Here is a 54,245-nt window from a genome sequence, read left to right as displayed (position 1 = left end):
GGCCGTCACACGCCATTCTTCAAAGGTTACCGTCCACAGTTCTACTTCCGTACCACTGACGTGACCGGTGCTGTTGAGCTGCCAGAAGGCGTTGAAATGGTTATGCCAGGTGACAACGTAACTCTGGAAGTGAGCCTGATCGCTCCGATCGCGATGGACGAAGGTCTGCGCTTTGCGATCCGTGAAGGTGGTCGTACGGTAGGTGCTGGTGTTGTAGCGTCTATCGTAGAATAATTTGACTGGATCAAATTATAACAGCCGAAGGCTGGTCCGGTAGGACGAAGGGCAGGAATGCCCGGAGTAGTAAAAATTATCGGATAAGTAAGTTGCTGAAATATCAGTGACTTACAACAACAAGAAAAAGGCTTCACCCTGTTTGGGGTGCGGCCTTTTTTTATTTGGTTGACACTTTTTGTACAGCCGCATACAATTCGCGTCCCTTTTATTAGGGAAATCGCGAGCTCTAGCTACTTTAACTTGGAGTTTGGTAATGCAAAACCAACGAATCCGTATCCGTTTGAAAGCATTCGACCATCGACTGATCGATTCTTCGACTCAGGAAATTGTCGACACTGCTAAGCGTACGGGCGCTCAGGTACGTGGTCCTATCCCACTGCCAACTCGTAAAGAGCGTTTTACCGTTCTGATTTCACCGCACGTTAATAAAGACGCGCGTGATCAGTACGAAATCCGTACGCACAAGCGCATGCTCGACATTGTTGAGCCAACTGAAAAAACAGTTGATGCGCTGATGAAGCTTGATCTGGCTGCCGGTGTGGAAGTTCAGATCAGTCTGGGTTAATCCGTAAGGAATTTTCCCGTACACAGTGCTCTGTGTAACGCCCGTTCAACTGGGCGGCCATAGTGGGTTAAAGCCCCGTACACGAGAGGAAATACAAAATGGCAATTGGTATTGTCGGTAAAAAAGCGGGCATGACTCGCGTATTTACCGAAACAGGTGAATCTGTTGCTGTAACTGTGCTTGAAGTGGCGCCTAACCGCATCACTCAGGTTAAAACCGCTGAAACAGACGGTTACAGTGCACTGCAGGTTACTTTTGGTGAGAAGAAAGCTTCTCGCATCTCTAAACCAGAAGGCGGTCACTTCGCGAAAGCGGATGTTGAAGCAGGTCGTGGTCTTCTGGAATTCCGTACTGACGAAGTGCTGGCAGTGGGCGAAGCCCTGACTGTAGAACAGTTCGAAGCAGGTCAGAAAGTCGATGTAACCGGTACTTCTAAAGGTAAAGGTTTCCAGGGTGGTGTTAAGCGCTGGAACTTCTCTACTCAGGATGCTACTCACGGTAACTCGCTGTCTCACCGTGCTCCTGGTTCTATCGGTCAGTGTCAGACACCGGGCCGCGTATGGAAGGGTAAGAAAATGGCAGGCCACATGGGTTCTGAGCAGGTAACTACTCAGGGTCTTGAGGTTGTGCGTATCGACGCAGAGAACAATCTGCTGTTGATCAAAGGTGCTGTTCCAGGTGCGACTGGTTCCGATGTAATTGTTAAACCAGCTGTTAAGGCTAAGGGGTAAGCAATGGAACTGAAAACTAACTCTGGTGCAGCGGTAGCTGTTTCCGATGTAACCTTTGGTCGTGAATTTAACGAATCTCTGGTTCACCAGGTTGTAACTGCATACCTGGCTGGTGCTCGTCAGGGCACAAAAGCTCAAAAGAACCGTTCCGATGTTGCAGGCGGTGGTGCTAAGCCATGGCGTCAAAAAGGTACTGGTCGCGCCCGTGCGGGTACTGCCAGCTCACCAATCTGGCGTTCAGGTGGTGTTACTTTTGCTGCTCGTCCACGTGATTTTGCTCAGAAAGTTAACAAGAAGATGTACCGTGCTGCGATGCAGGCCATCTTGTCTGAGCTGGTTCGTCAGGAGCGTTTGATCGTTGCCGATTCTTTCGCAGTTGATACTCATAAGACGAAAGAATTTGTTGCCAAACTGGACGACATGAAACTGGATAACGTATTGATCGTTGCCGGTGAAGTTGACGAAAAGCTGTATCTGGCTGCCCGTAACGTGCCACACGTTGGTGTGACCGAAGCAGCAGCAATCGATCCGGTTAGTCTGATTGCCTTCGATAAAGTTCTGGTAACCGTAGACGCTCTGAAACAACTTGAGGAGACCTACGCATGAACCAAGAACGTATCTATCAAGTATTAGTTGCGCCACATATCTCTGAAAAAGCAACCATCGTTGCAGAGAAAGCAGGTCAATACGTTTTCCGTGTTGCTCCTGATGCGACTAAGCCTGAGATCAAAAAGGCTGTTGAAGCGCTGTTCGAAGTGAAAGTTCAATCGGTACAGACTGTCAACATTAAAGGTAAGACCAAGCGTACTGCACGCGGCATGGGCAAGCGCAACGATATTCGTAAAGCGTACGTTCGTCTGGCTGATGGTCAAGACATCGACTTTGCAGACGCGGAATAAGGGGAGCTAAGTCATGGCATTAGTAAAAACTAAACCGACTTCAGCTGGCCGTCGCCACCTTGTTAAAGTCGTTAACAGTGAACTGCACAAAGGCAAGCCTCACGCAGCTCTGTTAGAGAAGAAGTCCAAGTCCGGTGGTCGTAACAATAACGGCCGTATCACTACCCGTCATATCGGTGGTGGTCACAAGCAACATTACCGTATTGTTGACTTCAAACGTAATAAAGATGGTATCCCGGCAGTTGTTGAACGTCTGGAATACGATCCGAACCGTAGCGCTAACATCGCCCTGCTGAAATACGCAGACGGTGAACGTCGTTACATCCTGGCACCAAAAGGTCTGACGACCGGTGATCAGGTATTGTCAGGTGAAGAAGCACCAATCAAAGCGGGTAGCGCGATGTCTCTGCGTAACATCCCGGTTGGTAGTGTTGTTCACAACATCGAATTGAAGCCTGGTAAAGGTGGTCAGATTGCTCGCTCTGCGGGTACTTCCGCTCAGCTGGTTGCGCGTGAGGGTGCTTACTGCACACTGCGTCTGCGTTCCGGCGAAATGCGTAAGGTTCTGGCTGATTGTCGCGCTACCCTGGGTGAAGTGGGTAACTCAGAACACGCTCTGCGTGAACTGGGTAAAGCTGGTGCGTCGCGCTGGCGCGGTGTTCGTCCTACCGTTCGCGGTGTGGTAATGAACCCGGTAGATCACCCTCATGGTGGTGGTGAAGGTCGTACCTCTGGTGGTCGTCACCCAGTTACTCCTTGGGGCGTTCCAACTAAAGGCTACAAGACTCGTAAGAATAAGCGTACCGATAAGCTGATCGTACGCCGTCGTTCTGCGAAATAATTAGAGAGGATTGAACTGTGCCACGTTCATTGAAAAAAGGTCCATTCATAGACCATCACTTGATGAAGAAGGTAGAGACCGCTCTTGAGAAGAACGACAAGCGTCCGATCAAGACTTGGTCTCGCCGCTCCACTATCTTCCCGGATTTCGTGGGGTTGACGATTGCTGTACATAACGGCAAACAACATGTGCCTGTTTTCGTAACCGAAGACATGGTTGGTCATAAACTCGGCGAATTCGCGCTGACCCGTACGTACAAGGGTCATGTAGCGGATAAGAAAGCCAAACGCTAATAGGGGTGAAGAAGCATGTCTGAAGTAGCCGCTGTATTACGTGGTGCTCGCTTATCTGCACAAAAAGCACGCCTGGTTGCGGATCAGATCCGCGGCAAAAACGTTGCTGAAGCGCTGGATATTCTGGCATTCAGTGGTCGTAAAGGCGCCGACATCATGAAAAAAGTATTGGAATCTGCGATTGCCAATGCTGAGCACAATAACGGTGCTGATGTCGATGAGCTGAGCGTATCGACTGTGTTTGTTGACGAAGGTATGACTATGAAGCGCATCCGTCCACGTGCTAAAGGCCGTGCGGATCGTATTTTCAAGCGTACTTGTCACATCACTGTGAAAGTTTCTGAGAAATAGGAGTTGGTCAGATGGGTCAAAAAGTTCATCCAACCGGTATCCGTTTAGGTATCACCAAAGACCATAATTCGGTCTGGTATGCCGGGAAGGATAAGTATGCCGACAACCTGCTGACTGACATCGCTGTTCGTTCTCTGATCGAAAAGCGCCTGGAAAAAGCCTCAGTAAGCAAAGTTGTTATTGAACGTCCTGCGCAAAACGCCAAAGTAACCATTCACACTGCTCGTCCGGGCATCGTGATTGGTAAAAAAGGTGAAGACGTTGAAGTTCTGCGTAAAGACGTAAGCGAGTTGATGGGTATTCCGGTACACATCAACATTGAAGAAGTTCGTAAGCCAGATCTGGATGCCAAACTGGTTGCACAAAGTGTTGCAAACCAGCTGGAGCGTCGTGTGATGTTCCGTCGTGCCATGAAGCGTGCCGTACAAAACGCCATGCGTGGTGGTGCTCAGGGTATCAAGATCCAGGTGGGCGGCCGTTTAGGTGGTGCTGAGATCGCTCGTTCAGAGTGGTATCGCGAAGGTCGTGTTCCGCTGCACACTCTGCGTGCAGATATCGACTACGCAACTTACGAAGCACACACTACCTATGGTGTGATTGGTGTTAAGGTCTGGATCTTCAAAGGTGAGATCCTGGGCGGGATTCAAGAAGTCCGCGACCGCGCCAAGAACAACCAGGGTAAAAAGAAATCCGGTCGTTCATAAGGGGAATTAGATATGTTGTTACCAAAACGTACCAAGTTCCGTAAGGTTCAGACCGGCCGCAACCGCGGTTTGGCAATTCGTGGCTCTAAAGTGAGCTTCGGTGAGTACGCGCTGAAAGCAACTGGCCGGGGTCGTATGACTTCTCGCCAGATCGAAGCAGCTCGTCGTGCGATGACCCGTAAGGTGAAGCGTGGTGGTAAAATCTGGATTCGTGTATTCCCAGATAAGCCAATTACTGCTAAGCCGCTGGAAGTTCGTCAGGGTAAAGGTAAGGGTAACGTAGAATACTGGGTTGCTCAGATCCAACCAGGCCGCGTTCTGTATGAGATGGAAGGTGTTCCTGAAGAGCTGGCCCGTGAAGCATTTGCTCTGGCCGCAGCGAAACTGCCTTTCAAAACTGAATTTGTTAAACGGACGGTGCTGTGATGAAAGCAAGTGAACTGAAAGAAAAATCAGTGGCTGAGCTGCAATCTCAGCTGGAAGAACTGTTGAGCGATCAATTTAAACTGCGTATGCAGAAAGCGACCGGTCAGCTGGGTCAGACTCATCTGATCAGCCAGACTCGTCGTGATATCGCTCGCGTTAAAACCGTGCTGACACAGAAGGCAGGTGAATAATCATGACTGAGACAACTGTTCGTACCCTGAGTGGTCGTGTCGTCAGCAACAAGATGGACAAGTCCATCACTGTTTTGGTTGAGCGTCGCGTTAAGCACCCGATCTATAAAAAGTTCGTGAAAAAATCAACCAAAGTAATGGCCCACGACGCCAACAACGAGTGTCAGATTGGTGACACCGTTACTGTAAAAGAGTCACGCCCTCTGTCTAAAAACAAGACTTGGGCGCTGGTAAGTATCGACGAGCGCGCCGCCAAGGTTTAATACCGGGCGCAGTTAGTAGGAGCGAATAGCATGATCCAAACGCAAACCATGCTTGACGTTGCCGACAACAGCGGCGCGAAGCGCGTACAGTGCATCAAAGTACTGGGCGGTTCACATCGTCGCTATGCCGGCATCGGTGATTTAATTAAAGTATCCGTTAAGGAAGCAATTCCTCGCGGTAAAGTTAAGAAAGGTCAGGTGATGACCGCAGTAGTTGTTCGTACCCGTAAAGGTGTACGTCGTCCGGACGGATCTATCATCCGTTTTGACGTTAACTCTGCTGTACTGTTGAACGCATCCAATGCGCCAATTGGTACCCGTATCTTTGGCCCTGTTACTCGTGAACTGCGTTCTGAGCAATTCATGAAAATCATTTCCCTGGCACCTGAAGTGCTGTAAGGGAGGGGTGACTATGTTAAAGATTCGCAAAAATGACGAAGTAGTAGTTATCGCTGGTAAAGACAAAGGCAAGCGCGGCAAGGTACAAAAAGTACTGGCCGACGGTCGCCTGATCGTATCCGGCGTTAACATGGTGAAAAAACACCAGAAACCAAACCCGTACCTGCAACAGCCAGGTGGCATCGTTGATAAAGAAGCCGGTATTCAGGCTTCTAACGTGGCTATCTGGAACGCTAAAACTGAAAAAGCTGACCGCGTTGGCTTTAAAGTTGAAGGCGAGAAAAAGGTGCGTATCTTCAAATCCACAGGCGACCAAGTGGACGCCTAATCGGAGCTGGATACTGCTATGTCACGTTTAGAAAAACTGTACAAAGAAGAAGTAGTAGCCAAGCTGCGTGAAGAGTTTGGTTACAAAAACATCATGGAAGTGCCTAAGATCACCAAAATCACCCTGAACATGGGTGTTGGTGAAGCTCTGGGTGACAAAAAACTGCTGGACAGCGCGGTTGCCGATATGGAATCCATCGCTGGTCAGAAAGTGGTTGTTACTAAGGCACGTAAGTCTGTCGCGGGCTTTAAAGTTCGTGAAGGCTGGCCAATCGGCTGTAAAGTAACCCTGCGTCGTGACCGCATGTGGGAATTCCTGGACCGTCTGGTAGATATCTCTCTGCCACGTGTTCGTGACTTCCGCGGTATTAACCCGAAATCATTTGATGGTCGTGGTAACTACAGCATGGGTGTGAAGGAACAGATTATCTTCCCGGAAATTGACTACGATAAAGTAGACAAAATCCGCGGTATGGATATCACCATCACCACTACAGCTAACACTAACGACGAAGGCCGCGCTCTGCTGAAGGCGCTGCAGTTCCCGTTCCGTAACTAAGGAGACTGAATCATGGCAAAAATCGGCATGAAACAGCGTGAACTGAAGCGTGAGAAGCTGGTCGCTAAGTTCGGCGCTAAGCGTGAAGAACTGAAAGCCATCATCAAAAATCCGGAGTCTTCTGACGAAGATCGCTGGAATGCACAAATGGCTCTGCAAAAGCTGCCGCGCGATTCGTCCGCCAGCCGTCTGCAGCGTCGTTGTCAGATGACAGGTCGTCCTCACGGTGTATACCGTAAGTTCAAACTGTCTCGCATTAAGTTGCGCGAAGAAGGCATGAAGGGTAATGTCCCTGGCCTGAAAAAAGCTAGTTGGTAAGCAATTCCCAAAAGCTGTAGAATGCGCGCCTGTTTTTTAATCTATTGCTGAAATTTTCAGCAATAGTTGATAGGTGCGCGTTCTTATCGCTGTTTGGGGCGCTGTACAACCGAGGTATATTAAATGAGTATGCAAGATACGTTGGCGGATATGTTCACCCGCATTCGTAATGCCCAGCAAGCTGGTCATACGAATGTGAGCATGCCGTCTTCAAAGATCAAAAAATCCGTAGCCCAGGTTCTCGAAGCCGAAGGTTACATCAGTGGTTTTTCTGTCGATGACGCTGTTAAAGCAACAATGACCATCGACCTGAAATACTACGAAGGTAAGCCAGTTATTGAACGCATCGAACGCGTAAGCCGTCCTGGCCTGCGTCAGTACAAAGGCGTTGCTGAGCTGCCAAAAGTAGAGGCAGGCTTAGGCGTTGCTATCGTTTCCACTTCTAAAGGCGTAATGACCGACCGTGCTGCTCGCGCTGCGGGTATCGGCGGTGAAGTTATTGCGACCGTATTCTAAGGAGTATTAACGATGTCTCGCGTAGCAAAAGCTCCTGTCGCTATTCCAGCCGGTGTTGAAGTTAAACTGGCTGGCGACAAAATTTCTATCAAAGGTAAGCAAGGTCAGCTGGACCTGGACGTACATACTTCTGTGGCGATCAGCCAGGAAGAAAACGTTCTGACGTTCGCGCCTAAAACCTCCGACAAAGCTGCCAATGCAATGGCAGGCACCTTCCGTGCTCTGGTTAACAACATGGTTAAGGGTGTTACCGAAGGTTTTGAGAAAAAGCTGATCCTGCAAGGTGTTGGTTACCGTGCGAAAGCATCCGGCAACACTCTGAATCTGTCATTAGGCTTCTCTCATCCTGTTGATTATGAGCTGCCAGAAGGCGTTAAAGCCGAAACTCCAAGCCAGACTGAAGTCGTTATCAAAGGTATCGACAAGCAGCAGGTTGGTCAGGTTGCAGCTGAAATCCGTGCCTACCGTCCACCAGAGCCTTATAAAGGTAAAGGTGTTCGTTATGCTGACGAAAATGTGCGTCGTAAAGAAGCCAAGAAAAAGTAAGGTCTAGGCCATGAATGAGAAGAAAAAAGCTCGTTTGCGCCGTGCTCAGAAAACTCGCTCACATATCCGTGAGAAGAGTGCGGTTCGTCTGTGCGTTCACCGTACGCCCAGACATATTTACGCTCAGATCATCTCTGCCAATGGCGCTAACGTCTTGGCGACTGCTTCTACCGTAGAAGCTGATCTGCGTAACGAAATTACTGGTAACGTTAACGCGGCTTCCAAAGTCGGTCAGCTGATCGCAGAACGTGCGAAAGCGGCTGGCGTAACGAAAGTTGCTTTCGATCGTTCCGGTTTCAAATACCATGGTCGTGTTAAAGCTCTGGCTGATGCGGCTCGTGAAAACGGCCTGGAATTCTAAAGGGTAAAGATCATGGCAAATAATGAACGTGTAGAACGTAACGAAAGCGAACTGCAAGAGAAGCTGGTTCAGGTTAACCGTGTAGCCAAAGTGGTAAAAGGTGGTCGTATCTTCGCCTTCACCGCTCTGACTGTGGTTGGCGATGGCGCTGGTCGTGTAGGTTTTGGTCGTGGTAAGTCGCGTGAAGTGCCTCTGGCAATTCAAAAGGCGATGGAACAAGCCAAACGTAACATGGTTAGCGTTCAACTGGATGGCAGCACTCTGCAATACCCGGTTAAAGCCCGTCACTCCGGTGCACAGGTTTATATGCAACCAGCTTCTGAAGGTACCGGTATTATCGCCGGTGGTGCAATGCGTGCCGTACTGGAAATGGTTGGTGTTAAAAACGTACTGGCTAAGTGCTATGGCTCAACCAACCCGGTGAACGTTGTTCGTGCAACTTTCAACGGTCTGGCTCAGATGAAATCTCCAGAGCAGGTTGCAGCGAAGCGTGGTAAGTCCGTCGAAGAGATTCTGGGGTAATTCGTTATGGCTAAGAAAACCGTAAAAGTCACCCAAACTCGTAGCACGATTGGCAAACTGCCGAAGCACCGTGAAACCATGAAAGGTTTGGGTCTGCGTCGTATTGGTCACACTGTTGAACTGGAAGATACACCTTCTGTTCGCGGCATGATCAACCAAGTTCAATACATGGTTAAGGTCGAGGGGGAGTAATATGCGTCTCAACGAATTGAGCCCGGCTCCTGGTTCCAAGCCTGCAGCTAAACGTGTTGGCCGTGGTATTGGCTCTGGTCTGGGTAAGACCGGTGGCCGTGGTCACAAAGGTCAGAAGTCCCGTTCCGGCGGCAAGGTAGCACCAGGTTTTGAAGGCGGTCAGATGCCTATTCACCGTCGTCTGCCTAAGTTCGGCTTCACTTCCCGTAAAGCACAGTACGTTGCAGAGATTCGTCTCAACGAACTGGCGCTGGTAGAAGGCGATGTAGTTGACCTGGCGGCACTGAAGGCGGCTGACGTCATCGGTGAGAAGATCCAGGAAGCTCGCGTGATTCTGTCCGGTGAAGTTAACAAAGCTGTAACCGTTAAAGGTTTAAAAGTCACTAAAGGCGCTAAAGCTGCTATTGAAGCAGCGGGTGGAAAGGTCGAAGACTAATGGCTAGGCAAGGCTCATTACCGCAGGGTATGCAGTCCGGATTAGGCGAGCTTTGGGCTCGCATCCGCTTCGTACTCTTGGCGATTGTTGTATATCGAATCGGTACCCATATTCCGGTACCGGGAATTAACCCGGACGCACTGGCGCGCCTGTTTGAGCAGAACCAGGGCACCATCCTGGAAATGTTCAACATGTTCTCTGGTGGTGCACTGGAGCGCATGAGCATTCTGGCGCTGGGTATCATGCCGTACATTTCAGCATCGATTATCATGCAATTGCTAACGGCAGTGAGCCCCCAGCTGGAACAACTGAAAAAAGAAGGTGAGGCTGGTCGTCGTAAAATCACGCAATACACCCGTTACGGGACCGTATTGCTGGCGACAATTCAGGCCTTTGGCGTCTCGGCCGGCTTAGCCGGTCAGGGCGTTACCTTCTCCGGCGGACTGGATTTCTACATCGCTGCTGTACCATCCTTCGTGGCGGGTGCGGTATTTATGATGTGGCTGGGAGAGCAGGTGACCGAGCGTGGTATCGGTAACGGCATCTCGATCCTGATTTTCGCTGGCATTGTGGCTGGTTTGCCAAGTGCAATTGGTCAGGCTTTTGAATCTGCGCGTCAGGGTGACCTGAATATTCTGGTACTGCTGGTTATTGCGGCACTGGCTGTGGTTGTGATTGGTTTTGTTGTGTTCGTAGAACGCGGTCAACGCCGTATTACCATCAACTACGCTAAGCGTCAGCAGGGTCGTCAGATGATGGCGGCACAATCCAGTCATTTACCGTTAAAACTGAATATGGCCGGTGTGATTCCTGCTATTTTCGCCTCTTCATTACTGTTGTTCCCGGCATCGCTGGGGCAGTGGTTCGGTAAGGGTGAAGGTATGGAATGGCTGCAGGACGTTAGCCTTGCGTTAGCGCCTAGCCAGCCGCTGTACATCGTACTGTTTGCTGCCGGCATCATATTCTTCTGCTACTTCTACACAGCGTTGATGTTCAACCCGAAAGATGTGGCTGAGAACCTGAAGAAGTCGGGTGCATTTATTCCGGGTATTCGCCCGGGCATTCAGACAGCAAAATATATTGATGCCGTACTGGGTCGTCTGACTCTGTTTGGTTCGCTGTATATCGCTGCTGTGTGTCTGATGCCGCAGTTCCTGGTAGTTGCTGCGGATGTGCCTTTCTACTTCGGTGGAACCTCGCTGCTGATTGTTGTGGTGGTTGTGATGGACTTTATGGCCCAGGTGCAATCTCACCTGATGTCACACCAGTACGAATCGCTGATGAAGAAAGCAAACCTGAAGAATTTTGGCTCAGCTCGTTGAGCCGGATTTAGGAGACTGTCATGAAAGTACGTGCGTCTGTTAAAAAAATCTGTCGTGAATGCAAAGTCATTCGTCGTAACGGCAGTGTGCGAGTGATCTGTTCAGATCCTAAGCACAAGCAACGTCAGGGTTAATCTCCTGACAAGTCAGGATTTCCTGACAAGGCGGGTGCCTTAATCTCCAGGTGGCTTGATTTTTGATCAGGCCACCTGTAGTATTTTGCGCCCTTTCATTAAGTAAGTGTAACGGAGTTAGACATGGCCCGTATTGCCGGTGTCAACATTCCTGACAACAAGCATGCAGTAATTTCTCTGACCTATGTTTTTGGCGTTGGTCAGACAACTGCCCAGAAAATCTGCGCCGCTTCAGGCATCGCTGAAGACACCAAAATTGGTGATTTAAGCGAAGATCAGCTGGATGTTGTTCGTAACGAAGTCGCTAAGTTCACGGTAGAAGGCGATCTGCGTCGTGAAGTACAAATGAACATCAAACGTTTGATGGACATGGGTTGCTTCCGCGGTATCCGCCACCGTCGTAGCCTGCCACTTCGCGGTCAGCGTACTAAAACAAATGCACGTACCCGTAAGGGTCCGCGTAAACCGATCCGCAAGTAATTAACGTTTCGTTAATTCATTTGCGAGTCGGGTTTTTAGTGTAGCTGCATTCGACTTGTTGCAGTGTTGATATTAAAAGCAGGATTTAAAAATGGCTAAGCCAAATAGATCAACTAAGAAAAAAGTTAAAAAGACGGTAGTGGATGGCATTGCCCATATCCACGCCTCTTTTAACAATACCATCGTGACCATTACCGATCGCCAAGGTAATGCCCTGTCATGGGCTACCGCGGGTGGTTCTGGTTTCCGTGGTTCTCGTAAGAGCACTCCTTTCGCAGCTCAGGTAGCTGCAGAGCGCGCTGGCGAGGCAGCCAAAGAGTATGGTCTGAAGAATCTGGACGTTGAGGTTAAAGGCCCAGGTCCAGGTCGTGAATCAGCAGTCCGCGCTCTGAATGCATGTGGTTATAAGATCAGCAACATCACTGACGTGACGCCGATCCCACACAACGGCTGTCGTCCACCTAAGAAGCGTCGCGTATAAGGAGGCAGAATTATGGCACGTTATATTGGTCCTAAGTGTAAGCTGTCTCGTCGTGAAGGAACTGACCTGTTCCTGAAGAGCGGTGTTCGTCCACTGGACTCCAAATGTAAAGCAGAAACCAAACCAGGTGTACACGGCGCTGGCCGCGGTCGTCTGTCAGACTACGGTCTGCAGCTGCGCGAAAAGCAAAAAGTACGTCGTCTGTATGGTGTTCTGGAAAAACAATTCCGTGGCTACTACAAAGAAGCAGCTCGTCGTAAAGGCGCAACCGGTGAAAACCTGCTGCAACTGCTTGAGTCACGTCTGGACAACGTTGTTTACCGCATGGGCTTCGGCTCTACTCGCGCGGAAGCACGTCAATTAGTTTCTCACAAAGCGATCGTGGTAAACGGTCAGTCTGTGAACGTAGCGTCTTACCAGGTTAAAGGTGGTGACGTGGTTGCAGTACGTGAGAAGTCTAAGTCACAGGATCGTATTAAAACTGCGCTTGAGTTAGCAGGCAACCGAGCTGATTGTGGCTGGATTGATGTTAACGCTGGCAAGATGGAAGGGACGTTCAAAGCAGTTCCTGAGCGCGCTGATCTCCCAGCTGAGATCAACGAAAACCTGATCGTGGAACTTTACTCTAAGTAATAGAGGAAATTAAGGGGCAGCTATGCAGCGTGCAGTTAATGAGTTTTTAACTCCTCGTCACATCCAAGTTGACGAAGTAAACACTACCCATGCCAAAGTTACTCTGGAGCCGCTGGAACGTGGTTTCGGTCATACTTTGGGCAGCGCATTACGTCGTATCCTGCTGTCGTCCATGCCGGGCGCAGCGATCGTTGAATGCGAAATCGATGGCGTACTGCATGAGTACAGCGCAATTGAAGGTGTGCAGGAGGACGTTATCGAAGTCCTGTTAAACCTGAAAGGCGTTGCAGTCAAATTGCACGAACGCGATGAAGCAACTCTGAGCCTGAGCAAAATGGGCCCAGGTGCAGTAACTGCTGCCGATATTCAACTGGATCATGGTGTTGAAATTGCAAACCCGGATCATGTCATCGCTCACCTGGGTGAAGGCACTGAACTGAAAATGACCCTGAAGGTCGCTTCTGGTCGTGGTTACGAAACTGTTGAGGCTCGTAACCAGAACGATGAAGAAACCAAGGCGATTGGTAAACTGCAATTAGACGCTACTTACAGCCCGGTTAAGCGTGTTTCTTACAGCGTAGATTCTGCGCGTGTTGAGCAACGCACTGACCTGGATAAGCTGGTTATCGATTTAGAGACCAACGGTACTATCGATCCGGAAGAAGCGATCCGTCGTTCTGCGACCATCTTGCAACAGCAATTAGCTATTTTCGTGAATCTGGAAAACGAAGAAGTTGTTGAACAGCAACGCGAAGAAGAAGAGATTGACCCGATCCTGCTGCGTCCAGTAGATGATCTGGAGTTAACTGTTCGTTCGGCTAACTGTCTGAAAGCAGAAAATATTTACTACATCGGTGATCTGATCCAGCGTACTGAAGTAGAGCTGTTGAAGACTCCAAACTTAGGTAAGAAGTCTCTGACTGAAATCAAAGACGTTCTGGCTTCCCGTGGCTTGTCGTTAGGTATGCATTTAGAGAACTGGCCACCAGCTTCTCTGCGTAACGACGATAAGGTTTTAGCGTAAGCTTTAACGTTCAGTTAGTAAGGAATTAAACCATGCGTCATCGTAAAAGTGGTCGTCACTTCAATCGTACAAGCGCACACCGTCAGGCTATGTTCAAAAACATGGCGGTGAGCTTGTTCGAGCATGAAATCATTAAGACTACTCTGCCAAAAGCGAAAGAGCTGCGTCGCGTAGCTGAGCCACTGATCACTCTGGCTAAAGAAGATTCAGTTGCTAATCGCCGTCTGGCCTTTGCTCGTACTCGTAGCAAAGAAGCAGTAGGTAAACTGTTCACTGATCTGGGTCCGCGTTACCAGGATCGCCCGGGTGGCTACATTCGCATTATGAAATGTGGCTTCCGTGCGGGTGACAACGCACCTATGGCTTATGTTGAGCTTGTTGATCGTCCGGTTGTTGAAGCCGACGTTGAAGAAGTTCAGGAAGAAGCCGCAGAATAACTTCCGGGTTATTCTGGCGTCAGCCGAACATAAAAAAAACCGCGTTCCTTCGGGTTCGCGGTTTTTTTATGTCTGCGGTTTACAGGTACAGTGTTATTGCTGATTGTGGACAAACGCAGCCAGCTCTTTTACAGCTTGTTTTGCCTCCGGCATATAACCGGCGTGCAGCTGAAAGACGTGCCACATCTCAGGATATTCGCTCAGGACGACCCGTACACCAGCCTGTTGCATACGCTGATGTAAACGCACGCTGTCGCTGTACAGTATCTCTTCACTGCCAACCTGTATCAGAGTGGCGGGAAAACCGTTGAAATCCGCATTCAGAGGCGAAACAAGCGGGTTATCGACGCTTTCATCCCGGCAATAAGCCGGCACGGCCTCACGTATCCAGCCCGGTGTTAATAATTTATCGCGGCCGGCACGTTGTTCGAAGCTGTCACCACTGCAGCTCAGATCGGTCAGCGGAGATAACAGCAGCAGTGCTACGGGAGGAGGTAATTCCGCTTGTTGTATGCGCTGCACCAAAGCCAGGGTTAAACCGCCGCCGGCGGAATCGCCGGCAATGTACACAGGTCCGTGATTAGCAAGCTCCTGATAGGCGCAGACAGCGTCATCCAAGCCTGCCGGAAACGGATGTTCCGGTGCCAGTCGATAATCGATCAGAGTGGTAATCAGGCCGGTTTGTTTGGCAATGCGGGCGGCCATATCGCCATGGCTCTGTGGTGAACCACAGACATAACCTCCACCGTGCAAATACAGTAGCTGGCCACGACGTGCGGCTAACGGCGTCAGCCGCCAGGCCGGTATGCCAGCCAGTGTGATTTCAATCTTTTCCACTCCCCATGGCAGAGGCGCAAATTTTTGCAACAGATTGAGGCGTTTGCGTTGTTTATGCAGCGGGTAGCCGGGGGTAAAGGTAGGCTGTACCAGCCGCTTAACGGCCGCAGCAGTCATTTTTGCCATTAGGCTGGCCATAGTCTCTCCCTGTATTCTTGTTATAAAAAAACGGCCAACAGATTACTCTGTTGGCCGTCGGAGAGAAAGTCTACTCATCCCTGAGAAGAGGATCATGAACATGGTTGCTGCCCCGCCTAAAAGGCTGCGACCACAAGAAATAATGTAACTGATATCTATGTAAGTTTGGGCAAAGCAGCGGTAAAGAAATGTCGTTGATCAGCAGCCTGGCCGCAACAGCCTGTTTCCCCGACCGGCAGGCCGGGGAACATTGGCGCAGTCAGAGCAGCATCAGGCTGAGCTCAGGGACATAGGTAATAATCAGTACCGTTGCCAGCAGAATGAAGAAAAACGGCAGCGTAGCCCGATACAGGGTCATTACCGGCTGATTAAAACGGAAGCTGGCAATAAACAGGTTCATACCCACGGGCGGGGTGAAATAACCGAGCTGCATATTGGCCAGGAACAGAATCCCCAGGTGCACCGGATGAATGCCGTATTGCACGGCTATCGGCAGAATAATGGGAATCATAATGACAATCGCCGAGAAGATATCCAGCATCATGCCCAGTACCAGCAGGAACAGGGTCAACAGCAGCAGGAAGGTAAAACCATCGCTGACGTGTTGCTGAATAAAGGCAAAAATCTGTTCCGGAATACCGGCGTCGATCATGTAGTTGGTGGACGCCAGTGAAACCGCCAGAATCAGCAGGATGGCGCCGACCAGTTTCATTGAGTCGCGCATAACGCCGGGCAATTTGGTGAAGCTGATTTCACCACGGATCAGAACGGTAACGATCAGGACATACAAGGCAGTGATGGCTGCGGCTTCTGACACTGCAAAGAAGCCGGAGTAAATACCGCCTAATACCACTACCGGTAATGGAATCTCCCAGGCGCTGTCTTTGATCGCAGCCCAGGCTTCGGCTTTATCAAACTTATGTTCCGTTTTATGGCTGTCGCGTGGCTGCAGTGCGGCGTATACCGACAGCGCCAGCAACATCAGGCCGCCGGGAATCAGGCCGGCCAGGAACAAGTCGTCAATGCTGACCGGTGTATCGAGCGCCATTTGTTGAGCCACTACGCCATACAGAATCAACGGTAATGACGGTGCAAACAATAACCCCAGGCTGCCAGAAGTGGTGACCAGGCCGAGGTTAAACTGCTGGCGATAACCGGCTTTCTGCAGGGCCGGAACCAACAGCGCACCAAGTGCCACAATGGTGACTCCGGAGGCGCCGGTAAAGGCGGTGAATAACGCACAGGCCGCCAGCGCAACAATGGCCAGGCCACCGGGCATCCAGCCGAGAAAGGCGTCGGTGATTCGTACCAGACGTTGTGGCGCTTTGCTTTCTCCCAGCAGGTAACCGGCAAAGGTAAACAGCGGAATCGCGATCAGCACCGGCATTTCGGCAACGCGGTAGATTTCCACCGCCATCACCTGCAGATCGACCTCGGTCTGATAAAAGCCCCACAATGCTGAGGCGCCAATCACGGCAAACAGCGGTGCCCCGGCCAGTGCCAGTAATAACAGGATCAGTGGTACCAGAATGCTCATGCGCTGGCCTCCGGATCTGTGCTTCCGTGCAGCGCAATCCCCAGACTCTGAATGGCAAAGCGCAGCGCCATCAGGCCAAATGCCAGCGGAATCACCAACTGCAGCGGCCAGGCGGGTACCTGCGAAAAGGCAATATCGCCGTACTCAAACGAACCTTTCACAAACTCCTGGGCGTGCCAGGCAATCAGGCCGCAGACGATGGCGGCAAACACTGACGTAACGACTCCTGAAAGGCGTTTCAGGGTATCGCCGCCGAGGCGGTTGATCAGATCGATGGCGATATGTTCGCGCGTACGGGTGGCCATCAGAGCACCCAATAAACCCAGCCACAGCACCATGACGCGTAACAGCGGCGAGATCCAGACGATACCGCCCCCGAATACCGTGCGTGCGATAATGTCGACTCCGGCGAGTACAATCATCGCCAGCAGCAGCAGAATCAGCAGTACATCTTCTGCCCGGTGCAGCCAGTCAATCAGTCGCTTCATTCCGCGGTAGCCGTTTGCTGGTTGCGGAACGCTTCGATGCGTTGTTGCAGACGCTGATAGATATCAGCCGGGTATACATTTTGTGCTTTCAGTTCGGTCAGCGCTTTATCGGCCAGCTGTTGCCACAACGCCTTATCTTCTGCTGACAGCTCGACAAACTGCATGCCGTTTTGTTGCAGTGCAGCGCGGGCGCCACGCTCATCTTTCTGGTTCTGGCTGTCCATGGCTTTAAACGCACTGGCCATGGTCTGGCGAACAACCTGCTGGTCAGCGTCACTCAGTTTGTCAAAGGCGCGCTGATCAACCACCATCATGCCGAACAGGAATACCAGTGGGAAATCGGTGGCGTATTGCAGTTTGGTGTGCCATTGCAAAGCAATCGCTGCGGATGGGGTGGCGGCAATGGTGTTGATCAGGCCGGTTTGCAGGCTGGTGTAAACATCGGACACCGGCAGCGAAATCGGTTCGACGTTACCGGCTTCAAAGATCGACAGGCTGACCTGGTCACCTTCCGGCACCCAGACTTTGCGGCTTCGCACATCATCTGAGGTTTTCAGCGCCTGGTCTGACATCAGGTAAGCAAAGCCACCTTCCGACAGGCCCAGGACTTCAAAGCCTTTATCGGCTAGTGCCTGCTTGATGATGGGATCGAATTCCGCGCGGATGGCCCGTACTTCGTCCAGATTGCGGAAGGTAAACGGCAGGTTGTAAATCAGTGAGGCATTGGCGATCTGCGCCATAGCACCGGTTGAAATGGCGCCGCCCTGTAACTGACGGATGCGCATTTTGCGCAGCACACTTTTATCGCTGCCCTGAACGCCACCGGGGAAATATTTAATTTTTACCCGGCCGTCGGTGTCTTTTTTGATATCCCGTGCGGCCTGGCGCATCAGCTTCATCCAGTTGGTGCCGTCCGGCGCCAGGGTGGCGATCTTTAACGTGGCGGCGCTGGCCAGCGGGCTGATCAGTACCAGTGCCAGTAACAGGCTGGTCAGTTGTTTCATGGTGAACTCACTCAATATTTATGGTTATTCAAAGAATTCCGCCGATTCCGCCAGCAGGGTTTCAGCCTGGCGCTGCGCCAGACGGTTAATCAGGGTTAACCCTTCTGCTTTCGGGTCTGCTGCCAGGGTTTCCTGCAACAGGCGGTCATGTAATGGCTGGTCAAACAACATACGGGCATATTGTTTCGCGTATAAGACTTTTGCCATCAGGTGACGGTCGTTGGTGAACTCCAGCGCCCGTTCAAAGTAACGGCGGCCCAGTTCCGGCTTGCCACCTAATGACGGTGGCAGCTGGGTTTCCAGCACACCGAGATAGACCTGTACGGTGGCGTTATCGTAGTCCGGCTGGAGAGCGGCCACCCACTGCATCATGCCTTTGACCTTGCCGACCTGAGCGATGGCATTCCAGTCGTCAGTGTTGGCCTGTACCCAGCCTGCCCAGGCGGCAGCGAAGGCATACACCACGGGGACATCGTCTTCGTCGTAATCTTCCTGCAGGGCCTGAATCAGCTGGTCCTGCGGGCCATCCACGCGCTGGCATAAGTCATCGTCGTATTCACATAACGCCCGGCGGGCATAGCCCATGGCTTTGTCGGCCATCAGTTTGGCCTGCTCTTTGTCCTGTGCAAATACCCCGGCGTAGGCACCATACAATTTAGCGCCGGCCAGCAGGAAATCTTCGTCATCGGGATAGGTCAGCACCAGGGCGTCAAGTAACAGCAGATAAGCCGGAGCGCCGGCGGCAACAACAGCCGGGTCTTCCTGATTCATCATTGAACGGGACAGGTTGCCGGGCAGGTTTCCGACCGAGCAGGCGTTAAGTAAAAGCAGCAGGCTTACACTGAAAATGAGTTTCATAACATCAGGCGGCAATAGTTTCGGAGCGCGGATTGTACACTGCCGGGTAATAAATGTTCATTACCCCTGGCGCCAAACTCAGGGGTTCGTTGTCACATTGACTGCAACACTGCGTTTAGCGTCACTGTCGGGGCTGATCTAACTGCTCTGCCAGATCGTGCAGGGCAATGTGTTCTTCGGCGCTGCCGGCACAATAATCAATGCCAATGCTTTTCAGGATTTCCCACACGCTGCCATTGGTGGAATATTCGGCGATGGTTTTTTTCGCCATAAAGTGGGTAATCTCCTGAATTGACTTCACCAGCGCGTAGTCAGCGGAGCTGGAGTGCAGGTTGTCGATAAAGCTATGATCGATTTTGACGTAGTCCACCGGCAGGCTTTTCAGGTACTCAAACGAAGACTGACCGGTACCAAAATCCGACAATACAAAATGACAGCCAAGCTCGCGCATCTCATGCATAAAATCGGCGGCATCATCGAGGTTTTTTATGGCGGATGTTTCGTTTAATTCAAAACAGAGTTTATCAACCGGAATGTCTTTTTCCCGTGCCTGCTCAAAGATATAGCTGAGTAACGCCTCATCGTTAATCGCATGGCCGGATAAACGTAATATAAAGCGATCAATATCAATGGCCTGGCGGGTATGATCGGATAACCAGCGGACAACCTGTTCCAGAATCCAGCGATCCAGCATGTACATACGATTGTAGTTTTCGGCCGCCTGTAAATATTCCAGCGGTGGGATGTGAGCTCCGTTTTCATCTTCAATGCTGATCAGAATCTCGTATTGTTTTTCCGTCAGGTAGCGATCCTGAATGCCTTTTACCGGGACACACAATACTTTCAGCTGTTCGTTGGCCAGTGCCTGATTCAGTTTATTTCCCCAGGACATAAACTCATCCTGACGCTGATGGGAGATATCGTCGAACTGATAACGGATTAACCGGCTGCCGCCTTTTTCTTTGGCCACCAGGCAAGCGGATTCGGCCTGTTCAATCAGCTCTGAGGCGTCCTGCAGATCGCTGTTCATTTCTGCTATGCCGATGCTGACGTGAATACGGAATTTCTGCTCCCCGGTATCGATGTCAAAGTCTTCGATGCGCTGCTTCAGGGTACGCATGATGGCTTCCGCCTGCTCGATATCCGCGCGCCGCAACAACAGCGCAAATTCATTGCTGCCGATGCGGGCACACAGGCTGTCAGACTCCTGATCTTCCAGCAGGGTGGCGACACTCTGCAGACAGGCATCACCGCCATCAACGCCGTAGCTCTTATTAATCAGCTTAAACTGATCAATGTCGATCATGCACAATGTCAGATCGCTGGGCAGGCGCGCCTGCTGATCGAACATTTCATGCAGCTGGCGGACAAAATACTGACGGTTGAACAGGCCGGTGAGGGAGTCGATATTGGCCTGTTCCGATAAGTCGTGATAAATCTGCTGTACCAGTTTGTCGACGCTCTGGTCGACGGCAGATTCATCCTGTTCGTACAGGCGTTTCACCTGATTGTTATCAAATGCGATGGCCAGTTCAGCCAGGGTAAAGTCGATTACTTTCATACCGCTGTGATTGACACAGGCGAACTTGGAATAATCCGGTGCAATCCAGACGATCGATACCGCCTGGTCCTGACGTACCAGCAACAGCCAGTCGCCGACCTGCAGGTTCTGCGCCTTGCGGGTACCACGGCCTTCCGGCACCGTTTCTTCCTGTTCGGCAACGTAGGTTGGCAGATCGACGGTTTCGTGGACTTCGCCCTGGGCCAGATGCTGCTCGGCGGCAGCCAGAATGTCGTTATACCATTGCTGGTGTTGCGGCAGGGTGCCGTTCAGCTGATCCAGTTCCTTGCGGGCCAGTTCCATCATTGGCCGGAAACGCTGTAACAGCTCCTGGCGACCGGCATTTTTCGGATTAAACAGCGCCAGTACCTGGCGATACAGTTTGACCGCACCGGTAAAGCGTTTGCTGTCGACGCCCTCGCGTAACAGCAGCAGGCTGAGTAACTGTTGCCAGCCATCGTTGAGCCACTCCACCACACAGTTGGGCAAGGTGCGGCCGGAGCTGTCTTTGCCGATCAGGTATTCAATTTTGCGCCGTGCTTTCTGTAATTTGTGTTCGCCTTCGGCAGCCTGGGCGACGCGCTCAGCATTTTTACGGGCTTTCCGTTCGGCATTAGCCACCAGCCCCTGCAGGTTTTCCATCAACTCATCGAGGGATGACTCGTTGTTTTCCAGTTTTTCGAGCAGCGGTTCGATCATTCCGCTCAGGCGTTTACTGAGCTGGGCTTCGCCGCTGGTGGTCAGTTTGCCCAGCTTTGCCAGCTGGTTCAGTACCAGCCGGCCCGGATGTTCCGGGTTAAACAGTAAACTGGCGTCTTTCAGCATCAGGCGCAGCAGTGGCCAGCCAAGACGTTCAATATGGGGCTTAACAAAGTCGGCCACCTGGTCGCTGGATAACAGATTCTGGGTGACCTGTTCGATGGTTTCGATGGCATCACGCGACTCCTGAGGCAGGCTGTTTTCCTGCTCTGCCAGAGCGTCTTCGACCTGCTCGCGGATATTGGCGGGCAGGCTCTGCTGTTCTTTGGCCAGCTCACTGACCACACTTTCCACCGCCTGGGGTTCTGCCAGTGGCAGGCTAACCAGTTCGCCCTGTTGTAACTGCTCAAAGCGCTGATAGCGTAATTTCAGCAGTGACTGAATATTGGAATACGCCTGCCGTGCTTCCTGCTGGTGGCGCTGAAAGTTCTGCAGACTGTTCGCCGCGACTGCCGGACTGCCGGGAGAAACCGCAGCGGGAGCTATCGCTGGGTGTTCGTTGGCAGCCTGTGCAAGGGTGCTGGCCGCTGAGTTGTCGTCAGCGTGGTCGGTCGCTGGAGTGATATGCACCACCGGTTCGTTGCTTCCTGCGCGACGGCGGCGATAACGCATCGACATCGGAATATCGATTTGTTTACAGATGTCCTGATAGCCATTCTGCAGTACCAGGAACGCCGTTTGTTCAAAGGTATCAAATGCCAGTGAACGGGCTTTCTGCGGCAAGCTGAGTTTATCCAGTGCATCGCGAAAGGCATCGGTGACAGTATTCGGGCCAATCGGGTTAAAACAGTCTTCGGTACTGGCGTCCGATAAGGTGTCGAGCAGCTGTCGCACTTCAAAGCTGATGTGACTGAGGCGTGACTGCAAGTGCGATGCCGTTACTTTCGCCAGTAACCAGTCTTCAAACTCGGCCTGCTGTACCAGAGACAAAGTATCGGTGCTCTGGCCACGCAGATTGTCGCGGCTGGCACGTGGCTTGCCGTCCAGCCACAGCATCATCTGTTGTTCCAGCGCCTGGTGGAAGGCCCGATAAAATGACGCAGCGTTGTCTTTGGATTGTTTTTCCAGTTTCAGCCACAGCTGTTGTTCGGTGGTGTTGCGGGCGAAGTTGGCCTGTTCAAAGGTGGCTTCGATAAAGCCGGGTAACCACAGCTTGGGCAGTTTATCGACCATGCCGGCGGCGGCTTGCTGAAACAGCTGGCGAAACTGCTGGCGTTTTTCGGCGCTCAGTCCGCCCTGTGGTTTGTGATTCTGGTTAAATTCCTGCAGCCGCAAAAACACTTTATCGTCGGGCTTGTGAAAACGGACACCGGCTTCTTTATCGCGCTGATAAACCCATTCAACTTCGATCTCCAGCAGTTCGCCATCCAGCTGCAGGCGCAGCAGCAGCGGCTGATCGCCGGCTTCGGTGGTTCCGTGAGGCCACGCCAGCTTCATACCGCTGTGGGAGTAATCGGTTACCGTGCAGTCGTGCCAGCCGTCATCGGCCAGGCGTAGCTGGGCAATAAACTCGCTGTTGAAACGCGGATGTTCTCGAAGTTCTGCAGCCATAATTATTCCATTAGTGATAAAGAGCCTGGCTCTTTGATCTGGGCACTCAGTATAGAAAGCTGCTCACGAAGCTTTCGCCGATTGGTCGTAAATGCCCTGATTGTCCTGTTATTTTATGCCTCCCGGAGCGGGCGGCAGAGTAGCCCCGGTGACGGAAACTGGCGAGTAAAACAAGGTAAAATCCGCAGTTTCCGGGCGGAACAGAATCAGTGTATATCGCTTTGCGTTTATATACTAATCGTGTTTCAGCGCCTTCAGTTTGCGGTACAGAGTCCGTTCGCTGATCTGTAGTTTGCGCGCAAGAGAGGCGTTGTCGCCCTGATGGCCGGCGGCCACCTGTTGCAGGTAGCGGGCTTCCACTTGTTCAAGGGGCATTATGTCAGTGCTGTCACTGGCTTCTGCTGGAGCTGCTGTGTCGCCCGGGGGCTGGCGGCGGAGGGCAAAACCGCCGAGTTCCAGCTGTAACTGCTGGCGACTGATTTCGCCGTTGTCACACAACAGGGTGGCGCGTTCCAGCAGGTTGCGCAATTCGCGGATATTGCCCGGGAAGGGTTGTTGCTGCAGCCACTGACAGGCATCGGGGGACAGGCTCAGCGACTGGCCCCGGCTGAGCTGCTGCAGCAGATGACGGGCCAGTGGAATGATGTCCTGTGGCCGCTCCCGCAGGGCTGGCAGTACCACCGGAAACGGGCTGATGCGGTAATACAGATCCTGACGGAAACGCCCGTCTGCCACTAATTGCCCGAGCTGGCGGTGAGTGGCGCAGATCAGGCGGAAGTTGGCCTGTTTCTGATTCACGCTGCCCACCGGCCGATAACTGCCGGATTCAATCAGACGTAACAGTTTGACCTGCATCGACAGCGGAATATCGCCGACTTCATCAAGGAACAGGGTGCCACCGCGGGCCGCTTCCACCAGTCCGGTTTTACGGTGTGTGGCGCCGGTAAACGCGCCTTTTTCGTGGCCGAATAATTCACTTTCAAACAAGGATTCGGTCAGGCCGGAACACTCAACGGTAACAAACGGGTTATTGGCCCGGGGGCTGTGCTGGTGCAGGTATTGGGCAGCCAGCTCTTTGCCGCTGCCGGACTCGCCCAGCAATAACACACTGATATCGGCCGGAGCGGCACGACTGAGCAGCTCCAGCATACGGTTATAGGCCGGGCTGAAACCAATCATGCGGGTGGCCTGGTCGTGATGCCGGTGGGTGGGTTGCATCACTTCCACGAAATAGCGGATTTCTCCTTCTTCATCGCGGATCGGGGATAACTCGACATCAACGTGTTCACGTCCTTTGGCGGTGTTATGGATATGCAGCAGCCGCTGGCGCTGGCCGCTGTCCAGACACTGGCGCAGCGGGCAGGTTTCCCCGGCCTGGTCACACGGGACGCGATAGCCGTGGGATACCTCATAACATTTGCGCTGCAGCAGGGTGCCTGCCGGAGCAAAGGTCTGATGGTAGGCCTGGTTGGCGGCACAGATGCGATAATCGCGGTCGATCAGCACCGCCGGTGCCGGGATGGCATCGAGCAGGGTTGAAATCGCTGGCAGAGAATGTTCGTGCGTTGCTGGCATGACTGTCATTTTTGTCTGCTTTGATGGTGACAAAACTGGCATAGGGTGGTGCTGAGGTAAAGGGATTTGTGGCATCAACGACCATACTGGCGCTGTTTGTTGCTCTGGCCCGCTCCTTGCTCTGGTTGGTTAACGGGCGGTATTCATTGCCTCAGACGGCTAACGGCGGGAGCGACAGGCACAGTGCAAGCAACGAACAACACAGGGGTAAGCGGGCTGCGACATAGTGTCGCAGTACTGGTGTCTCAATTGTCATTAGAGTTCTGCTATGCTGCCAGGCAACTTTCTTGTGCCTCAGAAGAAGGAATACGTATGCGCTGTCCCGCGTTGCTGTATTCATATCTGTCCTTCCGTTACGGCGATGTTAACGATTCTCCGGCAGGCATGCTGATGCCTGCTATTTCCGCTTTTCTTAACTCTGAGATGGAGCCAACACCATGATCAGCGAAAGCCTGGTGGAATTATCACGGTTGCAGTTTGCTGTCACCGCGATGTACCACTTTCTGTTTGTACCTCTGACCCTAGGTTTGTCTTTTATTCTTGCCATTATGGAATCCGCTTATGTCATGACGAATAAGCAGGTCTATAAAGATATGGTGAAATTCTGGGGCAAATTATTCGGTATTAACTTTGCCCTGGGGGTAACCACCGGGCTGACGATGGAGTTTCAGTTTGGCACCAACTGGGCCTATTACTCCCACTATGTCGGCGACATCTTTGGCGCACCGCTGGCGATTGAAGGCCTGATGGCGTTTTTCCTGGAGTCCACATTTATTGGACTGTTTTTCTTCGGCTGGGATCGCATGACCAAGGTGCAACACCTGATGGTCACCTGGCTGGTGGCGATTGGTTCGAACTTTTCAGCGTTGTGGATTCTGATCGCCAATGGCTGGATGCAGAACCCGGTCGGGGCGGAGTTCAATTACGAAACCATGCGCATGGAGATGACCAGTTTTGCCGAGGTGTTACTGAACCCGGTTGCGCAGGTGAAGTTTGTGCATACGGTATCGGCCGGTTATGTCACCGGTGCGATGTTTGTGTTGGGAATTTCAGCGTATTACATGCTGAAAAAACGCGACCTGCCATTTGCCCGGCGCTCGTTTGCCATCGCTGCCAGTTTCGGTTTCGCCTCGATTGTGTCCGTGATTATTCTTGGTGATGAATCGGGTTACGAAGTGGGTGATGTGCAGAAAACCAAACTGGCAGCCATTGAGGCAGAGTGGGATACCCATGAGCCACCGGCGGCCTTTACGCTGGTTGGCTGGCCGAACGAAGACACCATGGAAACCGATTACGCCATCAAAATTCCTTATGCTCTGGGGCTGATTGCGACCCGTTCCACGACGGAAGAAGTCATCGGCATCAAAGATCTGATCGCACAGCACGAATTACGCATTCATCGTGGCATGGAGGCGTATCGTCTGCTGCAGCTGATGAAGGCGGGGGATAGTTCAGAGCAGACCCGGGCCGGGTTTGATGCGTTAAAAGATGACCTTGGTTATGGCCTGCTGCTGAAGCGTTACACCGATAACGTGGTTGATGCCAGCGACGAACAGATCAAAGCCGCCGCTCGCGATACCATCCCGAAAGTGGCGCCCATGTTCTGGACCTTCCGCATTATGGTGGGGCTGGGCTTCCTGATGTTATTGCTGATCAGCCTGGCGTTTTACTACAGCGTACGCCAGACCGCGGAGCAGAAAACCTGGTTGTTAAAAGCGCTGCTGATCAGTATCCCGGCGCCCTGGATCGCCTGTGAAATGGGCTGGTTTGTGGCGGAGTTTGGCCGTCAGCCGTGGTCGATTGGTGAAGTGTTACCCACCTATCTGTCGGTTTCCACCCGTTCGGTGGAAGATCTGATGCTCAGCCTGGCAGGCTTTATTGGGTTCTATACCCTGTTGCTGGTGGTGGAAATGTACCTGATGTTCCGCTTTGCCCGGCTGGGACCATCCAGTCTGCACACAGGCCGTTATCATTTTGAGCAACACAGTAGTGCTGGTGACAGCCAGACGGTGGTTGCTGCTCCCCGTAATGATCAGGTGTAAGGAGAACCGCTATGTTTGATTATGAAACGTTAAAACTGATCTGGTGGGTATTGATTGGTGTTTTATTGATTGGTTTTGCCGTCACCGATGGCTTTGATATGGGTGTTGGAGCATTGCTGCAGATTATCGGTAAAACCGATACGGAACGCCGGGTGATGCTGAATACCGTCGGGCCACACTGGGATGGTAATCAGGTGTGGTTTATCACCGCCGGTGGCGCCATTTTTGCGGCCTGGCCGGTGGTGTATGCCGTGGCATTCTCCGGCTTTTACTGGGCGATGCTGCTGGTGTTGTTTGCCATGTTTTTCCGTCCGGTGGGGTTTGAATACCGCTCAAAAATGGAAAACGAACGCTGGCGCAATCTGTGGGACTGGGGCCTGACGATCGGCGGTGCGGTGCCGGCACTGGTATTTGGGGTGGCGTTTGGCAACCTGTTGCTGGGTGTGCCGTTTACCCTGGATGAAATGATGCGCTCGTATTACAGCGGTTCGTTCTGGGCGTTGCTGAATCCATTTGGCCTGTTGGCCGGGGTGATCAGTCTGGGCATGCTGATGATGCACGGGGCGACGTATCTGCAGATGCGCACCGCCGGGGAGCTGCAGCAGCGGGCGCGCAAAGCCGGACTGCTGCTGGCTGTTGTGGTGGCGCTGTGTTTTGCCCTGGCCGGTATCTGGATTGCCTTTATGCCGGGTTATGTGTTGCTCGACGGAGCCAATACTGCCGGTGTCATGACACCGTTACAGAAGCAGGTGGAATTGCAGGACGGTGGCTGGCTGAGTAATTACGACCGTTATCCGATCATGCTGATTGCCCCGTTGCTGGCATTTGCCGGGCTGGCCGGTACTGCGTTGATGTCGTGGGTGAATCGTTCCGCACTGGCGTTTGTATCCAGCTCGCTGGCACTGGTCGGTATTATCTGCACCGCGGGTTTCAGTCTGTTCCCGTTCCTGATGCCATCCAGTGAAAATCTGGTCTCCAGCCTGACGGTCTGGGATGTGGTATCGAGTGAGTTAACGCTGAATATTATGTTCTGGGTGGCGATGTTTTTTGTACCTATCATTCTGGCGTACACCAGCTGGGGTTATTACAAAATGTGGGGTCGGTTAACCACCGACTTTATCGAAAACAACAAATATTCAACTTATTAACCAACGCGGAGAATTGTTATGTGGTATTTCGCCTGGATTCTGGGGGTATTGCTGGCCTGTTCTTTCGGCCTGATCAACGCCATGTGGCTGGAAATGAGTGAAAACCTGGACCGCGAGCCGGATCAGGAATCCTGAGTCCGCCGCAAACAAAACCGGAAAAGCAGAAAAGGCTTTTCCGGTTTTTATAACTTGCTAATATACCTGTGTGTTTATGTAAGAAAGTTTGAGGTGTGATATGGCGTTAAGTAAAGACGATTTGTTAGCCCGGGCGCGTGAATCGGTTAACCCGGTCGCGGCTGAGCAGGCCGAAGCGTTATTACAGCAGCCCGGTGTGGTGGTGCTGGACGTGCGTGAGCCGGCGGAGTTCGATATGGGTCATTTGCCCGGCAGTGTTAACGTGCCACGTGGTCTGCTGGAGTTTATGGTGGGTAACCATCCGGCGTTATCAGACCCACAGGCAACCGTGCTGCTGTATTGTAAAAATGGCGGTCGTTCGACGCTGGCGGCACACACTCTGAAACAGATGGGGTTTGACCATGTACAGATGCTGGTCGGTGGTTTTGATGGCTGGAGTGGCAGTGTGCATAAAGTGGAAGTGGATCCGAATATTTATCAATAACGGCTGAGGTGGGGTGAGGATGAAATCTGTATTGAGAGGGACGGTGGCTGCAGCTGTGTTGTTGCTTGGCATCAGTACGGTTCAGGCCGATGACGATCTGCTTCAGCAGGCCCGTCAGCACAGCAAGCAGCTGGCCATGCAATTACAGGCAACGCTGAAAAAAAGCATCAAAAGTGATGGCCCTCAGGCTGCGATTCAGGTGTGTAACACTGAGGCGCCGCTGATCGCCGCGCAACTGAGCCAGGGTGACTGGCAGGTTGGCCGCACCTCACTGAAATGGCGTAACCCGGATAATCAGCCGGACGCCTGGGAAACGCAGGTGATGCAACAATTTGCTGAGCGACTGGCTGCGGGTGAAGCGCCACAAACATTGGAAGCCAGTAAAACGGATAACGGCGAATTCCGCTATATGAAAGCGATTCCTACCGCCGGGGTATGTCTGGCCTGTCATGGTGAAAAGCTGGCGCCGGCGATCGGCACAACGCTGGATAAACTGTATCCGCAGGATCGCGCCCGTGGCTTTAAACAGGGTGAATTACGTGGTGCTTTTACATTACGCAAAATGCTGAAATAAGGAGCGGAAAATGGCGACTCATATTGCAAAAATACGCTGGCTTAAAACCTCTGACTTCAGTCACGAAGGATTCGACCGCCGTCATGATATCGCTTTTCAGGATGCTGTCAGCCTGCCGGCCGGTGGTGCCGGGAATGACTTTGGTGCCGACCCGGAGCAGTTGCTGGCCGCTGCTATGGCCAGCTGTCATATGCAGACCTTTCTGGTATTAGCGTCGAAAAAACGCCTGCAGGTGGCCAGTTACAGCGATGACGCTGAAGCGATTCTGGCGCAGCGTGAAGACGGTAAATATTGGGTGGAAAAAATCATTCTTAAACCCAGGGTAGAATTTTGTGGCGACAAAATTCCGGATGCCGATACGGTTCAGGCGATGCACGAAAAATCCCATGCTCATTGTTTTATTGCCAATTCGGTGGCAGCGGCAATGACCGTGGAGGTGCAGTACCAGAGCTGACTGGTAAAAAAGTACCATAATCAAATAACCCGGCTACGTTCGCCGGGTTATTTTTTTTACAGTGACTGGCCATCAAAGACAACATCAATAACACCATCACTATATTAATAAAACCAATAACAACAATTCCGGCCACGCTGACAGGCTGAGCCAGAAAAAATACCCGGAGGCGGTTATGGTCACGCGTTTTCAGTTTATCCTCATGTCGTTATTCAGTCTGGCGGCCGCACTGCCTGCCAGCGCCGATGGTGATGGTGATGGCATTCACCGTTTCTGGATCGAAAAAACGTTTCAGAACCAGAGCAAAATCAAACATTATCAGGCGGCTGTTGAGCAGCGTTTTAACCAGCAGGTTGAGCAGCTGGAGGTGTATTTCCGGCCACCGGCGGAGGTGGCTGTGCTGAACCGGGCGGCTGACGGTGCAACTCAGCCGTTATTGATGTTGCAGCAGCAGACACTGCGGCTGGCGACCGACGCGAACTACCGACTGGCCATTGCTGGCCTGGACGGTTTAACACAACGCGATCATTTGCAGGCGGTTGAAGATCAATACTGGTTTAATCAGCAGCATTTTGAACGCACTTTTACACCCTCGGAAAAAGTGGCCGGGCGCATCGCTGTGGGAGTTGAACTGCAGGCCCAGGACAGCGACCTGGCCTTACAACACGCGGCATTATTCGTCGATTACCATTACTCTTTGCCGGTGAAAGGGCAGTTTCGCTATCGCGATGGCAGCGAGCTGGCGCTGGCTAACCGGTACACCCGGGTAAATCAGCCGGAGTTTGAATTTCCCGTCTGGCCGGAAGCTTTATCAGCTAGCCGCCAGTGGGACTTTCGTTTGCCCGGCGTAACGCAGTCTCAGGCCGAAAGTCGCCTGGGCAGTCCTTTGCGTCAGCCGGCGTTAACCGATGGCCCGTGGCAGATGCCGGCCGGCCGTTATTTTGCCGGACCCGCAGGGCAGGCAGCGGCATACTTTTACAATGATCAATATTCCTTGGCACTGATTGCCGAGCGTGCGTTGCCGTTATCGTCCGTCGGACGGCCACTGACGTTGTCTTCCGGAGTTAAAGCTCAGTTGTTACAGGCGCCGTTACTGACGCTGGTTGAGTTTGTACAGGATGGCGTGAATTATCGTTTATTGTCTGATATTCACCCGGAGGTGTTACTGGCTGCGGCCGGAAAAATGACGCAATAACGCGTTTTTTCTGTTTTTTCGGGCGTCATTCTCTATTATTCAGAGAGCTGTACTGTCTGCTGTCTGAGGTTTCATGTCTTCTGCGTTACCCAATATCATTGGTTTGTCCGGTGTCGCGCCGGATGAAAAACCGCGTGCCGTCCGGTTAGGGAAAATGCTCGAATGGCCGATGATTATCATCGCCATGTGGATTGTGCTTGAGTGGTATCTGGAGTCCCAGGCGGAGCAGGCAATCATGGTCTCCACCTTCACCGACTGGCTGATCTGGAGCTTTTTCCTGTGTGAAACCCTACTGCTCACACTGGCGGTACATAATAAAAAACGTTACCTGATGAATAACTGGGCCAATCTGGTGATCGTGGTGGCGGGGATGCCATTATTGTGGGAAACCCTGCCACACGCCGGTGGTCTGCGGACATTACGTTTACTGGCCATTTTTATTGTGCTGGCCAATACCTCCGGCACCTTCCGTAAAATAATGGGGCGACATAATTTAGGCCCTATGCTGGTGGTCAGTTTTATTATTGTGGTGATAGCCGGAACGTTAATGGCAGTGATTGACCCGAATGTCGACACCCCGTTTGACGGTATCTGGTGGGCCTGGGTGACCGTGACGACTGTCGGTTATGGTGACATCGTACCGGCCAGCACCGCCGGGCGGTTATTTGGTTCACTGCTGATCCTGATGGGGATCGCATTATTTGCCATGCTGACGGCCAGCTTTTCATCCTTTTTTATGCAGCAGGATGAAGAAGCGCTGATCCAGGAGGAAAAGTCCAATACCGAACGGTTGAGTGAAATCACACAACGGATGGAAGCACTGGAAGATAAGCTCGACCGGCTGCTGGATATTGCCGCAGCGGTGGAACAACGTCGCCAGGACGAAACGCCACCGCCGGATGAGCGCTGATCAGTTCTGTTCTTCCTGCTGCTCTGCACACAGAATACATAACTCGGCATACGGCACAGCGGCCAGGCGCAGCTCATCAATGTCGCCGCCACACTGCTGGCATTCTCCGTATTCGCCGTCTTCCAGGCGTTGCAGTGCTTTGTTAATCAGATCAATTTCATGGCGAGACTCAGCCCCGATGGCCGTTAAAACATCGTCGTTTTCTCGTTCCACTGCCTGTTCGGCAAAATCGGCAGATAACGGGGCATCACGATGACTGGCGTCGCGCTCTACCTTATCGGCACGTTGCTGCAATAACGCTTTGCGGGCGGCTAACTCGGCTTTGATGGCTTCGGTATTCATCTTCTGCTCCCTGATATTATTTTTACCATCAGCTTAGTTTAGCGCGATTTAAACCCCCTTGACCTGCATCAGTGAGCGGCAAAATAAAAACTTCTAGTCTTTTCAGTCTGTTAGTTGGGCCGAACTGTAAAGCAGCAAAGGAGCGGCGTATGTCTGAAAGTCTGCTGATGACCGACCGATCCGGCAGCGTTATCCCTGACGCCGCCGGTGATCCCGGGTTGCAGATATGCGGGTGTCAGTCGTGTGGCAATAAATCCAGTGCCAGCTTAAGAAAGTCCTGCGAGGTCACAATACCCAGCAGCTGCTGATGTTTATCGGTTACCAGCAGACAGCCTTGTTTCATGCTGTGTAACATCTCTCCGGCTTCACGCAGGCTGGTGTCCTGCCGGACGGTGGTCAGGGTGGTTTTCATACAGTCGGCCAGTTTAGTCTGAGCCAGATAGGTCCCCAGCTGGTGGGCGCCGAATTTATCGGTGATGCGGAACGCTTCACTGAGAAATTCCTTCTGCGTGATCAGGCCCTGCAACACCTGATCGGCATCCACCACCGGAATATGGCGCACCTGACGTTCGGCCATCAGGCCTTCAGCCTGTTTCAGATCCGAATCCGGCGACAAGGTAATGAGGTTACGCACCATAATATCGGCAACCCGTTTCATAACAGCTCCTGGCTCAGTTGATAAACAGCTTCTTTCAGTAAAGCAGGAATTCCCCTGAGTGCTATGCTGAGGAATGATGAAAAACCGGCCGGAAGCCTATTTATGAGCATCAATAACCATATCCGTAATTATTATGAACAACTGGTGGCAGAAGAAATTCTGCGCTGCCTGCCCGGCAATCAGGACAGCGGCTACCTGGCTGATATTGCCTGTGTGGCCCTGAATCATTTACCGCCACGTTATATCCGCTACGAAGTGGACATGGCGTTTTATATGTCGCCGGATGAATTGCATGAAATTAACCGCCGGGTCAAAGCGGCGGTGGAAGAGGCGATTGAATTTATTGCCGCTCACCGCCGGGAAGACAACGAATAACGGCCCAATCTTTACAAAACGTAAAGAAGTCGACAGGGAGCTTGATTGAAACAGAGTGGTTGCAGACACTGTGGCTCTGTTTTTGGGGGACGTATGAATATTCTGCTGGTTGATGATGATCTCGAATTATGTGCGTTGCTGAAACGTTATCTGGAGCGTGAGTTATTCCGGGTGACGCTGGCGCACGACGCAAACGATGGCCTGGAGCAGGCGTTAACCGGTAAATATCAGGCGGTGATTCTGGATGTGATGTTACCCGGAGGGAATGGTGTCGAAATATTGCGTGCCATTCGTCAGCGTTCCGATCTGCCGGTATTAATGTTAACCGCCAAAGGCGATGAGATGGATCGTATCGAAGGGCTGGAAATCGGCGCTGATGATTATATGCCGAAACCTGCCAATCCACGTGAGCTGGCCGCCCGGTTACGCTCAGTGTTACGTCGCAATCGCAGTGCTGAAGTCGCCGATGTCACGATCAGTCTGGATGAATTACACATCGACCTGGATCAGCATCTGGTACGTCGCCACAACGAAACCCTCGACCTGACCGCGACCGAATTTAATATTCTCACTGTACTCGCCCGTGAAGCCGGTAAAGTGGTGGAAAAAAACCGCCTGGCGGAGCAGTCAATGCAGCGTTCGTTAACCCTGTACGATCGCAGCCTGGATATGCACCTGAGTAATCTGCGCAAAAAACTGGGCCCCAATCGCCACGGTGAGCAACGCATAAAAACCGTACGTGGCATCGGTTATATGTATACTCCGGAAGAAACGGAAACGGTTGCCTGAGCCACACACAGCATGCGCGGCATTTTTGTCAAAATTTATCTCGCCTTTTTATTTACCAGTCTGGTCGCGGTGGTGATGACGTTATTGCTGGCGTCTTATTATCGTGAGTGGTCGAATGAATCGGTCAATCTGATTGCCCCTACCGGCGGTTACATTTCGGCCGCAGAGTTAATTCTGCAGCGGGGGGGCGAACCCTTATTAATTGAATGGCTGCTGACCTTTGAACGTCATCCCAGTGTTAACGCCTATGTGTTTGACAGCAGTGGCATCAGCTTGCTGGCCGGTGTGCCGGAAGTGGTGCGGAATTATGCCTTGTCGTCGGAATCCTACGATGCCCTGATTAACCCGCTGGGGCGATCGGAAATTATCGTTAAAGCTCCGATCAGCAGCTATGACGGCCGTTTTTATTTATTAGTGGTGGAATTTATCCATCCGCTGAGTGTGTTTAATCTGCCTGAATATCTGGCCTGGGGATTTGCCGCGTCACTGGCGTTGTTTGCGCTGCTGGGGTTCTTATTGTCGGGCTATTTTACCCAGCCGTTACGGCGGATGCAGCGCAGTGTGCGGGCGATGGGACTGGGAGACTGGTCGGTGCGGATTCCGGCGTATCTGCAGCGCCGTGGCGATGAATTCGGCGAGCTTAGCCGCGAATTTAATCAGATGGCGGGCAAGCTGGAGCGTTCATTACAGGATCAGAAACAGCTGGTGCGTGATGTCTCACATGAACTGCGTTCGCCGCTGGCGCGGCTGCGGGTGGCGCTGGAACTGGCGCGCCTGGATTCGCTGGCGGAACAGCAGGAATTCCTCGACCGCATTGAGCTGGAAACCCAGCGGCTGGATGAACTGATTGGTGATTTATTGGGCATGGCCCGGCTTGAAGTTGAGCAGGACAAACGCCTGTGGCAGACGGTCGATAGCGAACAGCTGCTGCGCGATATCATTGCCGATGCCCGGTTTGAACGACCGGATGGCGATATTCGCTTATATGCCCAGGCGCAACATTGTGAGTTATTCGCCGACCCGACGCTGCTGGCAGCTGCGCTGGAAAATATTATCCGCAATGCGTTATTACATACCCGGCCAGGGACATCTGTGGATATCCATCTGCAGAACCGCCAGAACTGCCTGCATATTAATATTCGTGACCATGGTCCGGGGGTGGCAGACGCGCAGCTGGCGGACTTATTGCGACCGTTTGTGCGCCACGAAGATGCGCGTCAGCGCAGTACTGAATCGCTGCAGCAGGGCCACCGTGGTTATGGCCTGGGGCTGGCGATTGCCGATAAGGTAGTGCGTGCCCACGAAGGCAGCCTGACACTCAGCAACCATCCTCAGGGCGGCTTGCAGGCGGATATCTGTTTACCACTGACAAACTGACGCACGCTGTAGTGGCCGGGAGGAGCTGGCGGTTGACGGAAGTGGCGGTTGACGGAAGTGGTGGTTGATAAAATTGCCCGGCGTCAGGCTTTCGGGCGACATTTTTGCTATGATGCCCGGCAATTTTCCCGTTTAGTTTGGAATCGTATGTCTGAGTTAAAAAACGATCGCTTTCTGAAGGCGCTGATGCGTCAGCCGGTAGACCGTACCCCAATCTGGATGATGCGTCAGGCAGGCCGTTACCTGCCGGAATATAAAGCGACCCGTGCCCAGGCCGGTGACTTTATGTCGTTGTGCAAAAACCATGAGCTGGCGTGTGAAGTAACGATCCAGCCGCTGGAACGGTTTCCGCTGGATGCGGCCATTCTGTTTTCCGACATCTTAACCATTCCCGATGCGATGGGGCTGGGGCTGTATTTTGAAACCGGCGAAGGGCCACGTTTCAAAAAAATCATCCGCACTGAAGCGGACGTTAACAGCCTCAGTGTGGTGAATACCAGGGCTGATCTGGATTACGTATTAAAAGCCGTTAGTACCATCCGCAGTGAACTGAACGGCCGGGTACCATTAATTGGTTTCTCCGGCAGTCCTTGGACACTGGCAACCTATATGGTAGAAGGCGGCTCATCGAAAGATTTTCGTCATGTTAAAGCCATGATGTACGACACGCCGGAAGTGATGCATCAGTTGCTGGACACGCTGGCGAAATCTGTAATCGATTACCTCAATGCCCAGATTGAAGCCGGTGCCCAGGCGGTACAGATCTTTGACACCTGGGGCGGTAGCCTGAGTGACGTGTGTTATCGCGAATTTTCGCTGAAATACATGCAGCAGATCGTCGCTGGTCTGAAGCGTGAACATAACGGTAATACCATTCCGGTCATTCTGTTTACCAAAGGCGGTGGCCAGTGGTTAGAAGCGATGGCGGATACCGGCGCTGATGCACTGGGTCTCGACTGGACCACGGATATCGGTAATGCCCGTTCACGCGTGGGTGATCGGGTTGCGTTGCAGGGCAATATGGATCCATCGGTATTGTATGCCTCACCCAAAACCATCCGTGCGGAAGTGAAACGTATCCTCGACAGCTATGGTAAAGGGTCTGGCCAGGTGTTTAACCTGGGTCATGGTATTCATCAGTTTGTCGACCCTGAACACGCCAGGGCCTTTGTTGAGGCAGTGGTGGAACTGAGCCCTGAATACCACCAATAAGGTGTTCGCCTGGCTGCTCCGGAGCAGTGACTGAACAACAACCAACGGCATCTGCGGATGCCGTTTTTTGTGCCTGCCAGGTTTCATTGCTGTGAACGTAACTACATTGTTTTTAAAGGTAATTTTATGCACATTGACTGACAATTCTTTGCACGTGGGGTTTCTGCCGGCCTGAGCGTTTTATAGGGGTTTGTCAGGGTTCGTGCTATCTTTCAGTCAGCCCGGCTACCCGGGTGCCCGCTATCTCCAGGAACGAGGCGACTCTTTTTATGACATTGCTATGGATTCCTCTGCTGCCGCTGTTTGGAACCCTGGTCCCCCTGCTGGCCGACCGTTTTGGTCGTCGGGTGACTCTGGCCGCGACGGCCTTTATACCGGCGTTGGCGCTGGTGTGTTTATTAAGCCTGATGCCACAGGTGCTGGCCGGCGAGGTGATTCACTGGCAAACCGCCTGGTTAGCCAATGCAGGCTTATCTCTGGCCTTTCACCTCGATGGTTTAGGGCTGTTATTTTCGATTCTGATTCTCGGCATCGGCCTGCTGGTGCTGTTATACGCCCGCTATTATTTATCCGACGACGATCATATGGGGCGTTTTTACGCCTTTTTATTGTTGTTTATGAGCGCCATGTTAGGTGTGGTGTTATCCGACAACCTGCTGCAACTGTGGGCTTACTGGGAGCTCACCAGTATCAGTTCATTCCTGCTGATCAGTTTCTGGTGGCATAAAACCGAAGCCCGTAAAGGCGCCCGTATGGCGCTGACCATTACCGGTGCCGGCGGCCTGGCGTTGTTAGCCGCCTTTATCCTGATTGGTGAAACCGTCGGTAGTTACAGCCTGACGGAGGTACTGGCGAGTGGTGATTTATTACGCGGCAGCACAGCCTATCCGCTGATTATTGCCTTGTTCCTGCTCGGGGCTTTTACCAAGTCGGCGCAGTTCCCGTTCCATTTCTGGTTACCTCATGCGATGGCGGCCCCGACCCCGGTCTCGTCGTATCTGCATTCGGCCACCATGGTAAAAGCCGGGGTGTTTTTACTGGCGCGTTTTTATCCGGTACTGGCCGGTACCGAGTTATGGTTTGGCGTGGTATCGCTGGTGGGTCTGGCGACGTTGCTGGTGGGCGCATATACGGCGTTATTTAAACACGACTTAAAAGGCCTGCTGGCGTATTCAACCATCAGTCATCTGGGCCTGATTACCCTGCTGTTTGGTCTTGATACACCATTGGCGGCCATTGCGGCGGTATTCCACATTATTAACCATGCGGTCTTTAAAGCCTCGTTGTTTATGGCGGCGGGGATTATCGACCACGAAGCCGGTTCGCGTGATATGCGCCAGCTGAACGGTATGTGGAAATACATGCCTTACACCGCCACGCTGGCTATGGTGGCGGCCGCTTCAATGGCCGGGGTGCCGTTGTTAAACGGCTTCCTGTCGAAAGAAATGTTATTCGCTGAAACCCTGTCGCAGCATACTCTGGGGTCACTGTCGTGGATTATTCCGGTACTGGCAACGTTAGGTGGTGCGTTAGCCGTGGCCTATTCGTTACGTTTTATTCACGACGTATTCTTTAACGGCGAACCGATTAACCTTCCGCGTACACCACATGAACCGCCGCGTTATATGCGGGTGCCGGTGGAGATCCTGGTGGTGATCTGTTTGCTGGTGGGGGTGGTGCCGGATATCACCGTCGGAGCGCTGTTACGGATTGCCGCTGGTGCTGTATTACAGGGGCCATTACCGGACTTCAGCCTGGCGATCTGGCACGGTTTTAATATGCCATTGGTGATGAGTTTACTGGCGGTTGTTGGCGGCAGTCTGCTGTATATCAATCGCCGTCATTTATTCGATTTTCAGGGCCAGTTCAGCGAAATTGACGCCAAGGTGGAATTCGAAAAATACATTCAGCTGCTGATTGGTCGTGCTACGGCCCTGCAACAGTGGATCGATAACGGCAAGCTGCAGCGTTATATCACTTACCTGATGGTGTTAACTCTGGTGGTCGCCGGCTGGCCATTACTGGAGCTGGCGGAAGCACACGGCAGCAAACCGGAGCAGGCGATTCAGTGGCCGATGGTACTGGCGACTTTTGTGGTCATTATTGCCACGGTAGCGACCATGATTTTCAGTCATCTGCGGTTGTTATCGCTGATCATGATTTCCATTGTCGGACTGGTGGTGGCCATTGCCTTTGCTTATTTCTCGGCACCGGATCTGGCGCTGACTCAGTTATCGGTGGAAGTGGCGACCATTGTGTTGTTCCTGCTGGCGCTGTTCTTTTTGCCACAAAAAACACCACTGCGGGAAAGCTCCATCCAGCGCATCGTGCGCGACCTGGGGATTGCATCGGCCATTGGTGCTGTGATCGGTACCCTGTGTTATGTGATGCTGACCCGGCCGCTGCACAGTATTTCGGACTTCTTTATCGAAAACAGTAAAACCGGTGGTGGCGGTACCAATGTGGTCAATGTGATTCTGGTCGACTTCCGCGGTTTCGATACCATGGGTGAGATCACGGTACTGGCGATTGCCGCGCTGGGCATCTTTAAACTGTTGGCAGGTATGCGTTTGTATATTCCGCGTGCCGACCAGGATGGCGTTGCCTGGTCACCGGATAAACATCCAATGATGCTGGCACTGGTATCGCAGAGTTTATTGCCACTGGCGTTGTTAATTTCGGCGTATATTTTCCTGCGTGGTCACAATCTGCCGGGCGGTGGTTTTATTGCCGGACTGATTACTGCCATTGCATTAATTCAGCAATATATCGGCCATGGTGTCAGCTGGATGAAAGAACGGATGGATTTCCCGTATCACTATATGGTGGCGATTGGTTTATCGCTGGCGATTTTAACCGGCCTGGGCAGCTGGCTGTATCAGCGGCCGTTCCTGACCACCTGGTTTGATTATTTCTACTGGCCGGTGGTCGGCAAATTTGAACTGGCCAGTGCCATGGTATTTGACCTTGGCGTGTACTTTACCGTGATTGGTGCCACGCTGCTGATTCTTTCTAATCTGGGCAAACTCACCACTGGCGAACGACCTAAAGCAGGAGATAAATAATGGAAACCCTGTATGCCATTTGTGTTGGCGCCATTACAACCGGTGGGGTATTTCTGGTGATGCGTGGCTACACCTTTGCCGTGGTGCTGGGCTTAACCTTACTGTCGTATGCGGTGAATCTGTTTTTATTCGCCAGTGGCCGGCTGGTATTAAACGGCGCAGCGATTCTCGGCGAAAGTGAACAATACGCCGATCCGCTGCCCCAGGCGCTGGTGTTAACGGCGATTGTGATTGGTTTTGCCATGACCGCATTCGCTCTGATTCTGGCATTACGCGCGCGTTCCGACCTGGGTAACGATCAGGTCGATGGTAAAACCGAAATTCACGACGAATTACCTCAAAAAGCCCGCCGTCTGGGAGGAGAAGACTGATGACCCTGTCGGACCATCTGATTTTTTTCCCGGTACTTATTCCGCTGATTGCTGCGGTGCTGTTGTTATTTCCGCCATTACATAACGATGTGTCGCGCCAGCGGCTGGTCGTATTTGCGGTGAACTGTGCCTTGTTACTGGTCGCCGCCGTTTTACTCGGCCACAGCCTGAAACAGGGGCCTCAGGTTTATATGATGGGCAACTGGCAGGCACCGTTTGGTATTGCTCTGGTGAACGATACTCTGGCGTCGGTGATGTTATTGCTGACAGCGGTGTTAGCCATGGCTGCTCACTTGTACGCCTGTGCCGGAGACGACAGTCGCGGGCCATTTTTTCATCCGCTGTTTTTATTCCAGATTGTCGGGATTAACGGCGCCTTTCTGACGGGCGATATTTTTAACCTGTTCGTATTCTTCGAAATTCTGTTAATCGCTTCTTATTCGTTGCTGATCCACGGTGGCGGCAAGCAGCGTACTCAGGCGGCGGTGCATTATGTGTTGCTGAACCTGGCAGGTTCAGCAGTGTTTCTGTTTGGACTGGGCATGATTTACGCCTCGTTTGGTACGCTGAATATGGCCGATATGGCGTATAAAGCAGCCCACCTGAATGAAGAAAATATCGAACTGGCACGTTCCGGTGGCTTGTTATTATTGGTGGTATTTGGCTTAAAAGCGGCGTTGTTGCCGATGCATTTCTGGTTGCCACGAACTTACGCCTACACCTCAACGCCGGTCGCTGCGTTGTTTGCCATTATGACCAAGGTGGGTATTTACAGCATCTGGCGGGTACATACGGCTATTTTTGGTGATCATGCCGGAGAGCTGGCTAATATTGCGATCGGCTGGTTATGGCCACTGGCATTATTGACCATGGTTGCCGGTATCATTGCGGTATTAGCCAGCCAGACCTTAAAAATGCTGGCGGCAAACCTGGTGGTGGTATCGGCAGGGACTTTGCTGGTTACTCTGGCGCTGAACTCGGTGGAAGCGACGGCCGCAGGTTTATATTATTTAATTCACAGTACTTTATTGTCGGCGGCCATGTTTATGGTGGCCGGGTTAATTCAGGAGCAACGGGCACAGGCTCAGGACCGCTTTGTGCGTGGCCGGCCGGTGTCACAGCCGATGTTGCTGGGCGTGTTGTTTTTTATCGCCTCGCTGGGATTAATTGGTATGCCGCCGTTCTCCGGTTTTATTGGCAAACTGCTGATTCTGCAGGCATCTTCTGCCGCTGTGGAGGCCGCCTGGATCTGGGCGCCACTGTTGTTATCCGGCCTCAGCGCTATGATTATTCTCAGTCGTGCCGGCAGTACCCTGTTCTGGCGAGCCAGCGGCCAGCCGGCTCAGGAAAGTAAAGCTCATCCACTGCAATTAACGGCCGTACTGATGTTATTGCTGGCGTCGCCGTTAATGGTGATTTTTGCTGGGCCGATTTCTGACCTGACGGTAATGGCCGCTCAGGAATTACATAAAGTGCCACAGGCCGTTGCTGAGGTGACCCCATGATGACACGTTTATTGCCCATGCCGATGCACAGCGCGCTGTTACTGGTGGTGTGGCTGTTATTAAATGGCTTTTCTGCCGGTCAGCTATTGCTGGGCACTATACTGGCGCTGTTTATTCCGATGATTACCGCTCCGTATGCCAACCGTCAGAGTCGGGTAGTTAAGCCTTTTTCTGTGGTGCTGTATGTGTTGCGTTTATTATTGGATATTTTTGTATCCAATATGGAGGTGGCCGCCCGGGTGTTGGGCAGCAACCGCAAACTGAATCCGGGGTTTGTTGCTTACCCGCTGGCTCTGACCGGCGATTTCCCATTAACGGTATTGGCCAGTACCATTTCGTTAACCCCGGGAACGGTGAGTGTTGATTTTTCTGACGATAAACAGTGGCTTTATATTCACGCCCTGCATGTCGATAACGAACAGGAAATAATCGACTCAATCCGCAGCCGTTACGAACAACCGCTGAAGGAGATTTTCGCATGTTAAGTTCCGAAATCCTCAGTTACGCCATTATCCTCACTTCCGTGCTGGTACTGGTTTCTTTGCTAATGAATGTGTGGCGGATTTTGCGTGGCCCGGAATTACCCGACCGTATCCTGGCGCTGGACACCCTCTATATCAACAGCATTGCACTGATTATTCTGCTGGGCCTGCATAACGGTTCTGCACTGTATTTTGAAGGTGCGTTATTAATTGCCATGCTGGGATTTGTCAGCACGGCAGCGTTGAGTAAATACCTGCTGCGCGGAGATATTATCGAATAATGGATATGACCGATGTAATGAATTATCTGGTGGCGGGCTGGCTGGTAATGGGCGGTTTTTTTGTGTTTGTTGGCTCGTTAGGGTTGGCAAAATTGCCGGACTTTTTTACCCGCCTGCATGCACCTACCAAGGCGACTACGCTGGGAATTGGTTCGGTACTGGTGGCTTCTATGTTGCTGACCAGTGTGCGCGATGGTGGCTTCAGCGTATATGAACTGGTGATCAGTTTATTCCTGTTTATTACCGCACCCGTGTCGGCACATATGATGGCGAAAGCGGCCTTACATAAAAAAATTGCCATGCTGGAACGAACTAAAAACCGTGATATGGCGCCACGTATTGCCGCGCAGAAGACACCACGACCAGAGCCGGAAGCGGAAGAGAAAGCCGCTAAAGCCTGACCCCGGAGTGAGTGGCGAATTCATTGGTTTGAAGGGTTCAGAAATTGTTGCTGAATAAATTCGTCAGTGTTATTGACCTCGGCGTAAGCAAAACCTAATACATGAGCTGTGCTTTCTTTTACCCTGTTGATTCCTTTGTATATGAAAGCGAGGGAATCACAGCGCCAGCATCCTATCATCTGTGACCAGGCAGCCTGTCAGCTGGTCGATGTGCTGAATTATGATTTTCGAAGTTTGATGGCAATTGCCAGTTTCTGATCGCCTTGTCGATGTTTGAGACCCGCTGGATGGATGATCTTGCGGCTGCTCACCCGGAAGGACAATTCCTGTTTATCGTTGAAGGTGTGCTGATGTATTTTGGTCAGCCGCAGGAGCTGGTGTTCCATGCATTATTACGGGGACACAATGGTGTGTATGCCGATGTGGCGATTGCCAGTTCCCAGCAAAAGGCGGAGGAATATTGTCGTCAGTGGCTGGATAATCCGGTTGTCCGGCAATATCTGTAATGGCTCGATGATCATACGGTGGATATGAGTTTCTGGAGTCGTATTAATTAGGCCTGGAGCGAAAGAAAAAGTATTGACTCAGAATGCCTGAATACAAACACCGTATTTCTGAGCTGGTGATTGTATTCAGGAGGTCGGAATAATTACGGATGTTTATTGCTCAGCATGAGGTTCGTTGGCGGAATTTGATTTGAGTTTTTCCCGCAGCGACTGCATCAGTACATATAATGCCGGGATCAGGAAAATACCGATAACGGTTGCAAACAACATTCCTGATAACACGACGAAACCGATGGAGATACGGCTCATCGCACCGGCACCGCTGGAAAAAATTAACGGTGCGACACCAAGAATAAATGAGAAGGCAGTCATCATTACCGCCCGGAAACGTAAGCTGGCGGCCTGTTCTGCAGCTTGCAGAATAGTTTTCCCTTCTTCGTGTAACTGTTTGGCAAACTCAACAATTAAAATTGCTGATTTACTCGCCAGGCCAATGAGCATTACCAGTCCGACCTGGGCGTATAAGTTGTTATCCAGTCCGTCGATTAAATACAACGGAATCATGGCGCCCATCATGGCCACTACAACAGATAATATGACCGCTACCGGAATGGTCCAGCTTTCGTATTGTGCCACCAGAAATAAATAGGCAAACAATAACGACAGAGAAAAAATCAGCACCACATAACCTGCGGATTCCTGTTCCTGTTGTGCGGTACCGGTCCACTCCATGGCGTAACCGTCGGGTAACACCCGGCTGGCAATCGCACTGGCTTTGGCCATAATTTCACCACTGCTGTAACCACTGGCGGGTGTGATATTCAGGCCGGCGTTACGGTAGGTGTTATAGCGATCGAGTTTTTGTGGCCCAAGAATCTGGCGTACTTCCAGTAACGAGCCGGCCGGTACCTGAGCGCCACTGTTCGATTTAATATAAATGCTGTCGATATCGGCAATGGCGTCACGGTAGCGCCCTTCGGCCTGTAACATCACGCGGTAACTGCGGCCATACAAGGTGAAGTCATTGACGTAAGACGAACCCAGCTGACTTTGCAGGGTACGGTAAATGGTGGCGGGGCTGATATTCAAACTGGCCGCTTTTTCACGGTCGATAATAATTTCCAGCTGGGGATTATTGGCGTTATAAAATGAAAAAGCCTGTTTGATTTTATCCGAGTTATTCAGAGCCAGTACCAGGCTGTTGCTGACCTGTGCCAGCTCCTGTGGTGAAGCACTTTGCAGGTCGAGCAGGTTGGCTTCCAGGCCACCGGTAGCTCCCAGGCCGGGAATTGGCGGTGGTGGAAAACCAAAGGCGTTGGCACCGGGCACGGCCTGCAGTTTTTCTGACATCTGAGCAAAGGTCTGATACCAGGGGATGTCCGGCCGTTCATCCCAGTCTTTTAATACCGGCAACATAAACGCGTTACTGGAAGCGATGCCGCCAATTAAACCAAAGCCGGTGACCAGCATGGTGCGTTCAATTTCCGGAATCTGGCGTAACTCCTGATCGATATCCACAGCCAGTTCGGTGGTGCGGTTAATCGAAGCACCCTGAGGCAGGGAAATATCGACAAAAAAGGCGCCCTGATCTTCGTAAGGAATAAAACCGGTTGGTGTGCTGTGAAATAACCAGCCGGTGGCCGCGCCGATGATGAGCAACAGGGCGGCGGTCAGCCCCAGGCGTTTATTAAGGAACACGGCCCCCAGAACATATTTTTTCCGGGTCGCGTCGACGCGTTGATCAAACCAGGCAAAGAAACCTTTGGCTTCGCTGTCGTTTTTCAGCAGCAGGGCACACAGGGCGGGCGACAGGGTTAACGCATTTAATGAGGATAATGCCACCGCCACCGCAATGGTGACCGCAAACTGAGTGTACAGTTTACCGGTTAAACCCGGCATAAAGGCGACCGGGACAAATACCGCCAGCAGCACCAGGGTGGTGGCAATCACCGGACCAAACACTTCACCCATGGCTTTGCTGGTAGCGGCAGTGGCATCCAGCTTACTTTCCTGCATATGCCGTTTTACGTTTTCCACGACTACAATGGCATCGTCGACCACAATACCGATGGCCAGAATCAGGGCAAACAAAGAGATGGTATTAATCGAAAAGCCGGCCAGCTGGAGAGCCATAAAGGTGCCGATTAATGATACCGGGATAGTCGCTGCCGGTATCAGTGTTGCACGCCAGTCACCTAAAAACAGAAAGGTCACCGCAACCACCAGAACAAAGGTCATGATCAGGGTTTTAATGACCTCGTTAATGGAGGCTTCAACAAACTTGGTTGAGTCGTAAAAAATCTGATATTCCAGATCATCCGGGAAATACTGGCTCAGCCGCTGCATTTCAGTTTTTATTTTTTCGGCGACTTCCAGGGCATTGGCCCCCGGGCTCTGATACACGCCAAAAGGTACACCTTCTTCACCATTAACACGCATGCTGAAACCATAAGTCTGGGCACCTAACTCTACCCGGGCAACGTCTTTCAGATAAATACGTGAACCATCGTTGCTGGTTTTAACGATAATATTTTCAAACTCAGTGGCATCGGTTAACCGGCCTTTACTGGTCAGGGTGAACTGAAACTGCTGATCGTTTTGTACCGGTGGTGCGCCAATTTTCCCGAGTGCGGCCTGTACACTCTGACTCTGAATGGCTGCGCTGATGTCGTCTGCGGTTAAACCCAGAGCCTGCAGGCGGTCCGGGTCGAGCCAGACGCGCATGCCATATTCCAGGCTGCCAAACTGTTTGGCACTGCCTACGCCGTTAATCCGCGCTAATGCATCTTCCAGATAAATGGCGGAATAATTACTCATAAATAAGCTGTCGTGGCTTTTATTCGGTGAGGTCAGTGCCACCACCATCAGCATGGTGCTGGACTGTTTCTGAGTGGTGACACCACGCCGCACCACATCCTGCGGCAGGCTGGCGCTGGCCAGGGCTACCCGGTTCTGCACGTTAACGGCTGCCTGGTCGGGGTCGGTACCGACTTTAAAGGTAACGGTTAACATATAGGTGCCGTCGTTACCGCTGGACGAGCTCATATACAACATGTCGTCAACACCGTTGACCATCGACTCGATGGGGGTGGCGACGGCTTCTTCCACGGTTTGTGCATTGGCGCCTGGATAGGTTGCCCATACCTGTACCTGGGGTGGGGTAATGTCCGGATATTGGGTGACCGGCAAACGGCTGGCAGCCAATACCCCGGCAATAATAATGACGATGGAAATAACCAGCGCGAATTTTGGGCGATGAATAAAAAAGCGTGAAAACATAATTTATTGCTCCACGGCATTAACGGTCTGGCCGTTGCTGACTTTTTGCAGCCCTTGAGTGATGACCCGCTCACCGGCCTGCAGGCCGGAAATCACAATCCAGTCGGCTCCGGTTTGCTCTCCCAGAGTGACGCGGCGTTGTTCAACCTGTTGCTGGTCGTTTACCAGTAATACAAAAAAGCCATCACGATCGCGTTGTACTGCTGCCTGAGAAACCGTCAGTACGTTAGGGGCACTGGCTGGTTCCAGCGTCACCCGGACAAATTCGCCGGGTAATAACAGCCCGTCGGGATTCGGGAAACGCGCCCGGATGGCGATGGAGTCTGTTTCGGTATTGACCTGAGGGGCAATAAAATCAAATTCCCCCGGGTGCTGGTAACTGTTTCCGTCGGCCAGTATCAGGTGGGGAATCATATTGGCGTTTTCCAGTTGTGGAGACTGGCGCCGTGCCTGTAATAATAATTTTTCCGACACCGATAAATCGACGTACACCGGATCGGTTTGCACTATGGTGGCCAGCTGACTGCTGTTGGCGTTCACCAGATTGCCGGTGTTAACACTGGCGAGGCTGATACGGCCACTGATCGGGCTGCTGATATCGGTATAGCTGAGGTTCAGTTCGGCTTGCTGCAGTTGTGCTTCGGCCTGTAACAGCTGGGCTTTGGCCTGATCCCGCTGCGCTTCGGCACTTTCCAGTTGCGCTTTAGAAGCGGCGCCGCTGTTGCGTAAGGTTTGCTGGCGACTGAGTTCGGCACTGGCCTGTTTTAATGACGCTTTGGCGCTCAACAAGGCGGCGCGGGCCTGTTTCTGCTGAATCTGGTAGGTCACTTTTTCGATACTGAATAACGCGGCTCCCTTTTCGACCCGGCTGCCTTCAACAAAATGGCGCTGTTCTAAAATACCGCTGACCCGGGGCACAATTCTGACCTGTTGTACCGCACTGACCCGTCCGGCAATTTCGATATCCGGCCGCGCCTGGGTTTGTTTGATGGTATGTACAATTACCGCCGGCGCCTCAGCCGCCAGGGTGTGTGCCGTCAGCAGCAGAGAGATAAAGAGGGTCAGGGTTTTCATAACAACCTTCCTGTTGGGTTATGGTGTTGGCAGAAACGATCAGCCTGGCTGGCAAGTCTGATAATATTTCAGTGTAGACAGGCGCGGGCCGACATGATAGCAAGCCAACACGACTGGCTGTAGTGTATCGGTGGCAGACAGAGTGTTGCAGTCAGACACAGTGGTAATGATGGTCTGGCGCGGTTAAATTCAGCTGCGGTTAATAAACTGCGGGATTACAGTCGCTCCAGCGCCTGCTGCAGTTTATCAACAGCAATCACTTCCATACCGTCGATCGGCTGACGTGGCATATTACCTTTTGGCACAATAGCGCGTTTAAACCCATGTTTGGCCGCTTCTTTAATCCGTTCCTGGCCGGACGGGACCGGACGGATTTCACCGGCTAAGCCAACTTCACCAAACACAATTAAATCCTGTGGCAATGGCTGATTACGGAACGAGGATAAGGCCGCACATAATAACGCCAGGTCGGCGGCCGTTTCGCTGACCTTAACGCCTCCCACCACATTGATATACACATCCTGGTCGCCCAGATGAATACCACCGTGGCGGTGCATGGCGGCTAATAATAAATTCAGCCGGTTCTGGTCGAGACCAACGGCTACCCGCTTGGGATTGCCGAAGTGGCTGTCGTCGACTAATGCCTGGATTTCTACCAGCAAAGGCCGGGTGCCTTCCCAGATGACCATCACCACACTGCCGGCGGCGGGCTCGTCGCTGCGTGATAAAAAGATCGAGCTGGGGTTTTTAACTTCTTTTAAGCCCTGATCAAGCATGGCAAAAACCCCCAGCTCATTAATGGCACCAAAGCGGTTTTTAATGCCGCGCAAGGTGCGGAAACGGCTGTCACCGGAACCTTCCAGCATGATGGAGCAATCGATCATATGTTCCAGCACTTTGGGACCGGCGATGGTACCGTCTTTGGTGACGTGACCGACGAGAAATAACACCGTATTGGTTTGTTTGGCGAAGCGGGTTAAATAGGCGGCGCTTTCGCGTACCTGGGAAACACTACCGGGGGCTGATTCAACACCGTCGACGTGCATCACCTGGATCGAATCAATGACTACGATTCTGGGCTGATGTTGCTGCAGCGTTCGGGTCAGGCGCTCAACATTGGTTTCGCTGAGCATATTAAGCTGATCCGTCGGTAAGCCCAGGCGCTGGGCACGACGAGCAACCTGCTGCAGGCTTTCTTCGCCGGTGACGTATAAGGCCGGCATCTGGCTTGCCAGATGACACATAGTCTGTAACAACAGGGTCGATTTACCGGCTCCCGGATGGCCGCCGATTAAAATGGCTGAGCCTGGTACTAAGCCGCCGCCCAATACCCGGTCGAACTCCTGCATACCGGAGCTGAAACGGGGCACTTCATTCAGATTTACATCGGCCAGGCGCTGCACTCCCTGATCGCTGGCACCACCGGCGTAACCGCTGAAGTTGGCTTCCCGCGCCGGGGTTTTGCTGGCCGCTACCACAAACTCCTGCAAAGTGTTCCAGGCGCCACAACCGGTGCATTGGCCCTGCCATTTAGTGTGGTCGGCGCCACAGTCGTTGCATACGTATGCGGTTTTTTTCTTAGCCATAAGGATCCGGGTATTGAGCTGTAAAACTGGCTGGCAGTGTAACCTGCTGGGGGCAGAGGGCAACTGCGTGGTGATGGGTTTTGCTTTTCAGGTCCGGTAGCTCTGATACACTGTGTGCGCTTTGTCATTAAGAATTAATAACACAATAGGACTGCCTCATATGAAACTCGAGACTCAGGCCATTCACGCGGGCTTTAACGACGATCCAACCACCCGTGCAGTGGCGGTGCCGATTTATCAGACCACCTCTTACAGCTTCCGTGATACTCAGCATGGTGCGGACCTGTTTGATCTGAAAGAGCCAGGCAATATCTACACCCGTATTATGAACCCGACCAACGACGTACTGGAACAGCGGGTTGCGGCGATGGAAGGCGGGATTGCAGCATTATGTATGGCGTCTGGTATGGCGGCCATCACCGCAGCGATTCAGACCGTGGCGGCGGCCGGTGATAATATTGTGTCGGTCAGCCAGCTGTACGGTGGCACCTATAATCTGTTTGCTCACACCTTCCCGCAGCAGGGCATCGAAGTACGTATGGCCTCCGGTGATGATATCGCCGCTCTGGAAGCGTTAATCGACGACAACACCAAAGCCCTGTTCTGTGAATCAATCGGTAACCCGGCGGGTAACGTGGTTGACCTGAAAGCGCTGTCGGATATGGCTCATAAACACGGCGTCCCTGTGATTGTGGATAACACGGTGGCAACGCCTTATCTGTGTCGCCCGTTTGAACACGGTGCCGATATTGTGGTGCATTCGTTAACCAAATACATCGGTGGTCATGGTACGACCGTGGGTGGGGCGATTGTTGATTCCGGTAAATTCCCGTGGAAAGACAATCCACGTTTCCCGCGTTTTAACCAGCCGGATCCTTCCTACCATGGTGTGGTGTATGCCGAAGCAATGGGTGAAGCCGCCTTTATTGGCCGTGCCCGGGTGGTACCGCTGCGTAATATGGGTGCTGCATTAGCACCACTGAATGCCTTTATGTTGTTACAGGGTCTGGAAACGCTGGCGTTACGCATGGACCGTCACGTTGAAAATGCACAAAAAGTTGCCGAATACCTGAACGCCCACGAGCAGGTATCCTGGGTTAACTATGCCGGCCTGAAAGACAACAAACATTACGAGGTGGCACAACGTATGGTTGCTGGCAAACCATCGGCCATTCTTAGTTTTGGTATTAAAACCGGGGCCGAAGGCGGAGCAAAATTTATTGATGCGCTGCAGCTGATCAAACGTCTGGTAAATATCGGTGATGCCAAATCACTGGCGTGTCACCCGGCGACCACCACTCACCGTCAGCTGAATGAAGACGAAATGAAAACCGCCGGCGTTTCCACCGATCTGGTGCGGCTGTCGATTGGTATCGAACATGTTGACGATATCATCGCCGATATCGAGCAGGCACTGGCAGCGGCAAAATAACTCGCCGTCACCGTGTCAGTGGCTGCCTGAGCGGCCACTGACCATGTTTGATAAAACCCTCTGCTACTTGTGGCTGAGGGTTTTTTTATGCGCCCGGGGTGGTCCCATCCTTTATTACCAGCAGATGTAAAATCTGGGCGCAGAATGTAAAAGAATAATAATCCTATAAATAGTCTCTGGTAGTATCGCGTCCGAATTGTTTCTGAATGTGTCGGTGCTGGAACTCACCGCCATAAAAATGACCAAAAAGGATGCGATATGAACAAATACCTCCGCTATTTTGTTTCTATATGTTGCTTGATTGTATTCGCCGGGGCTCCGGCGGTGGCATTGGCTGCCGATATCTCCGGTGTTATCAACCGTTATGTCAAAGGTATTGGTGAAGTCAGCGCCGGTGATCAGCAGATCACCCTCGAGGGTGCAACGATGAAGCCTTCGGCTTATACCTTTCAGGCCGGTGATACGGTTTTACTGCTGCAATCCCAGGGCGCCACGATCGATGCTTCCAATACCGATAAATACGGCAACGGTGCCGGCAGTGGTAACGACCCGGATACGGTGGAAACCAGTCCACACGGTTCTGAGCAATACGCTGGTGGCGTTATTTCTCAGATTGCCGGCCGCTTTGAATACGCAACGGTGCAGGCGGTCAGTGGTAATACCATCACCCTGCAACAGGCGCTGAAAAATTCCTTTTCTGATACTAACGAAGCCAACTGGCAGCTGGTACTGGTGCCGGATTACGGCACAGAAGGCGCAACGTTAACAGCAGATATTGCGGCCTACCCGTGGAACGGTGATGTGGGCGGTATCGTTGCTTTCTCCGCTACCGGTGGTGATATCAACTTTAATGGACATCACATTGATGCCGCTGCCAAGGGGTTCCGTGGCGGGGTTGAATCGGATTATTCAGAAACCACCGATTCCATCGCCAGTGTGGCCAGCAATGGCCAGTATTATGAAGGCGGTAAAGGGGAAGGCATTGCCGGTACGCCACGCTATGTGTTTGATGGCAGCAGCCGTGATTATGGGGTTAATAAATCCGCCATCGGTGAAGACCGCCTGGGGATTCGTATCGAAGCGCTGCGGGGTGTGATTGAAAACCCGGTCAGTACACTGGCGGGTGGTGATTATGGTCGTGGTGCACCGGGTAATGCCGGTGGTGGTGCCGGGCCACATAACTCCGGTGGTGGCGGTGGCTCTAACGCCGGTCGCGGTGGTGAAGGTGCCCAGGGTTGGGTCGGTGGAACACCGAAGTTTTTTGCCGGCTATGGTGGCCAGTCGATTTTTGCCGGTTTAAATATGGGCGGCGGCGGTGGTTCCGGTGAAGCCAATAATGAAGCACTGGCCCACGGTGGTGTTGGTGGTGGTGTGGTGTTAATTAAAGCCGCTTCTGCTTCCGGTACGGGGGTTATTAATGTTAATGGTGGCGCCGGTTTTGATGACGGTATTGAGCCCGGCGACGGTGGCGGTGGCGGCGGTGCAGCCGGTACCGCTATTTTATATTTCACTGATAACAGTGCCGACTACAGCCAGCTGAGTGTGTCGGCAGTGGGTGGTGATGGCGCTCAGGCGGATGCTGAACACGGCTCCGGCGGTGGTGGTGGCGGCGGTTACGTCGTTGCTAACACCTTAACCGCAGATCAGATAGCGGTTGCCGGTGGTGCTGGTGGTAGCAACAAAGGACTCAATGGACAGGCAGCAACGGCGGGAGCTGCCGGTCTGGAACAGTTCGGCAGCAGTGCCTTTGTGACACTGAATACTGACTACGGTGATGCACTGGCGTCTTTCGGTACTGAGTCAGGCAATAACGCTGCTTACCATTTATTTGCCGATTATGACTTTGACGGTGTGATAGGTGATGCCGAAAAAGTGTATCTGGGATTATTGGTTGATGGTGAATCCGGTGGTATTTCTTCTGCCGGGGCGGATTCAGACAACCTGGCTAATGACAATGACGAAGATGGCATTCAGCTGAGTCCATTAGGCAGCAGTGACAGTAATTATGTGATACCGGCGGCCAATATAACGGTGACCAACAGCTATCCACGTCCGGCACGTTTACATGCCTGGGTTGATTTTGATGGTAATGGTCAGTTCGATAATGACGAATACAGCAGCATTATTGTGGCATCCGGTTTAAATGAAACGTCTCCGGCGGATGATCTGATCTGGTCGGCGACACAGGGGCTGGAGCAGTTATTTACCGGTTATCCTGTGTATGCGCGTTTCCGTCTGACAACAGATACCCGCCTGAACGCCGATTCGGCAACCGGAGTCGCGGTAACCGGTGAGGTTGAGGACTATGTGATCGCGCTGGATAACTCCAGCTACACCGTCATTGATGAACATTTCTTTTATGTTGATGGCGACCAGGTCGCGGGCAGTGTTTTTGGCCAGGTTTCAGGTTCGGGGGCCAGCTCACCAGCCTGGAGTATTACCGGCGGTAACGACAGCGGTTTGTTTGCGCTCGACAGCAGCGGTAACTTAACTGCAGCAGTGGATGTGGCCTTTAATAGTCAGAATGTTTATGTATTGGCAGCGGTCGACAGCAATACCTCTCCTAACAGCTTCAGCAAAATTCAGGTATTAATCCGCCGTATTGAGTTAAACCAAACTCAGGCGACTGAAGGTAATACGCTGACGGTTGTCAGCGACACTATGCTGTTACACCCTGAATACAGCGTCAGTTATCAATGGCAGCGTAACGGTACTGATATCGAAGGTGCGACGTCAGCCAGTTATAACGTTGTCAGTGATGATGTCGGTAATTCGTTAAACGTGGTGGGAACCTATTACGATAAAGATGGCGACCCGTTAGGCCAGACTGTGACATCGGCGACGGTGACAGTTATTGATCCGATCGATATTTTGCAGAAAATTCAGGATTACGCGGATAATCAAAGTAATCCTGCGCCAATCGTTAGCGACTTTACTACCCTGGAAATCACCGGTGTTAGCGCGGATAACCTGAGCCGGGTAAATGAAGCGATTGCGGCTAAAACTGCAGCAGACGTGGATACAGTTGCTGAAATTCAGGCAATTGTTAATGCAGTTAACGCAGCGATTGCTGAAGAGAAGGCTAAAGCCGATGCACTGCAGAAAATTCAAAACTATGCAGACGATCAGACCAAACCAGCGCCAGTCGTTAGCGACTTTACTACCCTGGACATCACTGGTGTTAGTGAGGATAACCTGTCGGAAATTAATGCGGCTATTAATGCGCTTACATCTACGGATGTAGATACTGAAGAAAAAATACAGCAGTTGGTGGACCGGGTGGTTGCATCTCTGGCTGCGTTAGCTGAGTTGATTGAAGACCTCAACGGAAATAGCAATACCCAGCTTCTGACACTTTTACAGCTGAAGTCCATTATTGGTTTAAACAATATTGTTGATGCCAATATGACTGAATACAGCGCTGCTTTTGTCAGTGATGCCTTTGCTGATATCAATAATCCAACCATCGCTGAAATTCAGGCGGTTATTGATGATGTTAATTATGGTGAGTTGGATAACGATAATGACGGGGTGAAAAACAAAGACGAAATCAATAATGGTACTGACCCGACGAATCCGGACTCAGACGGTGACGGTGTAAATGATAACGACGATGCCGAACCAAATAACCCGTCTAACGACAGTGACGGTGATGGTGTGCCTAATAATGAAGATGACGAGCCATTAAACCCGAATAACGATTCGGATGGCGACGGTGTCTCTAATAAGGACGAAACCGATAATGGTACTGACCCAACGAATCCGGACTCAGACGGTGACGGTGTAAATGATAACGACGACGCCGAACCCAATAACCCGAATAACGACTCGGACGGTGATGGTGTGCCTAATAATGAAGATGACGAGCCAAATAACCCGAATAACGATTCGGATGGCGACGGTGTCTCTAATAAGGACGAAACCGATAACGGTACTGATCCGACTAATCCGGACTCAGACGGTGACGGTGTAAACGATAACGAAGATGCTGACCCGAATAACCCGAATAACGATTCGGATGGCGACGGTGTCTCTAATAAGGACGAAACTGATAACGGTACTGACCCAACGA

At 52.1% G+C, this 54,245-nt stretch carries 62 protein-coding genes and 1 pseudogene; 51 read left to right on the top strand and 12 right to left on the bottom strand.

Translation table 11 applies throughout. The features are described 5' to 3' along the window. The 29 genes from ACFOMG_RS16970 to rplQ form a co-directional block, all read left to right on the top strand. On the top strand, positions 1–234 hold a 234-nt coding region (locus ACFOMG_RS16970; RefSeq protein ID WP_449237036.1), incomplete at its 5' end, for an EF-Tu C-terminal domain-related protein. A 256-nt stretch (positions 235–490) separates the two neighbouring features. After that, positions 491–802 (top strand): 30S ribosomal protein S10, encoded by a 312-nt coding sequence (gene rpsJ, locus ACFOMG_RS16965; protein ID WP_376868408.1) that lies wholly within the window; start codon positions 491–493, stop codon positions 800–802. A 98-nt stretch (positions 803–900) separates the two neighbouring features. Further along, on the top strand, positions 901–1,533 hold the full coding sequence (gene rplC, locus ACFOMG_RS16960) for a 50S ribosomal protein L3 (RefSeq protein ID WP_376868407.1): 633 nt from the start codon (positions 901–903) through the stop codon (positions 1,531–1,533). A 3-nt stretch (positions 1,534–1,536) separates the two neighbouring features. Further along, a complete protein-coding gene (rplD, locus tag ACFOMG_RS16955) occupies positions 1,537–2,139 on the top strand; it encodes a 50S ribosomal protein L4 (protein ID WP_376868405.1) in 603 nt (200 codons plus the stop codon). Next, a complete protein-coding gene (gene rplW, locus ACFOMG_RS16950) occupies positions 2,136–2,432 on the top strand; it encodes a 50S ribosomal protein L23 (RefSeq protein WP_376868404.1) in 297 nt (98 codons plus the stop codon). The genes rplD and rplW overlap by 4 nt, the downstream gene beginning before the upstream one ends. Before the next feature lie 13 nt (positions 2,433–2,445). Beyond that, a complete protein-coding gene (rplB, locus tag ACFOMG_RS16945) occupies positions 2,446–3,273 on the top strand; it encodes a 50S ribosomal protein L2 (protein ID WP_376868403.1) in 828 nt (275 codons plus the stop codon). Positions 3,274–3,290: 17 nt separating this feature from the next. Further along, entirely contained in the window at positions 3,291–3,566 is a 276-nt protein-coding gene (rpsS, locus tag ACFOMG_RS16940; RefSeq protein WP_028293116.1) for a 30S ribosomal protein S19, read from the top strand. Between the two features lie 15 nt (positions 3,567–3,581). Continuing rightward, positions 3,582–3,917: a 50S ribosomal protein L22 gene (gene rplV / locus ACFOMG_RS16935; RefSeq protein WP_376868402.1), complete on the top strand. Its 336-nt coding sequence runs from the start codon at positions 3,582–3,584 to the stop codon at positions 3,915–3,917. Between the two features lie 11 nt (positions 3,918–3,928). Further along, positions 3,929–4,621: a 30S ribosomal protein S3 gene (gene rpsC / locus ACFOMG_RS16930; RefSeq protein ID WP_376868401.1), complete on the top strand. Its 693-nt coding sequence runs from the start codon at positions 3,929–3,931 to the stop codon at positions 4,619–4,621. Between the two features lie 12 nt (positions 4,622–4,633). Continuing rightward, positions 4,634–5,047, top strand: a complete 414-nt coding sequence (gene rplP / locus ACFOMG_RS16925; RefSeq protein WP_376868399.1) for a 50S ribosomal protein L16 — start codon at positions 4,634–4,636, stop codon at positions 5,045–5,047. Beyond that, positions 5,047–5,238: a 50S ribosomal protein L29 gene (gene rpmC / locus ACFOMG_RS16920; RefSeq protein WP_376868411.1), complete on the top strand. Its 192-nt coding sequence runs from the start codon at positions 5,047–5,049 to the stop codon at positions 5,236–5,238. The genes rplP and rpmC overlap by 1 nt, the downstream gene beginning before the upstream one ends. Positions 5,239–5,240: 2 nt before the next feature. After that, the gene (gene rpsQ / locus ACFOMG_RS16915) at positions 5,241–5,501 is read left to right on the top strand and encodes a 30S ribosomal protein S17 (RefSeq protein WP_068655000.1); all 261 of its coding nucleotides are present in this window, start codon (positions 5,241–5,243) and stop codon (positions 5,499–5,501) included. Between the two features lie 30 nt (positions 5,502–5,531). Continuing rightward, positions 5,532–5,900 carry a 50S ribosomal protein L14 gene (rplN, locus tag ACFOMG_RS16910; RefSeq protein WP_068654997.1) on the top strand — a complete coding sequence of 123 codons (369 nt, stop codon included), beginning with the start codon at positions 5,532–5,534 and terminating at the stop codon, positions 5,898–5,900. A gap of 13 nt (positions 5,901–5,913) precedes the next feature. Next, the gene (gene rplX / locus ACFOMG_RS16905) at positions 5,914–6,228 is read left to right on the top strand and encodes a 50S ribosomal protein L24 (protein ID WP_376868397.1); all 315 of its coding nucleotides are present in this window, start codon (positions 5,914–5,916) and stop codon (positions 6,226–6,228) included. An 18-nt stretch (positions 6,229–6,246) separates the two neighbouring features. After that, entirely contained in the window at positions 6,247–6,786 is a 540-nt protein-coding gene (gene rplE, locus ACFOMG_RS16900; RefSeq protein ID WP_376868395.1) for a 50S ribosomal protein L5, read from the top strand. 12 nt (positions 6,787–6,798) lie between these two features. Further along, on the top strand, positions 6,799–7,104 hold the full coding sequence (rpsN, locus tag ACFOMG_RS16895) for a 30S ribosomal protein S14 (protein WP_376868393.1): 306 nt from the start codon (positions 6,799–6,801) through the stop codon (positions 7,102–7,104). 123 nt (positions 7,105–7,227) lie between these two features. Next, complete coding sequence (gene rpsH / locus ACFOMG_RS16890; RefSeq protein WP_376868392.1) at positions 7,228–7,620, top strand: 30S ribosomal protein S8; 393 nt, start codon at positions 7,228–7,230, stop codon at positions 7,618–7,620. A 12-nt stretch (positions 7,621–7,632) separates the two neighbouring features. Continuing rightward, positions 7,633–8,166, top strand: coding sequence for a 50S ribosomal protein L6 (rplF, locus tag ACFOMG_RS16885; RefSeq protein WP_376868390.1), 534 nt, complete (start codon positions 7,633–7,635; stop codon positions 8,164–8,166). Positions 8,167–8,176: 10 nt separating this feature from the next. Beyond that, complete coding sequence (gene rplR / locus ACFOMG_RS16880) at positions 8,177–8,527, top strand: 50S ribosomal protein L18 (RefSeq protein ID WP_376868389.1); 351 nt, start codon at positions 8,177–8,179, stop codon at positions 8,525–8,527. A gap of 12 nt (positions 8,528–8,539) precedes the next feature. Then, positions 8,540–9,049, top strand: coding sequence for a 30S ribosomal protein S5 (rpsE, locus tag ACFOMG_RS16875; protein WP_376868387.1), 510 nt, complete (start codon positions 8,540–8,542; stop codon positions 9,047–9,049). Between the two features lie 6 nt (positions 9,050–9,055). Continuing rightward, positions 9,056–9,241 (top strand): 50S ribosomal protein L30, encoded by a 186-nt coding sequence (gene rpmD / locus ACFOMG_RS16870; protein WP_068443059.1) that lies wholly within the window; start codon positions 9,056–9,058, stop codon positions 9,239–9,241. Position 9,242: 1 nt separating this feature from the next. Continuing rightward, on the top strand, positions 9,243–9,677 hold the full coding sequence (rplO, locus tag ACFOMG_RS16865) for a 50S ribosomal protein L15 (RefSeq protein ID WP_376868385.1): 435 nt from the start codon (positions 9,243–9,245) through the stop codon (positions 9,675–9,677). Next, positions 9,677–10,999, top strand: a complete 1,323-nt coding sequence (gene secY, locus ACFOMG_RS16860; protein WP_376868383.1) for a preprotein translocase subunit SecY — start codon at positions 9,677–9,679, stop codon at positions 10,997–10,999. The genes rplO and secY overlap by 1 nt, the downstream gene beginning before the upstream one ends. Before the next feature lie 20 nt (positions 11,000–11,019). Continuing rightward, positions 11,020–11,133 (top strand): 50S ribosomal protein L36, encoded by a 114-nt coding sequence (rpmJ, locus tag ACFOMG_RS16855; RefSeq protein WP_094059481.1) that lies wholly within the window; start codon positions 11,020–11,022, stop codon positions 11,131–11,133. Positions 11,134–11,256: 123 nt separating this feature from the next. Next, a complete protein-coding gene (gene rpsM / locus ACFOMG_RS16850) occupies positions 11,257–11,613 on the top strand; it encodes a 30S ribosomal protein S13 (RefSeq protein WP_376868380.1) in 357 nt (118 codons plus the stop codon). 91 nt (positions 11,614–11,704) lie between these two features. Next, complete coding sequence (rpsK, locus tag ACFOMG_RS16845; protein WP_255858413.1) at positions 11,705–12,094, top strand: 30S ribosomal protein S11; 390 nt, start codon at positions 11,705–11,707, stop codon at positions 12,092–12,094. Between the two features lie 12 nt (positions 12,095–12,106). After that, positions 12,107–12,727, top strand: a complete 621-nt coding sequence (gene rpsD, locus ACFOMG_RS16840; RefSeq protein WP_376868379.1) for a 30S ribosomal protein S4 — start codon at positions 12,107–12,109, stop codon at positions 12,725–12,727. Positions 12,728–12,749: 22 nt separating this feature from the next. Continuing rightward, a complete protein-coding gene (locus ACFOMG_RS16835) occupies positions 12,750–13,751 on the top strand; it encodes a DNA-directed RNA polymerase subunit alpha (RefSeq protein ID WP_376868377.1) in 1,002 nt (333 codons plus the stop codon). 32 nt (positions 13,752–13,783) lie between these two features. Further along, entirely contained in the window at positions 13,784–14,188 is a 405-nt protein-coding gene (rplQ, locus tag ACFOMG_RS16830) for a 50S ribosomal protein L17 (protein WP_376868376.1), read from the top strand. A 93-nt stretch (positions 14,189–14,281) separates the two neighbouring features. On the opposite strand, the gene ACFOMG_RS16825 is transcribed toward rplQ, so the two are convergent. The 7 genes from ACFOMG_RS16825 to ACFOMG_RS16795 form a co-directional block, all read right to left on the bottom strand. Then, positions 14,282–15,163: an alpha/beta hydrolase gene (locus ACFOMG_RS16825; RefSeq protein WP_376868374.1), complete on the bottom strand. Its 882-nt coding sequence runs from the start codon at positions 15,161–15,163 to the stop codon at positions 14,282–14,284. 259 nt (positions 15,164–15,422) lie between these two features. Then, complete coding sequence (locus tag ACFOMG_RS16820) at positions 15,423–16,700, bottom strand: TRAP transporter large permease (RefSeq protein ID WP_376868372.1); 1,278 nt, start codon at positions 16,698–16,700, stop codon at positions 15,423–15,425. Continuing rightward, positions 16,697–17,188, bottom strand: coding sequence for a TRAP transporter small permease (locus ACFOMG_RS16815; RefSeq protein ID WP_376868371.1), 492 nt, complete (start codon positions 17,186–17,188; stop codon positions 16,697–16,699). The genes ACFOMG_RS16820 and ACFOMG_RS16815 overlap by 4 nt, the downstream gene beginning before the upstream one ends. Further along, complete coding sequence (locus tag ACFOMG_RS16810) at positions 17,185–18,192, bottom strand: TRAP transporter substrate-binding protein (RefSeq protein ID WP_376868370.1); 1,008 nt, start codon at positions 18,190–18,192, stop codon at positions 17,185–17,187. The genes ACFOMG_RS16815 and ACFOMG_RS16810 overlap by 4 nt, the downstream gene beginning before the upstream one ends. Positions 18,193–18,216: 24 nt before the next feature. Then, complete coding sequence (locus ACFOMG_RS16805) at positions 18,217–19,050, bottom strand: TRAP transporter TatT component family protein (RefSeq protein ID WP_376868369.1); 834 nt, start codon at positions 19,048–19,050, stop codon at positions 18,217–18,219. 121 nt (positions 19,051–19,171) lie between these two features. Continuing rightward, positions 19,172–22,921: a DUF1631 family protein gene (locus ACFOMG_RS16800; protein WP_376868367.1), complete on the bottom strand. Its 3,750-nt coding sequence runs from the start codon at positions 22,919–22,921 to the stop codon at positions 19,172–19,174. Positions 22,922–23,155: 234 nt separating this feature from the next. Next, complete coding sequence (locus tag ACFOMG_RS16795; protein WP_376868365.1) at positions 23,156–24,505, bottom strand: sigma-54 interaction domain-containing protein; 1,350 nt, start codon at positions 24,503–24,505, stop codon at positions 23,156–23,158. 303 nt (positions 24,506–24,808) lie between these two features. On the opposite strand from ACFOMG_RS16795, the gene ACFOMG_RS16790 reads away from it, so the two are divergent. The 9 genes from ACFOMG_RS16790 (at position 24,809) to ACFOMG_RS16750 (ending at position 31,438) form a co-directional block, all read left to right on the top strand. Continuing rightward, entirely contained in the window at positions 24,809–24,937 is a 129-nt protein-coding gene (locus ACFOMG_RS16790; RefSeq protein WP_376868363.1) for a hypothetical protein, read from the top strand. Further along, positions 24,934–26,538: a cytochrome ubiquinol oxidase subunit I gene (locus ACFOMG_RS16785; RefSeq protein WP_376868360.1), complete on the top strand. Its 1,605-nt coding sequence runs from the start codon at positions 24,934–24,936 to the stop codon at positions 26,536–26,538. The genes ACFOMG_RS16790 and ACFOMG_RS16785 overlap by 4 nt, the downstream gene beginning before the upstream one ends. Positions 26,539–26,549: 11 nt before the next feature. Continuing rightward, complete coding sequence (cydB, locus tag ACFOMG_RS16780) at positions 26,550–27,686, top strand: cytochrome d ubiquinol oxidase subunit II (RefSeq protein ID WP_376868358.1); 1,137 nt, start codon at positions 26,550–26,552, stop codon at positions 27,684–27,686. Between the two features lie 18 nt (positions 27,687–27,704). Continuing rightward, complete coding sequence (gene cydX / locus ACFOMG_RS16775; protein WP_376868356.1) at positions 27,705–27,821, top strand: cytochrome bd-I oxidase subunit CydX; 117 nt, start codon at positions 27,705–27,707, stop codon at positions 27,819–27,821. A 100-nt stretch (positions 27,822–27,921) separates the two neighbouring features. Then, positions 27,922–28,305, top strand: a complete 384-nt coding sequence (locus ACFOMG_RS16770; protein WP_376868354.1) for a rhodanese-like domain-containing protein — start codon at positions 27,922–27,924, stop codon at positions 28,303–28,305. A gap of 19 nt (positions 28,306–28,324) precedes the next feature. Then, on the top strand, positions 28,325–28,879 hold the full coding sequence (locus ACFOMG_RS16765) for a Tll0287-like domain-containing protein (protein WP_376868353.1): 555 nt from the start codon (positions 28,325–28,327) through the stop codon (positions 28,877–28,879). Positions 28,880–28,889: 10 nt separating this feature from the next. After that, entirely contained in the window at positions 28,890–29,333 is a 444-nt protein-coding gene (locus ACFOMG_RS16760; RefSeq protein ID WP_376868352.1) for an OsmC family protein, read from the top strand. Between the two features lie 175 nt (positions 29,334–29,508). Further along, a complete protein-coding gene (locus tag ACFOMG_RS16755; RefSeq protein ID WP_376868350.1) occupies positions 29,509–30,528 on the top strand; it encodes a hypothetical protein in 1,020 nt (339 codons plus the stop codon). A gap of 73 nt (positions 30,529–30,601) precedes the next feature. Continuing rightward, the gene (locus ACFOMG_RS16750) at positions 30,602–31,438 is read left to right on the top strand and encodes a potassium channel family protein (protein ID WP_376868348.1); all 837 of its coding nucleotides are present in this window, start codon (positions 30,602–30,604) and stop codon (positions 31,436–31,438) included. Here the strand turns inward: ACFOMG_RS16750 and ACFOMG_RS16745 are convergent, their stop codons facing one another. Both ACFOMG_RS16745 and ACFOMG_RS16740 read right to left on the bottom strand, forming a co-directional pair. Further along, positions 31,439–31,780 (bottom strand): TraR/DksA family transcriptional regulator, encoded by a 342-nt coding sequence (locus ACFOMG_RS16745; protein WP_376868346.1) that lies wholly within the window; start codon positions 31,778–31,780, stop codon positions 31,439–31,441. A 235-nt stretch (positions 31,781–32,015) separates the two neighbouring features. Continuing rightward, a complete protein-coding gene (locus tag ACFOMG_RS16740) occupies positions 32,016–32,438 on the bottom strand; it encodes a CBS domain-containing protein (protein WP_376868344.1) in 423 nt (140 codons plus the stop codon). 102 nt (positions 32,439–32,540) lie between these two features. Between ACFOMG_RS16740 and ACFOMG_RS16735 the strand changes: the two genes are divergently transcribed. The 11 genes from ACFOMG_RS16735 to ACFOMG_RS16685 all read left to right on the top strand — a co-directional run bounded on the left by ACFOMG_RS16735 (position 32,541) and on the right by ACFOMG_RS16685 (position 42,802). Continuing rightward, the gene (locus ACFOMG_RS16735; protein ID WP_376868342.1) at positions 32,541–32,813 is read left to right on the top strand and encodes a late competence development ComFB family protein; all 273 of its coding nucleotides are present in this window, start codon (positions 32,541–32,543) and stop codon (positions 32,811–32,813) included. A 93-nt stretch (positions 32,814–32,906) separates the two neighbouring features. Next, a complete protein-coding gene (locus tag ACFOMG_RS16730; protein ID WP_376868340.1) occupies positions 32,907–33,602 on the top strand; it encodes a response regulator transcription factor in 696 nt (231 codons plus the stop codon). Between the two features lie 12 nt (positions 33,603–33,614). Next, positions 33,615–34,979, top strand: coding sequence for an ATP-binding protein (locus ACFOMG_RS16725; protein WP_376868339.1), 1,365 nt, complete (start codon positions 33,615–33,617; stop codon positions 34,977–34,979). 147 nt (positions 34,980–35,126) lie between these two features. Next, a complete protein-coding gene (gene hemE, locus ACFOMG_RS16720; RefSeq protein ID WP_376868337.1) occupies positions 35,127–36,191 on the top strand; it encodes a uroporphyrinogen decarboxylase in 1,065 nt (354 codons plus the stop codon). A gap of 269 nt (positions 36,192–36,460) precedes the next feature. Further along, entirely contained in the window at positions 36,461–39,256 is a 2,796-nt protein-coding gene (locus tag ACFOMG_RS16715) for a monovalent cation/H+ antiporter subunit A (RefSeq protein ID WP_376868335.1), read from the top strand. Next, entirely contained in the window at positions 39,256–39,627 is a 372-nt protein-coding gene (locus tag ACFOMG_RS16710; RefSeq protein WP_376868334.1) for a Na+/H+ antiporter subunit C, read from the top strand. The genes ACFOMG_RS16715 and ACFOMG_RS16710 overlap by 1 nt, the downstream gene beginning before the upstream one ends. After that, positions 39,627–41,132, top strand: coding sequence for a monovalent cation/H+ antiporter subunit D (locus tag ACFOMG_RS16705; protein ID WP_376868333.1), 1,506 nt, complete (start codon positions 39,627–39,629; stop codon positions 41,130–41,132). The genes ACFOMG_RS16710 and ACFOMG_RS16705 overlap by 1 nt, the downstream gene beginning before the upstream one ends. Next, positions 41,129–41,617, top strand: a complete 489-nt coding sequence (locus ACFOMG_RS16700; protein WP_376868332.1) for a Na+/H+ antiporter subunit E — start codon at positions 41,129–41,131, stop codon at positions 41,615–41,617. Before ACFOMG_RS16705 ends, ACFOMG_RS16700 begins: the two co-directional genes overlap by 4 nt. An 8-nt stretch (positions 41,618–41,625) precedes the next feature. Beyond that, positions 41,626–41,895: a K+/H+ antiporter subunit F gene (locus ACFOMG_RS16695; protein ID WP_376868409.1), complete on the top strand. Its 270-nt coding sequence runs from the start codon at positions 41,626–41,628 to the stop codon at positions 41,893–41,895. 5 nt (positions 41,896–41,900) lie between these two features. After that, a complete protein-coding gene (locus ACFOMG_RS16690; RefSeq protein WP_376868331.1) occupies positions 41,901–42,296 on the top strand; it encodes a Na+/H+ antiporter subunit G in 396 nt (131 codons plus the stop codon). Between the two features lie 287 nt (positions 42,297–42,583). Continuing rightward, entirely contained in the window at positions 42,584–42,802 is a 219-nt protein-coding gene (locus ACFOMG_RS16685) for a hypothetical protein (RefSeq protein WP_376868329.1), read from the top strand. 153 nt (positions 42,803–42,955) lie between these two features. Here ACFOMG_RS16685 and ACFOMG_RS16680 read toward each other — a convergent pair whose 3' ends face one another. From ACFOMG_RS16680 to radA, 3 genes are all read right to left on the bottom strand, one after another. Beyond that, a complete protein-coding gene (locus ACFOMG_RS16680; RefSeq protein WP_376868328.1) occupies positions 42,956–46,081 on the bottom strand; it encodes an efflux RND transporter permease subunit in 3,126 nt (1,041 codons plus the stop codon). Positions 46,082–46,084: 3 nt separating this feature from the next. Continuing rightward, the gene (locus ACFOMG_RS16675; RefSeq protein WP_376868326.1) at positions 46,085–47,155 is read right to left on the bottom strand and encodes an efflux RND transporter periplasmic adaptor subunit; all 1,071 of its coding nucleotides are present in this window, start codon (positions 47,153–47,155) and stop codon (positions 46,085–46,087) included. Between the two features lie 215 nt (positions 47,156–47,370). Beyond that, positions 47,371–48,741, bottom strand: coding sequence for a DNA repair protein RadA (gene radA, locus ACFOMG_RS16670; protein ID WP_376868324.1), 1,371 nt, complete (start codon positions 48,739–48,741; stop codon positions 47,371–47,373). Positions 48,742–48,901: 160 nt separating this feature from the next. Between radA and ACFOMG_RS16665 the strand changes: the two genes are divergently transcribed. Beyond that, positions 48,902–50,173: an O-acetylhomoserine aminocarboxypropyltransferase/cysteine synthase family protein gene (locus ACFOMG_RS16665; protein WP_376868322.1), complete on the top strand. Its 1,272-nt coding sequence runs from the start codon at positions 48,902–48,904 to the stop codon at positions 50,171–50,173. A 258-nt stretch (positions 50,174–50,431) separates the two neighbouring features. Continuing rightward, positions 50,432–54,245 (top strand): annotated as a pseudogene (locus tag ACFOMG_RS16660) (hypothetical protein); the annotation flags it as partial.

This window comes from Bacterioplanoides pacificum, from assembly GCF_042648445.1.
In the GTDB taxonomy this organism is placed as follows: Bacteria; Pseudomonadota; Gammaproteobacteria; order Pseudomonadales; family Oceanobacteraceae; genus Bacterioplanoides; species Bacterioplanoides pacificum.
Note: the sequence above shows the minus strand (reverse complement) of the source record. Positions and strands in the feature narration are given on the sequence as shown.

Bases quoted from the DNA above. Each gene is read 5' to 3' on its own strand.
- rpsJ (WP_376868408.1), top strand. From the start codon at position 491: ATGCAAAACCAACGAATCCGTATCCGTTTGAAAGCATTCGACCATCGA.
- rplC (WP_376868407.1), top strand. From the start codon at position 901: ATGGCAATTGGTATTGTCGGTAAAAAAGCGGGCATGACTCGCGTATTT.
- rplD (WP_376868405.1), top strand. From the start codon at position 1,537: ATGGAACTGAAAACTAACTCTGGTGCAGCGGTAGCTGTTTCCGATGTA.
- rplW (WP_376868404.1), top strand. From the start codon at position 2,136: ATGAACCAAGAACGTATCTATCAAGTATTAGTTGCGCCACATATCTCT.
- rplB (WP_376868403.1), top strand. From the start codon at position 2,446: ATGGCATTAGTAAAAACTAAACCGACTTCAGCTGGCCGTCGCCACCTT.
- rplV (WP_376868402.1), top strand. From the start codon at position 3,582: ATGTCTGAAGTAGCCGCTGTATTACGTGGTGCTCGCTTATCTGCACAA.
- rpsC (WP_376868401.1), top strand. From the start codon at position 3,929: ATGGGTCAAAAAGTTCATCCAACCGGTATCCGTTTAGGTATCACCAAA.
- rplP (WP_376868399.1), top strand. From the start codon at position 4,634: ATGTTGTTACCAAAACGTACCAAGTTCCGTAAGGTTCAGACCGGCCGC.
- rpmC (WP_376868411.1), top strand. From the start codon at position 5,047: ATGAAAGCAAGTGAACTGAAAGAAAAATCAGTGGCTGAGCTGCAATCT.
- rpsQ (WP_068655000.1), top strand. From the start codon at position 5,241: ATGACTGAGACAACTGTTCGTACCCTGAGTGGTCGTGTCGTCAGCAAC.
- rplN (WP_068654997.1), top strand. From the start codon at position 5,532: ATGATCCAAACGCAAACCATGCTTGACGTTGCCGACAACAGCGGCGCG.
- rplX (WP_376868397.1), top strand. From the start codon at position 5,914: ATGTTAAAGATTCGCAAAAATGACGAAGTAGTAGTTATCGCTGGTAAA.
- rplE (WP_376868395.1), top strand. From the start codon at position 6,247: ATGTCACGTTTAGAAAAACTGTACAAAGAAGAAGTAGTAGCCAAGCTG.
- rpsN (WP_376868393.1), top strand. From the start codon at position 6,799: ATGGCAAAAATCGGCATGAAACAGCGTGAACTGAAGCGTGAGAAGCTG.
- rpsH (WP_376868392.1), top strand. From the start codon at position 7,228: ATGAGTATGCAAGATACGTTGGCGGATATGTTCACCCGCATTCGTAAT.
- rplF (WP_376868390.1), top strand. From the start codon at position 7,633: ATGTCTCGCGTAGCAAAAGCTCCTGTCGCTATTCCAGCCGGTGTTGAA.
- rplR (WP_376868389.1), top strand. From the start codon at position 8,177: ATGAATGAGAAGAAAAAAGCTCGTTTGCGCCGTGCTCAGAAAACTCGC.
- rpsE (WP_376868387.1), top strand. From the start codon at position 8,540: ATGGCAAATAATGAACGTGTAGAACGTAACGAAAGCGAACTGCAAGAG.
- rpmD (WP_068443059.1), top strand. From the start codon at position 9,056: ATGGCTAAGAAAACCGTAAAAGTCACCCAAACTCGTAGCACGATTGGC.
- rplO (WP_376868385.1), top strand. From the start codon at position 9,243: ATGCGTCTCAACGAATTGAGCCCGGCTCCTGGTTCCAAGCCTGCAGCT.
- secY (WP_376868383.1), top strand. From the start codon at position 9,677: ATGGCTAGGCAAGGCTCATTACCGCAGGGTATGCAGTCCGGATTAGGC.
- rpmJ (WP_094059481.1), top strand. From the start codon at position 11,020: ATGAAAGTACGTGCGTCTGTTAAAAAAATCTGTCGTGAATGCAAAGTC.
- rpsM (WP_376868380.1), top strand. From the start codon at position 11,257: ATGGCCCGTATTGCCGGTGTCAACATTCCTGACAACAAGCATGCAGTA.
- rpsK (WP_255858413.1), top strand. From the start codon at position 11,705: ATGGCTAAGCCAAATAGATCAACTAAGAAAAAAGTTAAAAAGACGGTA.
- rpsD (WP_376868379.1), top strand. From the start codon at position 12,107: ATGGCACGTTATATTGGTCCTAAGTGTAAGCTGTCTCGTCGTGAAGGA.
- ACFOMG_RS16835 (WP_376868377.1), top strand. From the start codon at position 12,750: ATGCAGCGTGCAGTTAATGAGTTTTTAACTCCTCGTCACATCCAAGTT.
- rplQ (WP_376868376.1), top strand. From the start codon at position 13,784: ATGCGTCATCGTAAAAGTGGTCGTCACTTCAATCGTACAAGCGCACAC.
- ACFOMG_RS16825 (WP_376868374.1), bottom strand. From the start codon at position 15,163: ATGGCCAGCCTAATGGCAAAAATGACTGCTGCGGCCGTTAAGCGGCTG.
- ACFOMG_RS16820 (WP_376868372.1), bottom strand. From the start codon at position 16,700: ATGAGCATTCTGGTACCACTGATCCTGTTATTACTGGCACTGGCCGGG.
- ACFOMG_RS16815 (WP_376868371.1), bottom strand. From the start codon at position 17,188: ATGAAGCGACTGATTGACTGGCTGCACCGGGCAGAAGATGTACTGCTG.
- ACFOMG_RS16810 (WP_376868370.1), bottom strand. From the start codon at position 18,192: ATGAAACAACTGACCAGCCTGTTACTGGCACTGGTACTGATCAGCCCG.
- ACFOMG_RS16805 (WP_376868369.1), bottom strand. From the start codon at position 19,050: ATGAAACTCATTTTCAGTGTAAGCCTGCTGCTTTTACTTAACGCCTGC.
- ACFOMG_RS16800 (WP_376868367.1), bottom strand. From the start codon at position 22,921: ATGGCTGCAGAACTTCGAGAACATCCGCGTTTCAACAGCGAGTTTATT.
- ACFOMG_RS16795 (WP_376868365.1), bottom strand. From the start codon at position 24,505: ATGACAGTCATGCCAGCAACGCACGAACATTCTCTGCCAGCGATTTCA.
- ACFOMG_RS16790 (WP_376868363.1), top strand. From the start codon at position 24,809: ATGCGCTGTCCCGCGTTGCTGTATTCATATCTGTCCTTCCGTTACGGC.
- ACFOMG_RS16785 (WP_376868360.1), top strand. From the start codon at position 24,934: ATGATCAGCGAAAGCCTGGTGGAATTATCACGGTTGCAGTTTGCTGTC.
- cydB (WP_376868358.1), top strand. From the start codon at position 26,550: ATGTTTGATTATGAAACGTTAAAACTGATCTGGTGGGTATTGATTGGT.
- cydX (WP_376868356.1), top strand. From the start codon at position 27,705: ATGTGGTATTTCGCCTGGATTCTGGGGGTATTGCTGGCCTGTTCTTTC.
- ACFOMG_RS16770 (WP_376868354.1), top strand. From the start codon at position 27,922: ATGGCGTTAAGTAAAGACGATTTGTTAGCCCGGGCGCGTGAATCGGTT.
- ACFOMG_RS16765 (WP_376868353.1), top strand. From the start codon at position 28,325: ATGAAATCTGTATTGAGAGGGACGGTGGCTGCAGCTGTGTTGTTGCTT.
- ACFOMG_RS16760 (WP_376868352.1), top strand. From the start codon at position 28,890: ATGGCGACTCATATTGCAAAAATACGCTGGCTTAAAACCTCTGACTTC.
- ACFOMG_RS16755 (WP_376868350.1), top strand. From the start codon at position 29,509: ATGGTCACGCGTTTTCAGTTTATCCTCATGTCGTTATTCAGTCTGGCG.
- ACFOMG_RS16750 (WP_376868348.1), top strand. From the start codon at position 30,602: ATGTCTTCTGCGTTACCCAATATCATTGGTTTGTCCGGTGTCGCGCCG.
- ACFOMG_RS16745 (WP_376868346.1), bottom strand. From the start codon at position 31,780: ATGAATACCGAAGCCATCAAAGCCGAGTTAGCCGCCCGCAAAGCGTTA.
- ACFOMG_RS16740 (WP_376868344.1), bottom strand. From the start codon at position 32,438: ATGAAACGGGTTGCCGATATTATGGTGCGTAACCTCATTACCTTGTCG.
- ACFOMG_RS16735 (WP_376868342.1), top strand. From the start codon at position 32,541: ATGAGCATCAATAACCATATCCGTAATTATTATGAACAACTGGTGGCA.
- ACFOMG_RS16730 (WP_376868340.1), top strand. From the start codon at position 32,907: ATGAATATTCTGCTGGTTGATGATGATCTCGAATTATGTGCGTTGCTG.
- ACFOMG_RS16725 (WP_376868339.1), top strand. From the start codon at position 33,615: ATGCGCGGCATTTTTGTCAAAATTTATCTCGCCTTTTTATTTACCAGT.
- hemE (WP_376868337.1), top strand. From the start codon at position 35,127: ATGTCTGAGTTAAAAAACGATCGCTTTCTGAAGGCGCTGATGCGTCAG.
- ACFOMG_RS16715 (WP_376868335.1), top strand. From the start codon at position 36,461: ATGACATTGCTATGGATTCCTCTGCTGCCGCTGTTTGGAACCCTGGTC.
- ACFOMG_RS16710 (WP_376868334.1), top strand. From the start codon at position 39,256: ATGGAAACCCTGTATGCCATTTGTGTTGGCGCCATTACAACCGGTGGG.
- ACFOMG_RS16705 (WP_376868333.1), top strand. From the start codon at position 39,627: ATGACCCTGTCGGACCATCTGATTTTTTTCCCGGTACTTATTCCGCTG.
- ACFOMG_RS16700 (WP_376868332.1), top strand. From the start codon at position 41,129: ATGATGACACGTTTATTGCCCATGCCGATGCACAGCGCGCTGTTACTG.
- ACFOMG_RS16690 (WP_376868331.1), top strand. From the start codon at position 41,901: ATGACCGATGTAATGAATTATCTGGTGGCGGGCTGGCTGGTAATGGGC.
- ACFOMG_RS16685 (WP_376868329.1), top strand. From the start codon at position 42,584: ATGGATGATCTTGCGGCTGCTCACCCGGAAGGACAATTCCTGTTTATC.
- ACFOMG_RS16680 (WP_376868328.1), bottom strand. From the start codon at position 46,081: ATGTTTTCACGCTTTTTTATTCATCGCCCAAAATTCGCGCTGGTTATT.
- ACFOMG_RS16675 (WP_376868326.1), bottom strand. From the start codon at position 47,155: ATGAAAACCCTGACCCTCTTTATCTCTCTGCTGCTGACGGCACACACC.
- radA (WP_376868324.1), bottom strand. From the start codon at position 48,741: ATGGCTAAGAAAAAAACCGCATACGTATGCAACGACTGTGGCGCCGAC.
- ACFOMG_RS16665 (WP_376868322.1), top strand. From the start codon at position 48,902: ATGAAACTCGAGACTCAGGCCATTCACGCGGGCTTTAACGACGATCCA.